Here is a 44,634-nt window from a genome sequence, read left to right as displayed (position 1 = left end):
CACCTCGCCGACGAGCTCGGGGTCGAGCGCGGACGTCACCTCGTCGAGCAGGAGCAGCTCGGGCCCGTTGACGAGGGCGCGCGCGATCGCGGCGCGCTGCTGCTCGCCGCCCGAGAGCTGGTCGGGGTACGCGGTCACCTTGTGCCCCAGGCCGACCCGGCCGAGCATCTCGACGGCCGCCCCCTCCGCCTCGGCACGCGAGCGCCGGTGCACGAGGCGCGGCGCGAGCGTCACGTTGTCGAGCACGGTGAGGTGCGGGAAGAGGTTGTACGCCTGGAAGACCATGCCCATGCGGGCTCGGACCCGGTTGGCGTCGAGGCGCGGGTCGGCGACGTCCTCGCCGTCGAGCAGGATCTGCCCGTCGTCGACCTCGTCGAGGAGGTTGACCACGCGCAGGAGCGTGGACTTGCCTGAACCCGACGATCCCACGAGCACGACGCACCGGTGCGCGTCGACGTCGAGGTCGATGCCGTCGAGCACGACGCGCCGCCCGCCCGGAGCGCCCGCCGCCGGATAGGTCTTGCGCACGCCGCGCAGCGAGAGCAGGTGGTCCGCGCCCGCGTCCTGCGGGCTCGCGCCGGAGGGCAGGACGACCCCGCTCATCGGATGTCCCCCGCCCCGCTCACGGTCGCGAGCGACCGGCCCCAGCCGCGGCGCGCCTGGTACGCGTCGACCGCGCGCGTCAGCGGGAAGGACACGAGGAAGAACAGGATCCCCGCGACGACGTACGGCGTGAAGTTGTAGCTGCCCGTCGTCGCGATCTGCGCCGCGCGGATCGCGTCGACCGCACCGAGCACGGAGATGAGGCCCGAGTCCTTCTGCAGCGAGACGAGGTTGTTCGCGAGCGGCGCCGTGACGTTGCGCACCGCCTGCGGCAGCACGACGCGGCGCGTCGTCTGGGCGCGCGTCAGGCCGAGTGAGCGCGCGGCGGCGACCTGCGAGGGGTGCACCGACTCGATGCCCGCGCGGAACACCTCCGCGAGGTACGCGGTGTAGGTGAGCACGATCGCGAGCGCCCCGAGGAACGCACCCGACGTCGGCAGCCACTCCAGGCGCAGCGCGGGCAGCCCGAAGCCGACGAGCAGCAGCACGAGCAGCAGCGGGACCCCGCGGAACAGGTCCACGTACCCGATCGCGAACGCGCGCAGCGGGAACAGCGCCGGGACGCGGCTCGTGCGCGCGACGGCGAGCCCCAGGCCGAGGAGCGTGCCGACGACGCCCGCGACGACCCACACGCGCAGGTTGAGCCACAGCCCCTCGAGGATCGCGGGCAGCGACTCCCACGCCATCGCGGGGTCGAAGAACGCGGTCCGCGCGCGCTCCCAGCCGGGCGCGTTGACCACGACGAGCACGACCGCCGTCACGACGAGCACCGTGCTGACGAGCGCGACGAGCAGCGAGCGACGACGCTGCGCGCGCCGGAACGCCGCCCGGTCGAGCGCGAGCGGCGACGGCGTCCACGCGTCCACGGGGACGCGGGGGTCCGTGCCGCGCCCGCGGGGGCGGTCGTCGGGCGCCGCCCCCGCGGGCCGGTCGTCGGGCACGGTCACGGCCGTCAGTCGAGGACGGGGATGTCGTCCGACTTGAGCCACGTCGTGCGCAGCTCCGCGAGCGTGCCGTCGGCCTCGAGGTCGTCGACCGCCTGCGAGACGCAGTCGGTGAGCTCCGACCCGAGGTCGAGCACGAGCCCGTACTGCTCGACGACGCCCTCGTCCGGCAGCGTGCCGATGACCACGGAGTCCGGGAAGTACTCGGTCGACGCGGCGACGCCCTGGTCGACGTCCATGACCATCGCGTCGATCGTGCCCGACTGCAGGGCCTGCATGCCGTCGCCCGCGGCGTTGTACGGCGAGATGTCCGCGTCCTCGCCCCACGCGGCCTCGGCGAGCGTGAGGCTCGTCTGCGCGGCGGTGACGCCGATGCGCGCGCCGTCGAGCTCGGCGAGCGTCGTCGCGCCCGCGTACGGGCCGTCCTCCATGACGATGACGCCCTGGCGCGTGGTGAGGTAGGGGCTCGAGAAGTCGACGGCCTGCTTGCGCTCGTCGGTGATCGAGGTCTGGTACGCGGCGACGTCGAACGGCTTCACGGCCGGGCTGATGATCTGCTCGAACGTCACCGTCTCCCACACGACGTCCTCGGGCGCGTAGCCGAGGCGGTCCGCGACCGCGTAGATCAGCGCCGACTCGAAGCCCTCGCCCGAGTCGTGCTCGCCGACGTACCACGGCGAGTACGCCTCGCCCGCGCCCACGGTGAGCACGCCGTCGGTCAGCGTGGGCAGCGCGCCGGGCTCGCACTGCGCGGCGTCGCCCGACGACGGGCCGCCGGTCGGGTCGGCCGCGTCGCCGGAGCCGGTGCCGCCGGACGAGCAGGCCGCGAGCGCGAGGGCGGACACCGCCGTGACGGCGGCGAGGACGGCGGGACGGGGACGCAGACGGCGCATGGTGACCTTCCGGGTGTCGGGCGCCCCGGGGAAGGTGGGCGCCAGCCACTGACGATAACGCCGGTCGTGTCCGCGGTACTCCCCGCGCCTGCCCGCGACGACGTGGGTCGTGTCACAGCACGGACGCGGACGACGCCGTGCCCGGCCCCGACGCGCGGTCGGGCCCGGGCACGGAAGCGTCCGTGAGGAGGCTCAGGACTCCTCGACGTCGGCGAAGACCGCCCTCGCTCCCCCGGTCGCGAGCTCGAACGCGCGCGGGAAGAACGCCTGCATCTCGGGCGTGCCCACGGCCGCGCTCGCCGCGTCGTAGTCGGGGAAGTACAGGTCGATCATGCGGTACGCCGGGGTCGGGCTGCCGTCCTCCTTCGGCCAGACCTTCGACGCCTCCCGGTGCACGACCCCCGGGACCTTGCGGGCGCGGTCGAGCAGGTCGGGGTAGGCGGCCTCGAACGCCTCCGGGTCGACCGGGTTGTCGAAGATGATCGTGATCTTGGTCGTCATGCGGGGCTCCTTCGTGCGGGTGAACGGGTCGTGCAGGACCGCACGACCCCCGGCGTGCCTCGTCCGCCGTGGTCGCGGACGGAGGGAGGCCGGTGCTCGCCACCGTCCCGCGCACGGCTCCCCCGTCGCATCCGGGTGCTCCCCAGTGAGGTCCCCGGTGCGGGGTACGCGCAGGGTTCCGCGGGCCCGGCCGGGCCGGAAGTCCGCCGTGGGTGCCTGTGTAGCCTGAGGAGGTGATCCGAGGGCGCGGCGCCGAGCAGGAGCGGCTCGAGCGGTTGCTGGGCGACGTGCGCGAGGGGCGGAGCCGGGCCCTGGTCGTCGCCGGCGAGGCGGGCGTCGGGAAGTCCGCCCTCCTGGAGCACGTGGCCGACGCCGCGTCCGGGTGCCGCGTGGTCCGCGCGACGGGCGTCCAGGCGGAGGCCGAGCTGGCGTTCGCGACGCTGCACCAGCTGTGCGCACCCCTGCTCGGCCACCTGGACGCCCTCCCGGGCCCGCAGTCGGACGCGCTGCGCACGGCCTTCGGGCTGCAGGACGGCCCCGCCCCAGACCGCTTCCTGCTCGGGCTCGCGGTGCTCGGGCTGCTCGCGGAGGCGGCGTCCGAGGGGCCCCTCGTGTGCCTCGTCGACGACGCGCAGTGGCTCGACCACGCGTCGGCCCAGGTCCTCGGGTTCGTCGCGCGCCGTCTGGCGACGGAGTCGGTCGCCCTCGTGTTCGGCCGCCGCGGCGCCGAGCCCGACCCGACGCTCGCGGGAATCCCCGAGATGGCGGTCGGCGGGCTCCCGGCCGCCGACGCGCAGGCGCTGCTCGACTCGGTCGTCCGCGGGCCGCTCGACCCGCGGGTGCGGGACCGGATCGTCGCCGAGACACGCGGGAACCCGCTGGCGATCCTCGAGCTGCCGCGCGGGCTCACGCACGCGCAGCTGGCCGCCGGCCTGGGCGCGGACCACCCGGGTGGCCTGACCGCCCGGATCGAGGACAGCTTCCGGCGCCGGCTCGACCGGCTGTCCCCCGGCCAGCGCCGCCTCGCGCTCGTGGCGGCCACCGAACCCCTCGGTGACGCCGCCCTGCTGTGGCGCGCGGCCGAGGTGCTCCGCGTGTCCCCCGACGCCGCCGACCCCGCGGCGCTCTCGGACCTGCTCCGCTGGACGACGACCCGGGTGTCGTTCCGCCACCCCCTCGCCCGCTCGGCCGTCTACCGCTCGGCCGGGGTGGAGGAGCGTCGCGAGGTCCACCACGCGCTCGCCACGGTGACCGACCCGGCGGTCGACGCCGACCGCCGGGCGTGGCACCTGGCGCAGGCGACCGCGGGCCCCGACGAGGACGTGGCCGCAGAGCTCGAGCGGTCGGCCGCCCACGCCCAGGCCCGGGGCGGGTACGCCGCCGCGGCCGCGTTCCTCGACCGCGCCACCGTCCTCACGCCCGACCCGGCCGCCCGGGCGTCCCGCGCGCTCGCCGCGGCCGAGGCCCACGACCTCGCCGGCGACCCGGACGAGGCGCTCCGCCTCCTCGCCGCCACGCAGGCCGCGCCGCTGACCGGCGCCCAGGCGGCCCGCGTCGACCTCCTGCGCGCCGAGATCGTCCACGCCCGCAGCCGCGGGGACGACGCCCCGCCCCTGCTCCTGCACGCCGCCCGCCGGCTCGAGCCGTTCGACGTGCCGCTCGCACGGGACACCTACCTCGAGGCGCTCGCCGCCGCCCAGTTCGCCGGTCGAGCCGTCGCGGGCGGAGTCCTGGGCGTCGCGGAGGCAGCCCGGCGGGCGCCGTCCCCCGCCGGTCCACCGCGCGCCCGGGACCTCCTCCTCGACGCCATGACCCTCCTCGCGACCGACGGCTACCCGGCCGCGGCGCCGCGCCTGGCGCGTGCGCTCGAGGAGTTCCGGGCGACCACCACCGACGAGGACGCCCTCCGCTGGGACTGGCTCGCGTGCCGCGTCGCGTCCCTGCTGTGGGACCACGAGGCGTGGACGGAGCTCGCCGACCGCACCGTCCGGCTCGCGCGCGGCACCGGCGCGCTGCGCGCCCTGCCGGTGGGGCTCGCCTTCCAGCTCGCGCCCCGGGTCCTGGCCGGCGAGCTCGACGCCGTCGCGTCGCTGAGCGAGGAGATGGACGCCGCCGCCGACGCGACGGGCGTGGTCCACCTCCCGTACGGGTCGATGCTGCAGGCGGCGTGGCGCGGGCGCGAGGCCGAGGCGACGGCGACGATCGAGTCCTTCGTCGAGGCGTCCCGGGCGCGGGGCGAGGGGATGGTCCTGATCGCCGGCCACACGGCGCGAGCGATCCTCTACAACGGGCTCGGGCGGCACGACCTGGCGCTCGCGGCGGGCGAGCGGGCGTCGGCGAACGAGGACGCCCTCGCCTGGTACAACTGGGCCCTCGTCGAGCTCGTCGAGGCGGCGGTCCGCTGCCGCGAGCACGATCGCGCCCGCGACGGCCTGGAGCGGCTCGCGGAGCGGACCGCCGCGTCCGGCACCGACTGGGCCCTCGGCGTCGAGGCCCGCTCGCGCGCGCTCGTGGCCGGCGACGACGCCGAGACGCACCACCGCGAGGCGATCTCCCGCCTGCGCCGCACGCCGGTGCGCGTGGACCTGGCGCGCGCCCACCTCCTCTACGGAGAGTGGCTGCGGCGCGCGCGCCGGCGACTCGACGCGCGCCACGAGCTCCGGACCGCCTACGACCTGTTCTGCTCGATGGGCCTCGAGGCGTTCGCCGAGCGGGCGCGCCAGGAGCTGGAAGCCACCGGGGAGACCGCACGCCGCCGCGCGGTCGACGCGCGCACCGAGCTCACGAAGCGCGAGGCGCAGATCGTCCGGCTGGCCCGCGACGGCCTCTCCAACCCCGAGATCGGCACCCGGCTGTTCCTCAGCCCCCGCACGGTCGAGTACCACCTGCACAAGGTCTTCGCGAAGCTCGGCATCGCGTCGCGCACCGAGCTCGCGCGCGCCTTGGACCGCTCCTCCACGCCGTAGGGCGACGGCGGCCCCGCACCCCGGCCGACGGCGACCCTCCGCGTCCCCCGAGCAGGGCGCCCCGGCGTGCCCGGCGCCGGTGCCCGGCACGCCGGGGGTGCGTCGTGCCGGGGTGCTGACCGGGCACCTCACGGATTCGACCGGGACCCGACGCGAGCGAACGTCTCCTGTACGAACCGGCGCCACGGACCGCCCGTCCAGCGCCACGGAAGGGAGACCACCATGACCACCGCGACCCTGCGCGCGACGACGGCCCCGCGCCGTCGCCCGTCCGCCCCGGTCCCGACCACGACCGGACTCGTGAGGGCAGCATGACGACGACCACCACGATCCCCACGACCTTCGGCGCGGCCCTGCGCCGCCTGTACCTCACCCGCTTCGTCGTCGCCCTCGTCTGGGCGGCCCTGGTCCTCACCACCGCGACCGCGGCCGGGCCGTGGCTGACGACCCTGCTCGTCGTCTACCCGCTGGTCGACGCCGCCGCCGTGCTGTGGCAGGTGCGCGTCACCCCGGGCACCGCGCGGTCCACGGTCGCGGAACGGGTGAACGTCGTGGTCAGCGTCGCCGTCGCCGTCGCGCTCGGCGTCGCGTCGACCCAGTCCCTCGGCGCAGCCCTCGCCGTCTGGGGCGTCTGGGCGATCGGCGCGGGCGTCCCGCAGCTCGTCGCCGCCGTCCGCAACCGCCGCACGGGCGGGCAGGTCGCCCAGATGCTCAGCGGCGGCCTCTCGGTCGTCGTGGGCGGCGCGTTCCTCGCCCAGGGCCTCCAGGGCGCGGAGACGATCGCCGGGACCGCCGGCTACGCGGCCCTCGGCGGGATCTTCTTCCTCGTCTCCGCCCTCCGGCTCGGCCGCGTCCTGCGGGAGAAGGAGTCATGAGCGTCATGGACACCACGACCTACGACTACGACCTGGTCGTCGTCGGTGCCGGACCCGTCGGCGAGAACGTCGCCGACTACGCGACCCGGCGCGGGCTGCGCGCGGCCGTCGTCGAGTCCGAGCTCGTCGGGGGCGAGTGCTCGTACTGGGCCTGCATGCCGTCCAAGGCGCTGCTGCGCAGCGGGCACGCCCTGCGGGCCGCCCGCCGGGTGGCGGGCGCCCGCGAGGCGGTCACCGGCAGTCTCGACGCCGCCGCGGTGCTCGCCCGGCGCACGTCGTTCACGGACGGGTGGGCGGACGACGGCCAGGCCGCCTGGCTCGCGTCCGCGGGCATCGACCTCGTCCGCGGACGCGGCCGGGTCGTCGGGCCACGCGCCGTGCAGGTCGGCGAGCGGGTGCTCACGGCTGCGGCGGTGGCGCTCGCCACCGGCTCCGTGCCGGTGGTCCCGCCGGTCCCCGGCCTGGCGGACGCCGCCCCGTGGGGCACCCGGGACGCCACGTCCGCGGACCACGTGCCGCCGCGCCTCGTCGTCCTCGGCGGGGGCGTGGCCGGCGTCGAGCTCGCCCAGGCGTACGCCTCGCTCGGCTCGCGCGTGACCCTCCTGTCCGTCTCCGGGCTGCTGGACCGCGAGGAGCCCGTCGCGGGCGAGCACGTCGCCACCGCCCTCGCGGCGGACGGCGTCGACGTGCGCCTCCACGTCACGCCGACGCGCGTCGACCGCCGGGCCGACGGCGTCGTGACCGTCACGCTCGACGACGGCCGCGTGGTCGAGGGCGAGGAGATCCTCGTGACGACCGGGCGCCGCCCGAGCACCGACGACCTCGGCCTCGACACGGTGGGGCTCTCCGGTCCGCTCCGGGTCGGCGAGACCCTGCGCGTCGAGGGCACCGACTGGCTGTACGCCGTCGGGGACGTCAACGGGCGGGCGCTGCTCACCCACCAGGGAAAGTACCAGGCGCGCGCCGCCGGGGAGGCGATCGCCGCGCGGCTGCGCGGGACGCCCCTCGACGACGGCCCGTGGGGCGCGCACGCCGCGACCGCGGACCACGCCGCGGTGCCCCGCGTCGTGTTCACCGATCCTGCCGTCGCGAGCGTGGGGCTCACCGAGGCCCACGCGCGCGAGAGCGGGCTCGCCGTCCGCACGGTCGAGCACGACCTCGGCTCCGTCGCCGGCGCCGCGCTGGAGGCCGACGACTACACGGGCCGCGCCGTGCTCGTCGTCGACACCGACCGCCAGGTCGTCGTCGGCGCGACCTTCGTCGGCCAGGACGTCGCGGAGCTCCTGCACGCGGCGACCGTCGCGATCGTCGGGGAGGTCCCCGTCGACCGGCTCTGGCACGCCGTCCCCGCCTACCCCACGATCAGCGAGATCTGGCTCCGCCTGCTCGAGAGCTACGGCCGGCCGAGCTGACGACCGCCTGCCGGCAGGCAGGACGGCACCACAGAGCACCGCGCTCGGCGCCGCCGCGGGGCATGAGCCCCGGGACGGCCGCCGGGAGCGGCGACCACCGCAACACCAACCCCTCGGAGGAGTTGTCATGCGTCTGCGTCTTCGTATCCCCGCAGCCCTCGCCAGCGCGCTCACCGTGCTCGGCGTCATCAGCCCTACCCTCACGGCCTCGGCCGTCGGGGGTCCCCCGACCCCGCAGCCGAAGCCGACCGTCGTCCTCGTCCACGGAGCGTGGGCCGACTCCTCGAGCTGGTCGCCCGTGATCGAGCGGCTGCGCAAGGACGGGTACCCCGTCCAGGCCCTCGCGAACCCGCTCCAGGGCCTGACCGGCGACTCCGCGTACGTCTCCAGCTACCTGTCCACCATCGACGGCCCCGTCGTGCTCGTGGGCCACTCCTACGGCGGTGCCGTGATCACGAACGCCGCCGCGTCAAACCCGGACGTCAAGGCGCTGGTCTACGTCGCCGCGTTCATCCCCACCGCCGGCGAGACCGTGGGCGACCTGGCCGCCAAGACCTCCCCCGCGATCCCGCTCGTCTCGACCCCCGTACCGGACGGCGTCGAGGTGGCGATCGACCCGGCCCGGTTCCGGGAGTTCTTCGCGAACGACGTGGACAAGGAGACGGCCGCCGACCTGGCCGTGGTCCAGCGACCCGCCAACACGCGCGCGGTGACCGACGCCAGCGTCGGTGAGGCGTTCCGCACGATCCCGTCGTGGAGCCTCGTCACGCGCAAGGACCACGCGATCGACCCGGAGGTGCAGCGCTGGATGTCCGAGCGGGCCGGCGCGTACACGGAGGAGGTCAACGGCTCGCACGCCGTCATGGTCAGCCACCCGGTCGCGGTCGCGCGCCTGATCGAGGACGCCGCCCGCAGCACCCGGTGACGAGCGACCCCGCTGCCCCACCGGCCGGAACGACAAAGGCCCGGACCACGTTTCCGTGGTCCGGGCCTTCGTGATGTCCTGCGACATCTTTCGTAGCGGGGGCAGGATTTGAACCTGCGACCTCTGGGTTATGAGCCCAGCGAGCTACCGAGCTGCTCCACCCCGCGTCGATGATCACTACTCTACGGGACGTTCCGGACCAGGCCAAATCGGGTGAGCGAGACGTGGATCACTCCAGCACCTCGACCCCGAACGCGAACGTGCGCACGGCCCCGGGCTCGAGCCGCACGTCTGCCGCGCAGTCGGGGCGGTTGAAGGCGTCGGTGAGCGTCTCGACCGGCTCGACGGCCACCGCCGCGCGCGCCCGCCGCCCCAGGCCGTCCCCCGTGTAGACGTGCACGAGGCCGCGGTCCTGCCAGAGCGCGAGGCCCTGCCCCGTCGCCGGGTCGCGCACGAGCGTGCGGGCCCGGCCGTCGGCGTCCGGGCGCAGGCCCCCGAACGCGTGGTCGAGGCGCACGCCCGCGAGGGGCAGCGGGCCGACGCCGTCGATCTCCTCCAGGGCGGACGGGCCGGCGAGCGGGAGCAGGCCGGCGTCGGTCACCACGGCGCGGCGGGCGGGCACGGTGAGCTCGAGGCCGTCGACGCTCGCGTGCCCCGGCACGCGCAGGTACGGGTGCCACCCGAGCGCGACCGGCGCCGCCGTCGGGCCGACGTTGCGTGCGCGGAGCACGACGTCGAGCGACGCGGCCCCGAGCACGTAGTCCACCTCGAGCTCGAGCGCGAACGGGTAGCCCGCGTGCGCGTCCGCCGCGACGGCGGCGCGCAGCGTGACGGCGACGGGCGTGGCCCCGGCGTCCGGGGGCCCGGCGGGTCGCGCCGAGCGGGGGCCGGGCTCGACGACCGCCCAGTCGAGCGTGCGCGCGAACCCGTGCATGGTCACCGGCTCCCACGGCAGCACCGGGGCCACCTCGTGCCGGACCCCGTCGAAGGTGTAGGCGCCGCCCGCGAGACGGTTGACGAACGGCGCCATGAGCGCCGAGCGCGCGGCGTCGTGCGTCGCGACCTCCACCTCGTCGGTGTACCCGTCGACGAGGTCCTCGACCCGCACGGTCCCGTCCGCGCCGCGCCACGGTGCGCGCCACGCGAGCACCGCGGCGCCGCGCAGCGCGACCACGAGCTCGGCGCCGGAGGGGTGGCGCAGGCGCGCCGCGGGGACGGCGGGGGTCACGTCGCTCGCCGCGTCGCCCGCCGCGCTGAAAGCGTTGCTGCAAACCGTTGCAGAGGTCACGAGGAGCGATCCTCCCGTCCGCCGGAGGAAATGACAAACCCGCCGCACGACGGACGGGCGGGGACACCCGTCGGTGTCCCCGCCCGTCCGTGGCGGTACGTCGCGCGCGCGACCGTCCGTCAGCCGCCCGACGACTCGGTGTCGAGCCGCTGCTCGGCGGCGAGCGCCGCCTCGAGCGCCTGCCGCAGGCGGTCCTGCGCCTCGCCGTACGCCGCGAAGTCGCCCTCCGCGAGCGCCGCCTCGCCCGCCTCGATGGCCTGCTGCGCCTGGCGCAGCGCCTGGTCGAGCTCGGCGCGAGCGCCGCCGTCGACCGTGCCGCCGTCCGCCGGCGGCGCCGGCTGCTCGGCGTCCGGCTCGCCCGCGTCCGGGTCGGTCGTGCCGGGGTCGGTCGTGCCGGGGTCGGCCGTCTCGCCGTCAGCCGGCTGGTCCGGGACCTCGGTCTCGACCCCGCCGTCCGCGTCGCCCGCGTTCGCGCCCGAGTCGCCGCCGAACACCTGGTCCAGCGCCTCGTCGAGCGTGTCCGCGAAGCCGATCTCGTCGCCGAACGACACGAGCACCTTGCGCAGCAGCGGGAACCGCGTGCCCTCCGTCGACTGCACGTAGACCGGCTGGACGTACAGGAGGCCGCCGCCCACCGGAAGGGTGAGGAGGTTGCCGTTGATGACCGTGGAGTCACCACGGCGCAGCGCGAGCAGACCGTCCGCCGCGGTCGGGTCGGTGTTGAAGTTGTTCTGCACCTGACCCGGGCCGGGCACGGTCGCGTTGCGCGGCAGCTCGAGGAGGCGCAGCGTCCCGTAGTCCTCGGAACGCACGCCCGCCTCGCTGCCCGGCTCCGCGTCCACCGCGAGGAAGCCCGTGAGGATGTTGCGGTCGGAACCGCCGCCCGGGATGTACGTCGACATGAGCGAGAACGTCGGGGCGTCCTGGCTCGGCATCTGCAGCGTGAGGTAGTACGGCGGCTGCAGCGGCTTGACCTGGCCGCTCGCCGTCGGGTCCTCCGGGCTGCGCCAGAAGTCCTGGCCCGAGAAGAACTCGTTCGCGTCGTCCACGTGGTAGCTCGCGAGCAGCGTGCGCTGCACCTTGAACAGGTCCTCGGGGTAGCGCAGGTGGCTCATGAGGTCGCCGGAGATCTCCGACATCGGCTGCACCGTGCTCGGGAAGACCTTCGTCCACGCCTGCAGGAGCGGGTCCTCGGCGTCCCACGCGTACAGGTCGACCGACCCGTCGTACGCGTCGACGGTCGCCTTGACCGAGTTGCGGATGTAGTTGATCTGCTGGGGCGCGAGCGCCTCGACCGAGTTCGCCGCGACGAGCGAGTCGGCCGTCGTCTCGTCCAGGGACTCCGACGTCGAGTACGGGTACGCGTTCGACGTCGTGTAGCCGTCGACGATCCACTTCACGCGGCCGTCCACGACCGCGGGGTACACGCGGCCGTCGAGCGTGAGGTACGGCGCGACCTTCGCGACGCGGTCGCGCGGGCTGCGGTCGTAGAGGATCTGCGAGTCCTCCGTGACGCGGTCGGAGAACAGGATCTGCTCGGACCCGAACTTCAGCGCGTACAGCACCTTGTTGAGGAACGTGCCGACGCTCGGGCCCGCCGCGATCTCCTGCGTGGGGAACGTGTTGTTGACCTGGCCGCCCTCGTCGTCGACCGGGTAGTCGAGCTCCCACGGTTCGCGACCCTCGGGCGCGCCCACGATCGAGTACTGCGGCGCCTCGGGCGAGAAGTAGATCCGCGGCTCGTAGCCGCCGGCGTCGGTGAACGCGCCCGTCGACGGGATCGAGCCCTCGTAGAACGCGGGCCGGCCGTCCGGGCCGATCTGGTTGCCGTACGCCGCGACGACGCCGAAGCCGTGGGTGTAGACCGTGTGGTCGTTGACCCAGTTGCGCTGGTCAGCGCCGAGGCCGCCCTGGTTGAGCTCCCGGACCGCGATGACGGTGTCGCGGCTCTCGTCGTCGATCGTGTAGCGGTCCACCGACAGCGACGGCGAGAACTGGTAGTACTGCTTGTTCTGCTGGAGCTGGCTGAACGACGGGCTGACGATCTCCGGGTCGAGCAGGCGGATCGACGCGGTGGTGTCGGCGTCCTCGCGCAGCGCGCCCGCCTCGGCCTCGGTCTTCGCGTTGTACTGCTCGGTCTGGACGTCGTCGATGCCGTAGGCGGCCTTGGTCGCGTCGATGTTGCGCTGGATGTACTCCTCCTCGAAGTCCTGCGCGTTCGGCGTGACCTGGAACCGCTGCACGACGCTCGGGTAGATCCCGCCGATGGCGATGGCGGAGACGACCATGAGGCCGACGCCGATCGCGGGCAGGCGCCAGTTGCCGCGGACCGCGGTGACGACGAAGAGCGCGGCGACGAACAGCGCGACGACCGTGAGGATCGCCTTCGAGGGGATGACCGCGTGCACGTCGGCGTAGGACGCGCCGTCGAACTTCGCGCCGCCCGACGTGAGGATCGAGTAGCGGTCGAGCCAGTAGTTCGCCGCGATGAGCACGAGGAGCAGCGCGGCGATCACGGAGAGCTGCACGCGCGCGGCCGTCGTCGTGCGCGGCCCGGCGTCCGCCCCGCCGCCGATGCGCAGACCGCCGTACAGGTAGTGCGTCGCGACGGCGGCGATGCCCGAGATGATGACGACCGCCATGAGGAAGCTCACGACGAACCGCAGCAGCGGCAGCGTGAAGACGTAGAACGACAGGTCGATGCCCCACTGCGGGTCCGTCGTGCCGAACGGCACCGCGTTGAGCGCGAGGAGGACCGTCTGCCACTGCGACGCCGCCGCGGCGCCCGCGAAGAAGCCGACGAGCGCCGGCGCGACGACCATGACGACCTTGCGCAGCGGCTCGATCGCCTCGCGGTACTGGTCGAGCGTCGCCTGCTCGGGCGTCGAGGGCGCGTAGATCGGCCGGGACCGGTACGCGAGCGAGAACGACAGGAAGACGAGCCCGCCCATGACGAGGAAGCCCGCGACGAACAGGGCGATACGCGCGCCCCACTGCGTCCACAGGACGTTCGCGAAGTCGAGCTGCTGGAACCACAGCACCTCGGTCCAGAACTGGGCGAGCAGGAGCAGGAGGACGACGAGGGCGCCGACGACGGCGATCGCGATGCCGATCGGGCTCCGGCGCCGGGCGGGCCGGCCCCCGGGGGACGGCCGGCGGGGCGCTGCGGCGAATGACACGGTGGGTATTCCTCTTCGGGTCGTGGCTCGGGCGTGCACCGGGGTCAACGCCCGGTCCTCCCCCAAGGTTCCCACGGCCCGCGGCTCCGTGGGGGCTCTCCCGACGCATGAGGGACGATGGGGGCATGCCCCAGCCTGACGACGCCGCGCCCACGCCTGCCTCCGCGTCCGGACCCGACCCCGTCGCTCCGGGCGGCCCGACGCCCCGCCACGCGCTCGCGCTCGCGGTCCACGAGGTCGAGGCGCACGCCGCGGACGCCGGGTGGGACGGACCGCCGCGCCTCTTCGCGCTCGTCGTGACGGCCGGCGCGCTCGCGGCGGACCCGACGCTCGCGGACCGGCTCCCGTCCGACGTCGTCGCCGCGGCCGGCGCGGACCCGCACCACCTGCTCTCGATCGAGCAGGAGGGCTTCGCCGTGGACGGCGACCTCGAGGACGGGCTCGCGCGCGTCGCGTGGCCGCCGACCGTCGACGGCGCCGCGCTCGTCGTCGAGCGCATCGTCCTGCCGCCGGCCGCCGAGGAGGACGTCCCCGAGGACCCCGACGCCGCGCTCGACTACCTCGCGTCCCACCCCGACCGCCAGGACGTGCGCCTCGCGGTCGGCGTGCTGCGCGACGGCTCGTCGTGGTGCGCCGTGCGGTCCCGGGCGCACGACGCGGCGACGGACGTCGCCGGCGGGCCCGACCTCGTCCCCGGCCTCGTCACGGCGCTGCGCGCCACGCTCGAGGACTGACCGACCCCCGCCCGGGGGCAGCGACGGCGCGCCCGGCGCGCGCCCCGACGTCAGTCCCGCGCCTCGCACGTGGGGAGGGAGTCGCCGTTCCCCGCGCCGATCGCGGTCATCGCGGCGCGCGCGTCCGCGAGCGTCGAGACGGCCGCGACGTGCAGGCCGTCCGGCACGTTGCCCACGACCTCGGGGCAGTTGGCCTGCGGCGCGAGGAACCACGTCGCGCCGTCGCGCAGCGCGCCGTACAGCTTCTGCTGGATCCCGCCGATCGGGCCCACGTCGCCCTCGACGCTCATGGTGCCCGTGCCCGCGATGACGACGCCGTTCGCCTCGTCCTCGGGCGTGAGCTGGTCGACGATGCCGAGCGCGAACATCGTGCCCGCGCTCGGGCCGCCGATGTCCTCGATCTGGATCGCGACGTCGACCGGGAAGTCGAACGCCGGGTCGATGTACACGCCGAGCAGCGCGGTGTCGCCGCCGTCCGTCGTCGTCACCGTGAGGTCGGTGGCCGTGCCGTCGCGCAGGACGCCGAGCGTCACGTCGTCGCCCGGGTCGACCGCGGCGAGCCCGTCGATGAGGTCCTGGTACGTCGGGACGGGCGAGCCGTCGAGCGCGACGATGACGTCCCCGGGCTCGACGACGCCGTCGGACCCGCTGCCGGGGACGGCCGCCTCGACGGTGAGCGTGGCCGGCACCTCGTAGCCGAGCTCGGTGAGCGCGGCGACCGTGGCGTTCTCCTGGGAGGAGATCATCTCGGCCTGTCCCTGCTGCTCGGTCTCCTCCTTGGTGCGGCCCGTCGGGAAGACCTCCTCGACGGGACGCACGCTGCGCGACCGGTCGAACCAGCCCTGCACGACCTGCCCGACGTTCACCGGGTAGCCCGGGCCCCCCGCGACGGAGACCGTCGTCAGGAGCAGCTCGCCCGTGGAGTCGAACGTCTCGGCGCCCGTGATCGAGATGAGGGGCGTCCCGTCCTGCTCCCCGAGCGTGTCCTCCGTGGGCCCCGGGGAGCGCACCGCGTACGGCGCGGGAAGCACGGCGAGACCCGCGACGAGCAGCGTCGTCGCGAGCAGGGAGATGCCGAACGTCAGGGACCGCCGGGTCACGGGGGGCGGCACGTGCTCGTCCTCGGCGAGGAGGGCGTCGAAGGAGGGGGCGTCGCTCACCGGGACATCATCCCCGAGGTTGCTGGGATCTCCCTGCGGGCGCCCGCGCCCGGGGCACGCGTCGCACCCTCCGCGACGCCGTCAGGGGCGCCGCGAGCGCGCCTGGCGCCACACGGCCGCGGTCCCGAGGACGGCGACCGCGGCGCCCGCGGCCCCGATCGCGGCCGCGTCCCGACCCCCGAACCGACGTCCGCCGACGCCCACGCGGCCGCGTACCTCCGCGAGGAGCACCTCGAGCGCGGCCGCGCCCGACCACGCCGGCGACCACCCGGCGTCGTGCAGGCGCCGGGCCGAGACCGACCACGGGTGCACGACGAACGCGAGGTCGTTCGCCGGGGACGGCAGGACGCCCACGCGGTGCAGGCGCTCGGCGGCGCCGAACGCCGTGGCGGGCGGGAGCTGGACCGTGCGCATCCCGGCCGCCGCGGCCACGGTCTCCGAGTCGAGCGCGTCGGGCTCGCCGTCGCGCAGCGGCCCGGCGGTCAGGCCCCCGACGAGCCCGCGGTCGAGCGCGACGCGCACCGCGGACACCACGTCCTCGACGTGCACGAGCTGCCACGTGCGCCCTCCGCCGCGCACCGTGAGGAGCCGCGGCGCCTCGAAGTGCCGCGTGAGCACGGTGTCCACGCCCGGGCCCACGACGACGGCGGGCCGCACCACCGCGAGCGGCACCGCGCCGAGCGCCTCGCCGAGCGCGTCCTCGAACGCGACGAGGTCGCCCGCGAAGCCGGGACCCTCGTCGCGCACGACCGGGTCGTCGTCGTCGATCACGTCGCGGCCCGGGGTGGCCCCGTGCACGGCGGCGGACGTCACGGCGACCACGTGCTCGATCCCCGCCGCGACCGCGGCCTCCCCGGCGCGGCGGCCGAGGAGCGCGAGGCGCGCCCGCTGCTCGGCGTCGGTCCGCGCGGTCGGGGCGCCGAACTCGCCCGCGGGCGCGACGACGACCAGCCGGCGCGCGCCGTCCGGCCAGCCGCCGGGGTCGACGGGCGAGGCCTCGGGCGCGCCGAGCCCCGCGCGGACCGCGTCTGCGACCTGGCCGACGCCGACGACCACGGGCGGGTCGTCCTGCGCACCACCCGAGACCGCCTCGGGCACGGCGCCGTCCGCCTCCGCCACGGGGCCGTCCCCCGCCCCGACCGGGGGCGCTCCCCCCTCGCCGGGCACGTCGCTGCGCCGTGAGCGAACCCGGCCCTCGGACATGCCTCAGCCCCCGTTCTCGGCGCTCGATCGTGGTTACGGTGATCACCGACGCTACCGTGAGGAGTCGCCATGAGCAGCCTTCCCCCCGACCGCACGCCCGGACCGGACGACGACGCGCCCTTCGACCCGCGGTTCGAGGAGCTGCTCCGCTCGATGCTCGGCCCCGACGCGGACGAGGCCCTGCGCGAGCTGCGCGCCCGCGGCCTCGACCCGCAGTCGCTCGCCGCGGGCGGCGCGGCCGACCCCCAGCTCTTCCAGCACGTGCTCGCGCAGGTCCAGCGGCTGCTGTCGACCCCGAGCGACGGCCCCGTGAACACCGACGTCTCGCACGACGTCGCGCGCCAGGTCGCGGTCGCGGAGGGCGACCCGTCCGTCACCGCAGCGCAGCAGCGCGCGGCCACCGACGCGCTGTCCGTCGCCGAGCTCTGGCTCGACGCCGTCACCGACCTCCCGCCGTCGGGCGGGAAGAGCCACGCGTGGAGCCGCTCCGAGTGGGTCGAGCACACGCTCCCCGCGTGGAACGAGCTCGTCGCGCCCGTCGCGTCGTCCGTCGCGGACGCGCTCGCGACCGTGCTGCGCGACCAGCTCCCCGAGGGCCTGGGCGACGAGCCGGGCGCCCTGCCGGGCGTCGGGTTCACGCTCCCGGGCCTCCCGGCGGGCGCGACCGGCCTGCCCGGCGGCGACCCCGCCGCGCTCATGCGGCGCCTCGGGTCCGCGGTCTTCGGCATGCAGGTCGGCCAGGCCGCGGGCACGCTCTCCCGCGAGGTCTTCGGCGCGACCGACGTCGGGCTGCCGCTGCTCGACCGCCCCGCGACGGTCCTGCTCCCCACGAACGTCGAGGCGTTCGCCGAGGGTCTCGACGCCCCCGCCGAGGAGGTGCGCCTCTTCCTCGCGCTGCGCGAGGCCGCCCACGCGCGCCTGTTCACGCACGTCTCGTGGCTGCGCGGGCACCTGCGCGGCCTCGTCGACGCCTACGCGCGCGGCATCACGATCGACCTGTCCGCCCTGGAGTCCCAGCTCGCCGACGTCGACCTCGCGGACACCGACGCCCTCCAGCGCGCGCTGTCCGGCGGCGTCTTCGGGCTCCAGAACACGCCCGAGCAGCAGGCCACGCTCCTGCGGCTGGAGACGACGCTCGCGCTCGTCGAGGGCTGGGTCGACGAGGTCACCGCGACCGCGGCGCTCCCCCACCTGCCCCACGCCGTGCCGCTGCGCGAGATGCTGCGCCGCCGTCGCGCCGCGGGCGGACCCGCCGAGCACACGTTCGCGAGCCTCGTCGGGCTCGAGCTGCGCCCGCGCCGCTCGCGCGACGCGGCCGCGCTGTGGGCGCTCATCGCCGCGCAGTCCGGCTCGGCCGCGCGCGACGGCGTCTGGGACCACCCCGACCTCCTGCCGGACGCGACCGACCTCGACGACCCCGCGGGCTACGAGGGGCGGCGCGCGGCCACGCGCGCCGAGGAGGCCGACGTCGACCGCGCGCTCGAGGAGATCTTCCGCGCCGCGGAGGGCGGGTCGGGCGACGGGCCCGAGGCCGGCGGCGCGGCGGACGAGGGCGGCGCGGCGGACGAGGGCGGCGCGGCGGGCGAGGGCGGCGCCACGCGCTGACGAGCGCGGGTCGACGGGCGGCGGCTGCTCGCCGTCAGCGCGCGCCGTGGGGAGCGTCGTCCGTGGCGTCCGCCTCGACGCGGCTCGGCTCGACGTCGGTCCCGCCCGTCTCGACGTCCGCGTCGTCGGGCTCGACCTCCGCGTCGCGCGCGAACGACACGCCCTCGAGGAAGCCGCGCGCCCGGTCCGTGCGCGGGTACGACTCGAGCAGCTTCCAGAAGCCCGGCCCGTGACCCGCGTGCAGCAGGTGCGCGAGCTCGTGCAGCAGCACGTAGTCGAGCACCCACGGCGGCATGCCGCGCACCCGGGTCGAGATGCGGATCGTCCCGTCGATGAGCGTGCACGAGCCCCAGCGCCGGTCCTGGTTGCTCGACCACCGCACGCTCGTCGGGTGGGCGCGCCCGTCGAGGTACTTCTCCGAGAGCTCGGCCGCGCGCCGTTCGAGCTCGGCGTCCGACGGCCGGCGACGGCGCTCGGAGTCGGCCAGCCGGTCGAGCATCCGCTGGACCCACTCGCGCTCCTGCGCGCGCGTGAACCGCGCGGGGATCGCGACGATCGTGCGCTCGCCGTCGCGGTAGGCGCTCACCGTGCTCTTGCGTCGGCGGCTGCGCCGAACCTCCACGATCGTCTCCCGGACCACGCTCAGACCGTAGTGGTTCTCGCCACGAAACGGCAGTGCCCCACGCCGCGCGGCGCGCTTTCCCGCGTCGTTCGGTCGAGGAAACGGCGTCCGGTGCTGTGGTCCGGGTCAAGGAAGCACAGTCGGGACGTCAACCCGGCCGCACCTGTGGACAACGCTCGGCGCCGTGGCACCCCGTGCCACGCTGGCCCGGACGGCCGCACGGTCGTCGACCGACCCCACCGCCGGAGGACCCGTGCAGCGACGACGCGTGCTGCGACCCGACGCACCGCTCCTGCGGCGCGCTCCCGGCGAGGTCCAGGTCGGGACGGACCCGCGGTGGTCCGTCCGGCTCGCGGGCCTCGACCCCGACGACGAGGCGTGGCTGCGCGAGCTCGCGTCCCCGTCCGCGCGTCGGGGCGCCGGTGCGGAGCAGGCGACGACCTCGGGGCGGCGCGCGGCGCTCGTGCGGCTGCTCGACGAGGCGCACCTCCTCGTCCCGGCGCGCCGCAAGCGCCCGGACTCGCCCGCACCGGGGAAGGGCGAGGCGGACCTGGCCGTCCTCTCGGCGCTGCGCGCGGACGGCGCGGGGCACCGCGTCCTCGCGGCGCGCTCGCGCGCGACGGTCGCGGTGGTCGGGCTCGGCCGCCTCGGCGCCGGGCTCGCCGTGCACCTCGCGACGGCCGGGGTGGGCACGCTCGTGCTCGGCGACCCCGGCGCGGTCCTCACGACCGACGTGGGCGTCGGGGCGTACCGGCTGCGCGACGTCGGGTCCCCGCGCGCGACGGCGGTGCAGCGACTGGTCGGGGAGGTCGCGCCGGGCGTCGTGACTGCGGTCGTGCCGGAGACGGGGGCTGGGACGGTGGGGTACGGGGCTCCCCCGCCGGACGTCGTCGTCGTGGTGGAGCACGGTGCGGCGGACCCGGGACGGGTCGCGCGGCTCGTGGGTGAGGGGGTGGCGCACCTGTCCGTCGTGGTGCGCGAGGCCGACGTGGTCGTCGGGCCGTTCGTGCGGCCGGGCGTCGACCCGTGCCTGACCTGCGTGGAGCTGCACCGGGCGGACGTCGACCCGTGCTGGCCGCAGCTCGCGCGACAGCTGCGGGGACGGACCCTCCCGGCAGGCGAGGAGTCGTTGCTCGCCGCGTCGGCCGCGGCGGCGGCGCTCGGTCAGGTCCTGGCAGCCCTGGACGGGCTCGTGCCCCGCGCAGCCACGGCGTGCATCGAGATCCCTGCTCCCGATGCCGTGCCGCGGCTGCGCGAGACGAGCCGCCACCCGCGGTGCGGGTGCGGCGAGCTGGCGCGCACGCCCCCGGACGGGGCGCCGCTGCCCATGTCAGGCCGCCGTCGAGGCGCCGACTGACGCCTCGGCCCGAGCGGCCTCCTGCGCCTGGCGCTCGGCCTCCCGGGCGAGCACCTCGGCCTTGCTCGGACGGCCGCGGCCGCGCTTGCGCGCGACGACGACGCCGTCCACGAAGACCTCGCCGCCCCAGACGCCCCAGGGCTCGCGGCGCTCGACCGCGCCGGCGAGGCAGCCCTCGACGAGGGGGCACGTGCGGCACAGGGCCTTGGCCTCCTCGACCTCGGCGGTGCGCTCGGCGAACCAGAGCTCCGGGTCGTTGGTGCGGCAGGGCAGCAGGCCTGCGAGGAGACGGTCGAACTCCGCGGAGTCCTTCTCGCCCAGCGGGGTGGCCAGCGGTTGGTGGGGGACCCAGGGGCCGGATCCGCCCTGGGCAGTGATGTTGTCGAGCAGCGCGGTGAGCCGCACGATGTCCTCCAGTGATGTCCTGTCGTGGGTGTGAACGTCGTCGTCACAGGACCCTGAGGACAGCGGTCCCGTCGATGCTGACGGGAGACGCCGGTGATCCTCATCGGCAGACGTGCTCGGAGAACACGAAGGCCACGGGTCCGAGACGGACTCCGCGGCCTGGAAGGTTCTGGTCGGTCAGACCAGTCGTGTCCTGGAGGCGGAGTCGGGAGCGGGGCGGGTGACGAGAATGCCGCCGCGGAGCGCGGCTGCACGCGGACGGAGTCCTCCTGGCGTGCCCGTGCACACGGACGCGTTATCCAGCAGGTTCGCCATCGCGATCTGGTTCTTCATCAGCTTTCCCACCCCCTCTCTCCGTTCGGAGCGCACCTTTCGGCGCGCCCCTCTCCAACAGGACTCGTCGACCATATGACGCACCTCGCAGGGCGCACAACTTATTTACGAGACTTTTTCTCGACGAGTTCTCGCCGGCCCCTCCGGACGCCGGGACCGGCGCACCTCAACGCTCCGCGCGGCTCACGATGTCGAGGATCGTCGCGCCGTACCGCTCGATCTTGGCGGGCCCGAGCCCGCTGATCCGGGCGAGCGCCGCGGTGCTGGTCGGCCGGGTCTCCGCGATCGCCGCGAGCGTCGTGTCCACGAGCACCGTGAACGCCGGCTTGTCCGTCTCCTCCGCGACCTGGCGGCGCCACTCGCGCAGGCTCTCGAACAGCTCCTGGTCGTACTCGCCCGTGAGCCGCACCTTCGCCTGCCCGCTGCGCGACCGGCGCGGGCCGTGCGCGCCCGGCTCGTCCGGCCACAGGCCGTCGAGGAAGCGCGTGCGACGGCGCGTGGCCCGGCCACCCGGGTTCCTCGACCGCGCGAACGAGAGCTCCAGGTGCTCGCGCGCCCGGGTGATGCCGACGTACAGGAGGCGACGCTCCTCCGCGACCGCCTCGTCGGTCTCGGCGAGCGAGATCGGCATGAGCCCCTCGCTCATGCCCGCGAGGAACACGGCGTCCCACTCGAGGCCCTTGGCCGCGTGGAGCGACGCGAGCGTCACGCCCTCCACCGTGGGCGCGTGCTGCGCGGAGGCCCGCTCGTCGAGCTCGGCGACGAACGCCGCGACCGTCGGGGCGGGGGCGTCCGACGCCGCGGCGAGCGCAGCGAGGTCGTCCGCGAGCGCGACGAGCGCCTGCGTCGACTCCCAGCGCTCGCGCGCCGCGCCGCGCGCCGCGGGCGGCTCGGGCGCCCAGCCCGCGGCGGCGAGGACGTCGCGCACCGTCTCGGGCATCGGCGCGTCCGGGTCCGCGGAGCGCGCGGCACCACGCAGCAGCACGATCGCGTCGCGCACCTCCTTGCGCTGGAAGAACCGCTCCCCACCGCGGACGAGGTAGCCGATGCCCGCGTCGGCGAGCGCGGACTCGAACGCCTCCGACTGCGCGTTCGTCCGGTAGAGGACCGCGATCTCGCTCGCCCGCGTGCCCGCCGCGAGCAGGCGCGAGATCCGCTGGGCGATCCCGGTCGCCTCGGCCTCGTCGTCGTCGTACGCCGTGAACGCGACGGGCGGTCCGGCCGGGCGCTGCGCGACGAGCTCGAGCGCCTGGTGCGCCCCGCCTGCGCGACCCGCGCGCGCGAGGAGCTGGTTCGCGAGGTTCACCACCTGCGGCGTCGAGCGGTAGTCGCGCACGAGCCGGATGACCTGGGCGTTCGGGTGGGTGCGCTGGAACGTCAGGAGGTGGTGCGGCGTCGCGCCCGTGAACGAGTAGATCGTCTGCGACGGGTCGCCCACGACGCACAGCTCGTCGCGGCCCCCGAGCCACTGGTCGAGCACGAACTGCTGGAGCGGGGAGACGTCCTGGTACTCGTCGACGACGAAGTGGCGGTACTGGCGCCGCACCTCGTCCGCGACCCCGCCCTGCGTCGCGAGCATGTCCCCCAGCATGAGGAGCACGTCCTCGAAGTCGATGACCGACCGCTCCGTCTTGACGTCCTCGTACGCCGTGATGAGACGCGCGACCGTCTGGTGGTCGTAGCCCGCGGGCGGCTCGCGGTCGATCGCCTCGCACGCGCGGACGTAGTCGTCGGCGGTGACGAGCGAGACCTTGGCCCACTCGACCTCCGACGAGAGGTCCCGCACCGCGACGCGGTCGACGCCGACGCCGAGCCGGCGGGCCGACTCCGCGATCACCGGGGCCTTGTGCTCGAGGATGCGCGGCGGCGCGCCCCCGACGACCTTGGGCCAGAAGTAGCCGAGCTGGCGCAGCGCGGCGGCGTGGAACGTGCGCGCCTGCACGCCCGTCGCGCCGAGCTCGCGCAGGCGCGTGCGCATCTCCCCCGCCGCGCGCGCCGTGAACGTCACGGCGAGCACGCTCGTCGGCACGTACACGCCGGTGCGCACCCCGTAGGCGATCCGGTGCGTGATCGCGCGCGTCTTGCCCGTCCCGGCCCCGGCCAGGACGCAGACGGGACCGCGCAGCGCGACGGCGACGTCGCGCTGGTCCGGGTCGAGCGCGTCGAGGATCTCGTCGGCGGAGCGGAGGGACGGCGGGCGTGAGACCGGTGGCGTGGACATCACCGCGATTCTCTCAGGCCTCGGTGACACGCGGGGGGCGGTGGGGACGACGCACCCGCGGGAACAGCGCGGGGGCCGCCGGTGTTACCGTCACGACCGATCGCCCGCGGCAACCGCCGCACGGACCCGCACAGGAGAGCCTCGATGCCCACCTCCCCGACCCTTCCCGACCCCGGCTCGATCGTCATGTACTCGACGAGCTGGTGCGGGTACTGCCGCCGCCTCAAGACGCAGCTCGACTCCGAAGGCATCGGCTACACCGAGGTGAACATCGAGGAGACGCCCGGCACCGCCGAGTTCGTCGAGTCGGTCAACGACGGCAACCGCACGGTGCCGACCGTCGTCTTCCCGGACGGCTCCGCCGCGACGAACCCGTCGCTCGCCGAGGTCAAGCAGCGCCTCGCCGCCTGACACACCACCGCGGGGCCGGGCCGGACGTCCGGGCCGGCCCCGCGCGCGTCCGGGGACCGTCGTGCGTCCTGGGCGACCGTCGTGCGCCCTGTGCGTTCGGGCCGGCTCCGCGCGCGTCCGGGGCGGCCGTCACGCGTCGGGCAGGCGACCGCCGAACCAGTCCTCGACGAGAGCGCGTGCGATGGACGCCCGCCCGGGCAGCAGCACGTCGCCCGCGCGCACGGCCTCGGCCAGCCCGGCGCGCGTGAACCAGCGCGCGTCGGTGAGCTCGACGCCGTCGGGGCGCAGCTCCGTCGTCAGCGCGCGCGCCGCGAACCCGAGCATGAGCGACGCCGGGAAGGGCCAGGGCTGGCTCCCGCGGTAGGCGACGTCGCCGACGACGACGCCCACCTCCTCCGCGACCTCGCGCCGTACCGCGCTCTCCAGCGACTCCCCCGGCTCGACGTAGCCCGCGAGCGTCGAGAACCGCCGCTCGGGCCAGTGGGCCGCGTGCCCGAGGAGCAGGCGCTCGTCGTCCCCCTCGCCGTGCACGACCGTCATGATGACCGCCGGGTCGGTGCGCGGGTAGAGCTCGATCCCCTGGGCCACGCAGCGGCGTGTCCAGCCGCCGTTCTCCACCGTGGTGCGGCCCCCGCAGCGCGGGCACCGGGTGTGGTTCGCGTGCCACGCCGCGAGCGCGACCGCCTCGGTCGCCAGCCCCGCGAGCGGGGCGCCGAGCCCGCCGACGAGCTCGCGCAGCCCCGACCAGTGCCGCTCGCGCGCGAGGACGGCGAACGGGTCGGACGCGTCCACGCCCTCGATGTCGACCTCCTCCGCGTCCGCGTCGTCGGGCAGCACGAGCGCGACGTACGCGGCGCCGCCCTCCTCCCCGAGGAAGAGCCAGCGCGCGTGCTCGTCGTCGGTCACCGGGTCCACCGCGGCGACGTCCGCCGGCCCGAGGAGCGCGACGCCGTCCGCCGGGGTCGGGCCCGCGAGCGCGAGGCGGCCGCGGTGCACGAGCAGGACGCGCGTCGTCGGCTGCGCGCGCAGCGTCCGCACGAGGTCCGGCTCGGCGCGGCGGTGCGCGGCGCGGTCGACGACCGCGCCGTCGAGCGGGAGGGGGAGGTCGCGCAGCGTGGTGCGCGGGAGGTCCGGGCCCGGCGGCCGGGTGCCCGCGGGCGCGGGCGCAGCGGCGGCGGGCGGGTCTGCGGCGGGCGTGCCCGACGGCGGTCGGCCTGCTGGGGTGGTCACCCCTCGACCGTAGGCCACGCCGCACGGCGTGGGGCGACCGGGGCGTGCGCGGTGACCGACTACCGTGGTCGCGTGCCCCGCTCACCGCTGACCCTCGCCGCGCTCGCGACCGCAGCCGTGCCCGGTCTGGACGCCCGCAGCGCGCGTCCCGTCGAGGACCCGGGCGACTACGACACCGCGATCGTCACCGACGCCGACGGCGGCCGCTGGACCGTGCGCGCCCCGCGCAGCCTCCAGGCCGGCGCGGCGCTCGAGGCCGAGGCCGAGCTCCTGTCCTCGCTCCAGCACTACGCCGAGTCCGGCGTGCTGTCGTTCGCGGTGCCGCGCGTCGCCGGCACGGCCCTGCTGCCCGAGGGCGGGCGCGCCGTCGTGGGGCCGGCGCTCGAGGGCACGCCCCTCGACGTCGACGCCCTGCGCCCCGGGCCCGGTCTCGCCGCCGACCTGGGTCGTGTCATCGCCGCGGTCCACGAGCTGCCGCGCACGATCGTCGACGACGCGGGCCTGCCCGGGTACGAGGTCGAGGAGTACCGGTCCCGCCGCATGGCCGAGCTCGACGAGGCCGCGGCCACGGGGAAGGTGCCGCCGAACCTCCTGCGGCGCTGGGAGACCGCGCTCGAGGACGTGTCGCTGTGGCGCTTCCAGCCGGTCGTCGTGCACGGCGACCTCGGGCCCGAGCAGGTGCTCGTGGCGCGCGGTCGCGTCGTCGCGGTGACGGACTGGGCGAGCGCGCGCGTCGCCGACCCGGCCGACGACCTCGCGTGGCTGCTGGTCTCGGCGCCGCCCGAGGCGATCGACTCCGTCATGGAGGCGTACCAGCTGCGCCGCACCGAGCTCACGGACAAGCACCTCGTGGACCGCGCGCTGCTCGTGGGCGAGCTCGCGCTCGCGCGCTGGCTCCTGCACGGCGTGCGCCACGGTCTCGACGACGTCGTCGCCGACGCGCTCGACATGCTCGCCGACCTCGACGAGGCGACGCAGGACGACGCCGACTGACCGGACCGCGCTCGGCCCCGTTGTCCCGCTGGCCGGGCGGTCCGCGGAGCATGGCGGTCCCGCGAGCCGCGCTGCGGCCGCGCGGGCACGTCAGCCCGCGAGCAGAGCCTCGATCTCGGCCTCGCCGAGGAGTCGGCGCGGCCGCACCGTCTCGTCGGACGCGACGTAGTAGAACGCGGCGTTGACCTTCTCCAGCGGCAGGCCCGTCCAGCGCGACCACGCCAGCCGGTAGACGGCGAGCTGCACCTCGCGGACGCTGCGCGCGGCGGCGTCCGACGGCGCCCGGCCCGTCTTCCAGTCGACCACCACGACGGCGTCGTGCGCCCCGCCCGCGTGCTCGGGCTCCTCGGGGAACACCGCGTCGATGCGCGAGCGCAGGACGGTGGCGCCCACGGGCGTCTCGACGTCGACCTCGACCGCGAGGGGCGTGCGCGCGGCCCACTCCGAGGCGAGGAACGTGCGCTGGAGCGTCTCGAGGTCGGCGTCAGGGTCGAGGTCGTCGTCGTCCGCGCCCGGGAGGTCCTCGACGTCGAGCAGCGACGACGTCGTGAAGTAGCGCTCGGCCCACAGGTGGAACCTCGTGCCGCGCCGGGCGTGCACCGTGGGCTCGACCGGGACCGGGCGGCGCAGGTGCAGCGCGTACTCGTCGCGGTCGGCCGCGAGCCGCACGAGGCTCGACGCCGACACGTGCGGCGGCAGCTCGACCTCGCGCCCCGACCGCTCCGCGCGCTCCGCGAGCAGGACCCGCGCGAGCGCGACGAGGTCGCGGCCCTCGCCGTCGACGAGCACGCCCGTCGGAGCCGTCAGGCCCGCCGCACCGCCCCCCGGCTCACGACCGTCCGGCAGGCCGTCACCACCCGGCGCACCGTCGCCTCCCGGCGCACCGTCGCCACGCGGCCGGCCGACGTCCGCACGACCCGCAACGGCGCGGCCGGCAGCGTCGGCGACCGTGCGGTCCGCGGCGGCGCGGTCGGCGGCTGCCCGCTCGACCGCGGCGGCGGTCCGGCGCAGGAACGCGCGGGCGGAGCCCGCGGGGGCGTCGTCGGGCGCGGGCCACGTGCCCGTGACCTCGACGTCCTCGAGCGGGTTGGTGTCGTCGGGCCCGGGCGGGGCGGACCAGCCGTCCGCCGCGACGACGCCGGCCTCGACGAGCTCGAGCAGGAACGGGGAGAGCGCGCGCGGGCGCGAGCCCGTCTGCCACCACGACGCGGTGAGGTACAGCTCGCGGCGGGCGCGCGTGAACGCGACGTACGCGAGGCGCCGCTCCTCCGCGAGCTGGTGCTCGCCGCACGCCGCGCGGAACTCGTCGCGGCGCGCGACGAGCTCCTTCGTGTCGGACGCGAGGTCGTACCGGAACGCCGGCAGGTCCGCGGCGTCGCCGCGCAGCGGGTACGGGAGCTGGCTCACGTCGGTCAGCCACCCGCTGTCCGCGCGGACGCCGGACGACGACCGGGCCGTCGTCGGGAAGACCCCGTCCACGAGACCCGGCACCACGACGACGTCCCACTCGAGGCCCTTCGCGGCGTGGGCCGTGATGACCTGCACCGCGTCCGGGTCGGGCTCGCGCACCGGCAGGTCCAGCCCGTTCTCGCGCGTCGACGCCACCCCGAGCCACGCGAGGAACGCCCCGAGCGTCACGACGTCGGCCGTCTGGCTGAAGGTCGCGGCGACGTCGCGGAACGCGTCGAGGTGCTCGCGCGCGCGGTCGCTCACGGCCTCGGGGTCCGCGAGCCTGCGCGACGCGAGCAGCGCCTCGTTCGTCACGGCCTCGACGTCGAGACCGAGCGCGCGCTCCGCCTCGACGACGAGCTCCGGGAGCGAGAGGTAGGTCAGCCCGCGCAGCGCGCGCAGGGTCCGCGACAGGGCCGACAGGCGCGCGTGGCCCTGCGGCGTGAGCGTGCGGCCGTCGGACGCGGCCTGCCCCGGCGCGGGCAGGTCGTCGAGCGCGTCGACGATCGACCGGTGGTCGGCCACGTCGCCCTCGACGACGACGGGCCCGTCGCCGTCCTCGGGCGCGTCACGTCGGCGGGACCCGAGCGCGCCCTCGTGTCGCGCGAGGTCCGCGGCGCGGCTCCCGAGCGCGTGCAGGTCCGCCGCGCCGAGGTTGAGACGCGGCCCGGTGAGGAGCCGCACGAGCGCGTCGCCGCGCGAGGGATCGTGCACGGCCTCGAGGAGCGCGAGGACGTCGACGACCTCCGGCGTCGTGAGGAGGCCGCCGAGTCCCACGACCTCGACGGGCAGGCCGCGGCGGCGCAGGGCGACCTCGACCGCGGCGAACTGGCTGCGCTTGCGGCACAGCACCGCGGCGGTGACGCGACCGCCCGGCGCGCTCGCCGGGCGCCAGCGCGCCGCGACGAGCTCGGCGACCGCGGCGGCCTCCTCCTCCGCCGTCGCGGCGACGTGCGCGGACACCGTGCCCGGCCCCGCGTCGTCGCGCAGCCCGAGCGGCGGCACCTCGACCCGGTCGCCCGACGCGCCCTGCCCGGCGCTGCGCAGCGGGGCGGCGGTGACGTTCGCGGCGGCGAGCACGGCGGCGTCGTTGCGCCACGACGTCGACAGGAAGCGCACGGCCGACCTGTCGCCCGTGGCGCGCGGGAAGCGCTCGGGGAACCGCGCGAGCCCGCCCGCGCTCGCGCCGCGCCAGCCGTAGATCGACTGGTGCGGGTCGCCCACCGCCGTCACCGGGTGCCCGCCGCCGAACAGGCCCGCGAGCAGCTCGACCTGCGCGTGCGACGTGTCCTGGTACTCGTCGAGCAGGACCACGCGGTACCGGGCGCGCTCCGTCTCGCCCACGACCGGGACCTCGCGCGCGAGGCGCGCCGCGAGCGCGACCTGGTCGCCGAAGTCGAGGGAGTCCGTCGCGCGCTTGCGGCGCCGGTACTCCGCGACCACGTCGAGCAGCCGCACGCGCTCGGCGACGTCCCCGACGAGCTTCTCCACCTCCTTGGTCCGCGCCTTCTGGCGGGGACCGAGCGGGAGCGCGTCGAGCTGCTCGACGATGCCCGCGAGGCGGTCGCGCGCCTCCGCGGGCTCGAGCAGGTGCTCGCCGAGCGCGCCGGAGAGCCCGAGGACGGCCGCGACGACCGTGCTCAGCGCGCGGTCCGTGCCGAGGTCGTCGTCCCAGCCCTCGACGACCTCGGACGCGAGCTGCCACTGCTGCGCCTCGCCGAGGAGCCGGGACCCCGGCTCGACGCCGACGCGCAGCCCGTGGTCGCCGACGAGGGACGCGGCGTACGCGTTGTAGGTCGCGACCGTCGGCCGGTCGAGCAGCGACAGCGCCGACGCCGCGCCCCCGCGGGCCCGGGCGAGCTGCGCGAGCCGCACCTGGACGCGCTCGGCGAGCTCGCCCGCCGCCTTGCGCGTGAACGTCAGGCCGAGCACCGCGTCCGGCGCGACGAGCCCGTTCGCGATGAGCCACACGACGCGGGCCGCCATCGTCTCCGTCTTGCCCGATCCCGCGCCCGCGACCACGAGCGTCGGCTCGAGCGGCGCCTCGATGACCTCGACCTGCTCGGGCGTCGGGCGGGGGCGGCCCAGCAGGTCGGCGATGCGCGTCGCGGAGAGCGTGGGCCGGACCGGCTCGGGGGTCGCGGGCCCGTGCTCGGCCGGCTCGAGCGCGACGCCGTCGGCCGCGACGAGCCGCACCGCCGGACCGGCCGGCTCCGGGAGCTCGAACAGCTCGCTGCTCACGCGACCACCCTCCTGCCCTCGGGCTGCACCGGGCACGCGCGGCGCACGGGGCACATCTCGCACAGCCCGTTCTGGCGTGCCGTGAACGTGGCCGCCGACATCGTCCCGGCGGCCTCCTCGACGAGCTCGCGGGCCCAGCTCGACCCGTCGGGGGCGGGGTCGAGCGCGGGCTGCGGCACGACGGCCGGGCCCACGTGCGTGCTGCCCACGTACACGAGCTGGGCGCCCGCGCTGCGCGTGCCCTCGGGCACGTCGAGCGCACCCGCCTCGACCGCGAGCTGGTAGGCGCCGAGCTGCGGGTGCTCGGCGCCCTCCGCCTTCGTCGCGGTGCGGCGGCCCGTCTTGAGGTCGACCACCCGGACCGCGCCGTCGCCCGCAGCCTCGACCCGGTCGATCGTGCCGCGCAGGCGCGCGCGCCCCACCGTGACGTCGAACGTCGGCTCCACGAGGAGCGGCTCGCCCGCCTGCGCGACGTACGCGGCGAGCTTGTCGATCATGCGCTCGGCGCGGCGGCGGAGCTGGCGCGCGGGCCAGCCGTCGGGCAGCGCGAGCTCGGCCCACCGGCGGTCGAGCTCCGCGCGCAGCTCGGCGAGCGACCCCGTGGGATGGCTCTCCGCGATCGAGTGCACGAGCGTGCCGAGGCTCTGGTGGGTCGCGTCGGGCGCCGTCCCGCCGGCCGCCTCGAGCGACCAGCGCAGCGGGCACGTCGAGACCGTCTCGACCTTCGACGGCGACACGACGACGGTCTCCTCCGGGCGGCGCAGGGGTGCGGCGCTCGAGACGCCCGCGACGCCGTACCAGGTCTCCGGACGCGCCTCCGCGACGCCGAGCGCCCCGAGGTCCGCGAGGAGCGTCGCCGCGGCGACCGCGCGGGGGTCCGGCCCGCCCCGCTCCTCGGTCGCCGCGGCCCCGGTCACCGCGGTCTCGGTCACCGCGGTCTCGGTCACCGCCGCCTCGCGCGCCGCCGCCTCGACGAGCACGCCGCGCGCCGCCGCGACCAGGCCGCGCAGGTCCAGCGGGGCGCCGACGCGCACGTGGCGCCGCTCCGCGTCCCGTGCCGCGGAGCCGCCCCCCTCGCCGGGAGCAGCCCCCGGGTCGCCGGCCCCGTCGCCGGGCGTGCCCGGCCCGTCGTCCGGTCCGTCGGTCCCGTCGTCCGGTGCGGCGGGCGGCGCGACGAGGTCGCAGAACACCGACGGCGTCTCCTCGGCGTCCTGCACCGCGGTGACCACGAGGCGGCGCGTCGCGCGCGACGTCGCGACGACGAACGCGCGCAGCTCGTCCGCGAGGACCTGGGCTCGCGCCTGCGCGCCCACGCCGTGCGCGTCGTGCGCGCGCCCCGCGAGGAGCTCGACGAGCGCCTGCGAGCCGAGCAGCGAGTCGCGCAGCCGCAGGTCGGGCCACACGCCGTCCTGCACGCCCGCGACCACGACGACGTCCCACTCGCGCCCGGCGGCGCCCGCCGGGGTGAGCGCCGCGACGGCGTCCGCGCCGCTCGCGCTCGCGGCGAGCGAGTCCGCGGGCAGGTCCTGGGACGCGAGGTACTCGACGAACGCGCCCGCGGGCGCCCCCGGCATGCGGTCGACGAACGTCTCCGCGGCGCGGAACAGGGCGAGCACCGCGTCGAGGTCGCGGTCCGCGCGCGCCCCGGCCGGACCGCCGTCGAGCGCCGCCGACCGCCACCGCTCCGCGAGGCCCGTCGCGGCCCACACCGCCCACAGCACCGTCTGCGCCGTCGCGCCGGGCTCGGCCGCCGCGGCGCGCCCCGCCGCGAGCGCACGGGCGACCGCGACAGGGCCGCGCCGCACGGTCGGCGGAAGCGTCGCGGCGCGCGCCGGGTCCTCGAGGACCTCGACGAGCAGCGCGTCGGACGACCGCCCGCCCCCGCCCTCGAGCTCCTCGGCGCGCAGCGCGCGCCGCAGCCGGCGCAGCGCGACGACGTCGAGGCCGCCGACGGGCGACGTGAGCAGCGCCGCCGCCGTGAACGGGTCGAGCGCACCCGGGTCGTCGGGCTCCGCGACGCACACGCGCACCGCGGCGAGCAGCGGCGCGACGGCGGGCTCGTCGCGCAGCGGCACGTCGGACCCGAGCAGCGTGACCGGCACCGAGGCCGCGACGAGCTCGCGGCGCAGCGCGGCGAGCCGCGTGCCCGTGCGCGCGACGACCGCCATGCGGTGCCACGGCGTGCCGTGGAGCAGGTGCTCGGCGCGCAGCTCGCGCGCCACGTACGCGGCCTCCTGCGCGACGGCGGAGAGCACGGCGACCTGGACCGGCGGAACCTTCTCGGCCGACGGCCCGGGTGCGACGTCCGCCGGGTCGTCCGGTGCCGTGCGGGGCGCCGCACCGCGGTGCACCGCGCCCGCGACGGTCCCCACCTGCGCGGCGACGCGCTGCGTGACCGCGCGCAGCGGACCGGTCTGGCGCCACGCCGTCCCGAGGACGGCGACGCGCGCGCCGAGCTCGCCGCGCCGCGCGCCGTCCCGGCGCGGCGGGGCCGACGCGCGCCCCACGAGGCCCGGGCTCGCGCCGCGGAACGTCTGCACCGCCGCGTCGGGGTCGCCGAGCAGGACGAGGCGCGCGCCGTCGTCGTGCAGCACGTGCAGCAGGCGCGCCGTCGCGACCGTCGCCTCCTGGTAGTCGTCGACGACGACGAGGTCCCAGCGGGGCCGCGCGGCGTCGGGCACCTCGTCGTCCCACGCGATCAGGGCCTCGGCCGCCTCGTCCACGACGACCGCCGGGTCGTAGCGGGCGCCGGCGTCCGGCGTGCCCGAGCGCAGGGCCGTCACGTCGAGGTACTCCGCGAAGAGCTGGGCGCCCAGCCTCCACTCCGGGCGGTCGTACCGCTCCCCGAGGGCCGCGAGGTCGCCCGGCGTCAGGCCGCGCTCGGCGGCGCGCATGAGGAGGTCGCGCAGCTCCTGGCGCAGGCCCCGCAGGCCGAGCGACTCCTCGGGCAGGCCCGGCGGGAGGACGAGCGGGGACAGGTGCGCGAGGGAGCCGTCGAGGTGGCCCTCGAGCAGCTCCGCGAGCACGAGGTCCTGCTCCGGGCCGGAGATGAGCGTCGGGTCCGGCTCACCGAGCGCGGCCGCGCGCTCGCGCAGGACGGCGAACGCCGCGGACGCCGCCGTGCGGACCATCGGGGCGCCGACCGTGCGCCGGGCGCGCGCGGACAGCCGGTCGCGCAGCGCCGCCGCCGCGCGCCGCGACGCCGCGAGGAGCAGGACGCGCTCGGGGGGAAGCCCGTCCGCGAGCGCCGCGAGCACGACCTCCTGGGCCACGAGCGTCTTGCCCGTCCCGGGCGCTCCCACGACGAGCGTCGCGCCCGGCCCGGCGGCCGCGGCGACGGCGGCCCGCTGAGAGGGGTCGAGCTCGACGTCGGCCTCGACGTCCCGAGGCCGCGCGACGAGGCGGGGGGCGGTCGTCCGGGGCACGGTCAGATCCCATCACGCGCCACCGACACCGCGGTGCCACGAGCCCGGCGCGGCGCGCTACGGCACGGGCCACCCGTTGACGAGGCAGCCCTGGGCCGAGATCGACTGCTGCACCATCACCGGGGCGACCGCGCCCGGGGCCGGGCAGTCCTCGTGCCCGTGCCCCAGGACGTGCCCCACCTCGTGGTTGACGAGGTACTGGCGGTAGGTCGCGACGTCGTCGCCGAAGTCGGGCGCGCCGAGCACCCAGCGCTCGAAGTTGAGGACCGCGACGCCCGTCACGGAGTTCCCGCAGGAGTACGTCCCCTCGGTCTCGAGGGGCGCGCACAGACGGTCGGTCGTCGCGGGGCTCGCGAGCACGACGCGGATCGACGCGTCGTCGGCCGCGGTGCGCGAGAACGTCACGCCGTCGGGGCCGGACCACCCGCGCGGGTCGTTGAGCGTCGTGAGGACGGCCGTCGCGAACACCTCGCCGTCGACGGGCAGGCCCTCCTCGACCTCGACCCGGACGGACCTGACCGTGCCCCCACCGGGCGCGGGGCTCTCGCCCGGGACGACGGCGAGCGCGCCGCCGAGGTCGGGCGCGACGACGACGACGTCGCCCAGGAGCCCGGAGCCGGGATCGGCGACCGGTGGCTCGGGCGGCTGCTCGGCGACGGGCGGCTCCGGCGTCGTCATCCCCGGCTCGGCCGACGGCGCCGGGTCGGGCGCCGTGATCGCGTCGGGGCGGGGGGCGAGCAGGTCGAGCGCCGGGGCGCGCTCGGGCGCGCTCGCGGCAGCGCCGGCGCGCCCGACCGCGGACCGGCTCGCCGCGTCGTCCTCCTCGCGGACCGGGGCCGGCGGGTCCTGCCGGCTCGCGGCCGCCTCGGGGCTCGCGCCGCGCGGGTGCGGGACGTCCCACACCTCGGCCGTCGCGGCGCCCCCGCCGAACCCGAGGACGAGGCACGCGGCGACGGCGGCCCCGTGCCGCAGACCCCGTGGCGGGCGGGCCGCGCGGGGCGCCGTGGACCGGTTCGGGAGGGATTGTCTGTCAGGCACGCGCCCATCGTCCCACTCCTCGCGACACGGGGTCGACACGAGGAGGGGTTTCCGTATCCTCCCCCCATGACGGGAGCCAGCGGACACATGCGCGACGCGGCCGCGCCGCCCGCCGCCGCGCGCACCCGCATGCCGCGGGACGCGCGCCGGGCCCAGCTCCTGGCGATCGCCGAGGAGCTCTTCGCCTCGCAGGGGTACCACCACATCTCGATGGACGACATCGCCGACCGTGCCGGCGTCGGCAAACCGGTGCTCTACCGCCACTTCCCCTCGAAGCTCGACCTCTACCTCGCGATCGTCGACGAGCAGGGCGAGCGGCTCGTCCGGGCCGTGCACACGACGCTCGACCCGTTCCGCGAGCCCGCTCCCGGGGTGGAGGCAGGCGACCTCGACGCGCTCGCGGTCGACGGGCTCGCGGTCCTCGAGGGCATCGTGCGCGCGTACGTCGCCTACGCGTGCACGGCCGGCCGCTCGGCGGCGCTGCTCTTCGAGTCCGACGTCATGCGGGACCCGGTGGTCCGCGCGCGCGTGCTCGAGCCCGACGCCCGGATCGCGGGGGCGTTCGCCGACGTCCTCGTGCGGATCGCCGACCTCGACGCCGGCGAGGCGCTCGTCGTCGCGCGCACGTGCACGGCCGTGGGGCGCGCGGCGGCGACCGAGGTCGTCCGCCCCGACGGCGCGACGGCCGACGACGTCACCCGGCTCGTGCCGCGGCTCGTGTGGCGCGGCGTGCACGGGATGCTGCGCCGTTCCCGGCCCTCGGCCGACGCGCAGGACGACGCCGCCGCGCTCGACGGGTCGGCCGCGGGAATCTGACTACTATCGATCGCGTTGCCGCCGGTGGGACGCCCCACCCGGGCGGACCGAGGCCCGTCGTCGCTGCGCCTGGCGCAGCCGCTGTGAGGAGAGCTGAGTGGAAGTCACGATCGGTGTGCAGAACCTGGCCCGTGAGATCGTCGTCGACACGGACCTGTCCGCCGAGGCCGTGGCGACCGCGGTCGCCGACGCGCTCGGCGGCGCCCCCGCCCTGGAGCTCACGGACACCCGGGGCCGGCGCGTGATCGTGCCGACGGCGTCCCTCGGGTACGTCGAGATCGGCACCGAGGAGCCGCGTCGCGTGGGCTTCGGCTCCCTGTGACGTCCGCGCGCCCCTGAGGGCGCGCCCCGACCGACGCCGCCGTCGCGCCGCCCGGCGCGGCGGCGGTGTGCCGTCTGCCGGACCGGAGCCGTCGTCGCCTCAGGCGGCGAGGCCGAGACGGTCCATGCGGCGCGCGTGCTCCGCGGTGAGCTGCGCGAACACCCACGACTGCGTCGCGGGCTCCGGGCCGCCGCCGGGCTCGCCCGGCTCCGGCGCCTCGGCCGCCGCGCCGGCGGCGACGAGCCGCGCGAGCGCCGGGCGCTCGGCCAGCACGACGCCCACGACGCCGAGCGCCTCGCCGACGAGGCGTCGCCCCCACAGCGCGAGGCGCGACGAGAGCACCGGGTCGGTCGCGGCCGCCTCGGCGATGACGGGCGCGTACCGCTGGGACGGCGTGTCCTGCGTCAGGGCGTCCACGACGACGGTCCGCGACCGCTCGTCGAGACCCTGGGCGGCGAGCAGGCAGAAGTCGTCCGCGACGCCCTGGCCCACGTAGCCCTTGAGGATGCCCTCCCACCACGTGCTCGGCCGCGTGCGGGCGTCGAAGTCGTCGAAGATCCCGTCGAACGCCGTCATGCAGTCGTCCGGGTCGCCGCCCAGCTCGCCCACGCGCACGAGCACACGCTCCTGGCGGTCGAGCATCGCGGCGGCGAGCCGGGACAGCGCCTGGCGCTGACGCAGCGTCGGGGCGTGGGCGGCGTCCCCGGCGAGGCGGCCGAAGCTCGCGAGCTCGGTGTAGGCGACGAGCCCCAGGAGCTCCACCGCGTCGGCGTGGTCCCCCGCGGGCAGGGTCGTGGGGGTCGCGTTCGGGGCGTCGCTCATCGGGCCAGGATAGTTGTCCGATATCATGGCGGGCGTACATCGGTTGCCCGGTCGTCCAGACCTCACGCTCGTCACGCGCACGACGACGGCACGGCACGGCCCGCGGAGCGGGCCTGGCCACGACATCCCACGATCGGCTGCCGGCCACGAGGCGCGTACGACCGCGACCGGGAGGCTCCCGGTTCCGGGCCCCGCCGGGCCCGCCGACGGTCGCGCGTGCCCGAACGAGACAGAGGCACACCAGTGACCACCACAGACGCGACTCCCGACGTGGACGCCGACGCGACGACCGTCGCCGCGAGCGTCCACGCGGACAACACCACCTTCGCCGACTTCGGCGTGCGCCAGGAGATCGTCGACGCGCTCTCCGACGCGGGCATCGTCCAGCCCTTCCCCATCCAGGCGATGACGCTCCCCGTCGCCATGTCCGGCCACGACATCATCGGCCAGGCCAAGACCGGCACGGGCAAGACCCTCGGGTTCGGCGTCCCGCTGCTGCACCGCGTCGTCGCCCCGGGTGAGCCCGGCTTCGACGAGCTGCCCGCGCCCGGCAAGCCGCAGGCGCTCGTCGTCGTCCCGACGCGCGAGCTCGCCGTCCAGGTCGCGAACGACCTCACCACGGCCTCGAAGCGTCGCTCGGTGCGCATCGTCCAGCTCTACGGCGGCCGCGCCTACGAGCCGCAGGTCGAGGCGCTGCAGCGCGGCGTCGAGGTCGTCGTCGGCACCCCGGGCCGCATGATCGACCTCATGAACCAGGGCCACCTCAACCTCACGCGGGCCGCGACCGTGGTCCTCGACGAGGCGGACGAGATGCTCGACCTCGGGTTCCTGCCCGACGTCGAGAAGATCCTGGCCCGCACGCCCGCGCAGCGGCACACGATGCTCTTCTCGGCCACCATGCCGGGCGCCGTCGTCTCGATGGCCCGCCGGTACATGAAGCAGCCGACGCACATCCGCGCGAACGACCCGGACGACGGCGGCCAGACGGTCAAGAACATCGAGCAGGTCGTCTACCGCGCGCACGCGCTGGACAAGGTCGAGATGCTCGCGCGCATCCTCCAGGCCGACGGCCGTGGCCGCACGATCGTGTTCGCGCGGACCAAGCGCACCGCGGCGAAGGTCGCGGACGAGCTCGTCGACCGCGGCTTCGCGGCCGGCTCGATCCACGGCGACCTGGGCCAGGGCGCGCGCGAGCAGGCGCTGCGCGCGTTCCGCAACGGCAAGATCGACGTGCTCGTCGCGACGGACGTCGCGGCGCGCGGCATCGACGTCGAGGACGTCACCCACGTCGTGAACTACCAGTGCCCCGAGGACGAGAAGACGTACCTGCACCGCACCGGCCGCACCGGCCGCGCGGGCAACAAGGGCACTGCGGTCACGTTCGTCGACTGGGACGACATCCCCCGCTGGTCGCTCATCGACAAGGCCCTCGACCTCGGCATCCCCGAGCCGGTCGAGACGTACTCGAGCTCGCCGCACCTGTACACGGACCTGCACATCCCCGAGGGCACCAAGGGCCGCCTCCCCAAGGACCGGCGTACCCTCGCCGGGCTCGACGCGGAGGAGATCGAGGACCTCGGCGAGACCGGCAAGCGGCACACGCCGGCCGGCGGCTCGCGCGGGCGCGGTCGTGCGGACGGCGGCCGGTCGGACGGCGGTCGCTCGGAGGGCGGTCGCTCGGAGGGCCGCGGGCGCGGCGAGCAGGGCGGCCGCGGCCGGTCCGGCGGCCAGGGCCGCGGGCGCGGCGCCGAGGGCGAGCGCTCCGGCGCAGGCGGCGGCGACCGCGAGCGGCCGCAGTCGCCCGAGGCGGGCACCGCGTCCGAGGGCGGCGAGCGTCGTCGTCGGTCGCGCAGCCGCCGCCGCACGCGCGGCGGCCGCCCCGTCGAGCAGGACGGCGGCGCGTCGGCCGCGCCCCAGCCCGCCGAGTAGTCACGGCACCGGACCCCGGGTCGCACCCTCCGCCACGTCGCGGCGGGAGCGGCCCGGTTTCGTCGTCCCCGGGGTCGGGCGTCGGGTGGCCGGGCCCCGGGCTCGGGCTCGGGCTCGGGCTCGGGGGTCAGTGGACGTGCGCGTCGCGACCGGCGAACCACACGGCGACGCCCTGCACGACGGCGGCCGCCACGAGCAGGAGCAGCGGCACGAGCCACGCGCCCGTGAGGTCGTGCGCGAGCCCGAGGCCGAGCGGGCCGCCGGCTGCGAGGAGGTACCCGGCGCTCTGCGCCATCCCGGAGAGCTCGGACGTGTGCGCGGCGTCGCGCGCCCGCAGCGCCATGAGCGTGAGCGCGAGGCTGATCCCGCCGCCCTGCCCGAGCCCCACGAGCACGACCCACGCCGGCGCGGCGCCGGGGGCGAGCGCGAGGCCGAGCAGCCCCGTCCCGACGAGCGTGACGAGCACGACGCCGATGCCGCGCTGGCGAGGCATCCGCCCGGCGAGGACGGGGGTGACGAACGACCCGAGGATGCCCGCGAGGTTGCACAGCGCGAGGAGCCACCCGCCGGCCTCCGGGGTGCGGCCGAGCCCGACCATGATCTCCGGGAGCCACGCGTTGACCGCGTAGAACGACAGCGACTGCATGCCCATGACGACGGTCACCGCCCAGGCGAGCGGGCTGCGCCACACCGCCGACCGCGCCCCGGCCGGGCTCGCGCCGGGCAGCCCGCGGAACGCGGACGCGCCGCCGGGGTCGGGCCGCAGCGCGCGCGGCACCCACACGAGCGCACCGACCACGGCGAGCACGCCCCAGCTCGCGAGCGCCCCGCGCCAGTCGAGGCCCGTCGCGGCCGCGACCGGGAGCGTCAGCCCCGCGGCGAGCGCCGCGCCGCCGGACAGCGCCATCGAGTACAGCCCCGTCATGAGGCCGATGCGGTCGGCGAAGTCGCGCTTGATGAGCGCGGGCAGGAGCACGTTGCCGAGACCGATCGCGCACCCGGCCACGACGGTCCCGGCGAACAGGGCCCACGCGTCGGGCACGAGGCGCAGGGCGAAACCGGCGCACAGCGCGGCGAGGCTCGCGAGGAGTGCGCGCTCGAGCCCCCAGCGTCGCGCGAGCACGGGCGCGACGGGCGCGAGCAGACCGAAGCACAGGACGGGCAGCGTCGTGAGGACGCCCGCCGCCGTCGCGCTCAGGTCCTCGTCGGCGCGGATGTCGCCGAGCAGCGGGGAGATCGCCACGACGGCGGGGCGCAGGTTGAGCGCCGCCAGGACGATCGCGACGACCGCGCCCACGCCGAGCGGGCGCCGCAGGCCCGTCACGCGCCGGCCCCGCTCTCGTCGGCGCCCCCGGTCGGGCGCGCGCCGCGGGCGCCCGAGCCGCCGGGGACGTCGGGGCCGTCCGGTGCGCCGCGCGCCGCCTCGACGAGGTGGGCCCGCACCGTCGCGATCGTCGCGGCGACGGCCGCCTCGGCCGCGGCGGGGTCGTGCGCGCGGATCGCGGCGACGACCTCCTCGTGCCCGGGCACCGCACGGTGGTGCCGCCGCTGCTCGCCCGAGGGGAACGACCGCACGAGCGCGTGGTCGAGCCCGTCGTAGAGGTCCGCGAGCAGCGGGTTGCCCGCCGCGCGCACGACCTCGGCGTGGAACGCGACGTCGGCGGCCTGGAAGGCGTCCTCGTCCCCGGCGCGCGCCGCGACCTGGGCGGCGAGCGCGGCGTCGAGGCGCACGAGCGCGCCGGGGTCGTCCCGCTCGGCCGCGGCGCGCGCCGCGCCGCGCTCGAGGATCCCGCGTACCTCGAGCACGTGGAACGCGTCCGTGGTCCGTGCGCGCCGGTTCAGGGCCGCGTCGAGCCCGTCGGCCGCGCGGACGTAGGTGCCGTCGCCGCGCCGCGGCTCGAGGATCCCGGCGTGCTCGAGCGCGCGCACGGCCTCGCGGACGGTGTTGCGCCCGACGCCGAGCTCGGCGACGAGCTCGGGCTCGGGCGGGATGCGCGTGCCCACGGGCCACTCGCCGCGCTCCACGCGCTGCGTGAGGCGCTCGACGACGAGCTCGGAGACCTTGCGGGGCGGGACGATCGGCTCGGGCACCGAAAGAACCTAACATCCCCTGTTTGATGGCGAGTGGCCGCGCGGCTGCACGGCCACGGCGCAACGCCCTGCGCGGAGCACGGTGAGACCCGCGACGAGGCGTTCTGGACGGTGGGACCCGCTACGAGGCGTTCTGGACGAACTCGATCACGGCGTCGGCCACGAGCTGGACCGCGATCGCCGCGAGGAGCAGACCGGCGATCCGCGTCACGAGGATCGTGCCCGAGTCGCCGAGGACGCGGTTGATGACGTTCGCGAAGCGCATCGAGAGCCACAGGCACACGTGCACCGCGACGACGCCCGCCGCGATCGCGACCCACTCCGCGACCCCGCCGCCGCGCTCGCCCGCGCGCTGGACGAAGACCATCGTCGCCACGATCGCGCCCGGCCCCGCGAGCAGCGGCGTCCCGAGCGGCACGAGCGCCACGTTGACGCTCTTGTTCCCGGACGGCTGCGGCTCCTCCATCTTGCCCGTGAGGAGCTCCATCGCCACGAGGAGCAGCAGCAGGCCGCCCGCGGTCTGGAGCGCGGGGAGCGAGATGTGCATGTAGCTGAGGATCTGCTGGCCGAAGACCGCGAACGCGACGATCACGCCGAACGCGACGAAGATCGCGGTCCGCGCCGCCTGGTTGCGCTGCTTGGCACCCATCGCGCCCGTCAGGCCCAGGAACACCGGCACCGTGCCGGGCGGGTCCATGATGACGAACAGGGTGACGAAGACCTCCGTGAAGAGCCGGACGTCGAAGAACTCGCTCATCGTCCGCTCATCGGATCACGTCCAACTGTCCTTGCTCCTCGATCTGCTCCAGCACGGTCGGTGCTGTCGTGTTCTCCCCGAGCCGGTTCGGTTTGCCGGCCCCGTGGTAGTCGCTCGACCCGGTGACGAACAGGCCCAGGGTCCGGGCCAGGTCCTCGAGCCGTGCGCGCTGGCGCTCGTCGTGGTCGCGGTGGAACACCTCGAGCCCCGCGAGCCCGGCCTCCGCCATCTCCTCGATGACGGCGTCGGCCACGACGCGCCCGCGTCCGTCCGCACCCGGGTGGGCGAAGACGGGCACCCCGCCCGCGGCACGGATCCCGCGCACGGCCGCGACGGCGTCGGGCGCGTAGTGCGGCACGTAGTACGGCGTGTTCGCGGCGAGGATGGTCGCGAACGCCGCCGAGCGGTCGGGCGAGAGGCCCGCGGCGACGAGCGCGTCCGCGATGTGCGGGCGGCCGATCGTCGTCCCCTCGACGGTCTGCGCGAGGACATCTTCCCACGTGATGGGGTAGTCCTGGGCGATGAGGTCGACCATGCGCCGCGCCCGGCTCGTGCGCGCGTCGCGCGTGCGGTCGAGCTCGGCGAGGAGCGCCGCGTGCGCGGGGTCGTGCAGGTAGGACAGCACGTGCACGCTGATCCCGCCGGAGCGTGCCGATATCTCGGCGCCGCGCACGAGCGCGACGCCGTGCGCGAGCGCCGCGTCCGTCGCCTGCGCCCAGCCCGCGGTCGTGTCGTGGTCGGTGAGCGCGACGACGTCGAGCCCGGCCGCGGCCGCGGCTTCCACGACCTCCCCCGGGGCGTCCGTGCCGTCGGACGCGGTCGAGTGGGTGTGGAGGTCGATGCGCACGACGACCAGGATAGTGACGGGCCGTGCCCGGGTGGCACGGGACCCGCACACGATGTGCACACGGGACCCGGGGCCTCACCACGGCCGTCCCAGGCTGGGGTGGAACAGTCGGGACCGATGACCTCCACCACGCTCACCCCCGCCGTGCCCGCACCCGACCCCGCCGGGGCGCCCGCCGACGGGTCCGCCCAGCCCCCCGCCGTCGTGTTCGTGCACGGGATGCGGACGTCCGGCGCGATCTGGGAGCGCCAGGTCGAGCACGTGCGCGCGCTCGGCCACGACGCCGTCGCGGTCGACCTGCCCGCGCACGGGGCCCGCGCGCACGAGCGGTTCACGCTCGACCGGTCCTTCGAGGTGCTCGACGAGGCCGCTGCCTCGTTCGGCCCGGGGCGCCGCGTCGCGCTCGTCGGCCTCTCGCTCGGCGGGTACACGTCCCTCGCGTGGGCGGCCCGCCGCCCCGCGAACCTCGCGGGCGTCGTCGCCGCCGCCTGCACGTCCGACCCCAAGGGCAAGCCCGTGGCGCTGTACCGCGACGTCGCTCGCCTCGTCGTCGCCGGCGGCGGGGCCGTCGGCCGCGGCGCGCGCTGGGCCGCGCGGACGAGCGGCGCGGCGTGGTCCGCGATCACGCGCGCCGGGCGCTCGCTGCCCGGGGGCGGGGCGTCGTCGCACGCGCTCGCCGGGCCCGGCGACGCGGGCGCGGCCCACCGGCCCGCCGCCCCCGGGTGGCACGTCGTCACCGACGCGCTGACGCAGCTCGCGGGCCGCTCGTGGCTCGCGCACGTGCGCGACGTCGACGTCCCGGTGTGGCTCGTCAACGGCGCGCGGGACCACATGCGTCTCGACGAGCAGCGCTACCTGGCCGCCGCCGCCGACGCGGCCCTCGTCGTCGTGCCGCGCGCCGGCCACGACGTCAACAGCGAGGCCCCCGAGGCCTTCAACCGCGTGCTCGGCCGCGCCCTCGCGGACTTCGGCCGCGGGCGCGGTGCGAGACTGGGGGCATGACCGACGCCACCCCCGTCATCTCCGAGACCCCCGAGCACGCGGGCGCGCCCGAGGCGCAGGACCTCGCCGCGCGCGGGAGCAACCGCTCCCAGCGCCCCGACTCCGACGCGTTCAAGGCCTTCATCACGAGCGGCTGGGCGCCGCGCGCGGCGCTCGACGTCGAGCCCCTGCCCGCCGCGCCGTACACCGCGGCACGGCGCGCGGCGCTCTCCGCCCGGTTCCCCGGCGCCCGCCTCGTGGTGCCCGCGGGCCCGCTGAAGACGCGCTCGAACGACACCGACTACCGGTTCCGCCCGCACTCGGCGTTCGCCCACCTCACCGGCTACGGCACCGACCAGGAGCCCGACGCGGTGCTCGTGCTGCACCCCGTCGAGCCCGGGACGGGCGACGACGGCTCGGACCACCACGCCGTCCTCTACGTGCGCCCGCTCGCGGCGCGCGACACCGAGGAGTTCTACGCCGACGCGCGCTACGGCGAGTTCTGGGTCGGCGCGCGCCCGTCGCTCGACGACGTCACGACCGCGACCGGGATCGAGGCGCGGCACGTCGACGAGCTGCGCGACGCGCTCGCGAAGGACGTCGGCCCGGGCGGGGTGACGCTGCTCGTCGTCGCCGGCGCCGACGAGGCGGTCGAGGCGCTCGTCGAGGCGATCCGCGCCGAGGCGGGAGCCGAGGAGGAGTCCGCCGAGGAGCAGGGGCTCACCGACGAGGAGTGGGTCGCGCGCGCCGAGGCGGCCTACCGGCGCACGGACGCCGCGCTCGTCGAGGCGGTCTCCGAGCTGCGGCTCGTCAAGGACGCGCACGAGGTCGAGCAGATGCGCGAGGCCGTCGCCGCGACGATCGCAGGGTTCGAGGAGGTCGTGCGCAACCTCGCGCGGGCCACGGCCCACCGCCGCGGCGAGCGCGTCATCGAGACGACGTTCGACGCGCACGCGCGCCTCGAGGGCAACACGGTCGGCTACGAGACCATCGCGGCCGCGGGCGAGCACGCCACGACCCTGCACTGGATCCGCAACGACGGCGTGGTCCGGGCCGGCGAGCTCGTGCTGCTCGACGCGGGCGTCGAGGTCGACTCGCTGTACACGGCGGACATCACGCGCACGCTGCCCGTGGACGGCGAGTACACCGACGTGCAGCGCCGCGTGTACCAGGCGGTGCTCGACGCCGCGGACGCCGCGTTCGCCGTCGCCGTGCCGGGCGCGCGGTTCCGCGACGTGCACGCCGCCGCGATGGAGGTCATCGCCGCGCGCCTCGAGGAGTGGGGCCTGCTGCCCGTCACGGCGGCGGAGTCGCTCTCGCCCGAGGGCCAGCAGCACCGCCGCTGGATGGTGCACGGCACGAGCCACCACCTGGGGCTCGACGTGCACGACTGCGCGCAGGCCCGCCGCGAGCTCTACCTGGACGGCGTGCTCGAGCCGGGCATGGTCTTCACCATCGAGCCGGGCCTGTACTTCAAGGCGGACGACCTCGCGGTGCCCGAGGAGTACCGGGGCATCGGCGTCCGCATCGAGGACGACGTGCTCGTCACGGCGGACGGCAACGAGAACCTCTCGGCCGCGCTCCCCCGCCGGCCGGAGGACGTCGAGGCCTGGATGGCGCGCCTGCGGGGCTGATCGCCGACCCGGCCCGCCGGCGGAGGAACTGGGCTATGGTTGCCCGTTCATCCACCGGCGAGGGGAGGTGAACTCACGTGGCGAAGAGCACCAAGAAGGCGGCGTCCATGTCCCTCAAGGAGAAGCGCGCCCAGAAGCGCGAGAGGGCTGCCGAGACCGCCGTCAAGACCCGTAAGCGCTGACGCGCTCGGAACGGAGGGCCGGCCCGCGGACGACGAGGTCCGCGGGCCGGCCCTGCGCCGTCGTGGGGGTCAGGCCGGGCGCTCGGGCTGCTCGGGGGGCTGCGCCCCGGAGGCGGGGGGCGCGTCGGGTGCGGGCGGCGCGTCGGCCGGCTGGTCCGACGTCGGTCGCATCGCCCCGTAGCGCGGCTCGCCCGTGGGCGTGGTCCAGCGCGGGTCGGGCGTGCGGGCCGGCGCCGCGGG

Annotated in this window: 34 protein-coding genes and 1 tRNA gene; 14 read left to right on the top strand and 21 right to left on the bottom strand. The window is 76.4% G+C overall.

Features of this window, described 5'->3' with window-relative positions; translation table 11 throughout:
* The 4 genes from GJV82_RS13455 to GJV82_RS13440 all read right to left on the bottom strand — a co-directional run.
* Positions 1-603, bottom strand: a 603-nt coding sequence (locus tag GJV82_RS13455; protein ID WP_155099572.1) for an amino acid ABC transporter ATP-binding protein, incomplete at its 3' end; no start/stop codon positions are given.
* The gene (locus GJV82_RS13450) at positions 600-1,550 is read right to left on the bottom strand and encodes an amino acid ABC transporter permease (protein ID WP_312028663.1); all 951 of its coding nucleotides are present in this window, start codon (positions 1,548-1,550) and stop codon (positions 600-602) included. The genes GJV82_RS13450 and GJV82_RS13455, both read right to left, overlap by 4 nt.
* 5 nt (positions 1,551-1,555) lie before the next feature.
* A complete protein-coding gene (locus GJV82_RS13445) occupies positions 1,556-2,440 on the bottom strand; it encodes an ABC transporter substrate-binding protein (protein ID WP_115942190.1) in 885 nt (294 codons plus the stop codon).
* A 192-nt stretch (positions 2,441-2,632) separates the two neighbouring features.
* A complete protein-coding gene (locus tag GJV82_RS13440; protein WP_115942189.1) occupies positions 2,633-2,941 on the bottom strand; it encodes an EthD family reductase in 309 nt (102 codons plus the stop codon).
* Positions 2,942-3,174: 233 nt separating this feature from the next.
* On the opposite strand from GJV82_RS13440, the gene GJV82_RS20785 reads away from it, so the two are divergent.
* The 4 genes from GJV82_RS20785 to GJV82_RS13420 all read left to right on the top strand — a co-directional run bounded on the left by GJV82_RS20785 (position 3,175) and on the right by GJV82_RS13420 (position 9,119).
* Positions 3,175-5,907: a helix-turn-helix transcriptional regulator gene (locus tag GJV82_RS20785; protein ID WP_318657636.1), complete on the top strand. Its 2,733-nt coding sequence runs from the start codon at positions 3,175-3,177 to the stop codon at positions 5,905-5,907.
* Positions 5,908-6,218: 311 nt separating this feature from the next.
* On the top strand, positions 6,219-6,782 hold the full coding sequence (locus GJV82_RS13430; RefSeq protein ID WP_115942187.1) for a hypothetical protein: 564 nt from the start codon (positions 6,219-6,221) through the stop codon (positions 6,780-6,782).
* 5 nt (positions 6,783-6,787) lie between these two features.
* Positions 6,788-8,194 (top strand): dihydrolipoyl dehydrogenase family protein, encoded by a 1,407-nt coding sequence (locus GJV82_RS13425; RefSeq protein ID WP_155099571.1) that lies wholly within the window; start codon positions 6,788-6,790, stop codon positions 8,192-8,194.
* A gap of 127 nt (positions 8,195-8,321) precedes the next feature.
* Positions 8,322-9,119, top strand: coding sequence for an alpha/beta fold hydrolase (locus GJV82_RS13420; protein WP_115942186.1), 798 nt, complete (start codon positions 8,322-8,324; stop codon positions 9,117-9,119).
* A gap of 93 nt (positions 9,120-9,212) precedes the next feature.
* On the opposite strand, the gene GJV82_RS13415 is transcribed toward GJV82_RS13420, so the two are convergent.
* From GJV82_RS13415 to GJV82_RS13405, 3 genes are all read right to left on the bottom strand, one after another.
* A tRNA-Met gene (locus GJV82_RS13415) sits at positions 9,213-9,286 on the bottom strand.
* Positions 9,287-9,348: 62 nt separating this feature from the next.
* On the bottom strand, positions 9,349-10,407 hold the full coding sequence (locus GJV82_RS13410) for an aldose 1-epimerase (RefSeq protein WP_196217250.1): 1,059 nt from the start codon (positions 10,405-10,407) through the stop codon (positions 9,349-9,351).
* A 119-nt stretch (positions 10,408-10,526) separates the two neighbouring features.
* On the bottom strand, positions 10,527-13,586 hold the full coding sequence (locus tag GJV82_RS13405; protein ID WP_318657635.1) for a UPF0182 family membrane protein: 3,060 nt from the start codon (positions 13,584-13,586) through the stop codon (positions 10,527-10,529).
* Between the two features lie 125 nt (positions 13,587-13,711).
* Here GJV82_RS13405 and GJV82_RS13400 point away from each other — a divergent pair, with 125 nt between their 5' ends.
* Entirely contained in the window at positions 13,712-14,320 is a 609-nt protein-coding gene (locus tag GJV82_RS13400) for a PPA1309 family protein (protein WP_155099568.1), read from the top strand.
* Between the two features lie 50 nt (positions 14,321-14,370).
* Here the strand turns inward: GJV82_RS13400 and GJV82_RS13395 are convergent, their stop codons facing one another.
* Together GJV82_RS13395 and GJV82_RS13390 are read right to left on the bottom strand one after the other, a co-directional pair.
* A complete protein-coding gene (locus GJV82_RS13395) occupies positions 14,371-15,480 on the bottom strand; it encodes a YlbL family protein (protein ID WP_318657634.1) in 1,110 nt (369 codons plus the stop codon).
* 81 nt (positions 15,481-15,561) lie between these two features.
* Entirely contained in the window at positions 15,562-16,599 is a 1,038-nt protein-coding gene (locus tag GJV82_RS13390) for a Rossmann-fold NAD(P)-binding domain-containing protein (protein ID WP_155099567.1), read from the bottom strand.
* Between the two features lie 153 nt (positions 16,600-16,752).
* Between GJV82_RS13390 and GJV82_RS13385 the strand changes: the two genes are divergently transcribed.
* Entirely contained in the window at positions 16,753-18,288 is a 1,536-nt protein-coding gene (locus GJV82_RS13385) for a zinc-dependent metalloprotease (RefSeq protein WP_155099566.1), read from the top strand.
* Positions 18,289-18,322: 34 nt separating this feature from the next.
* Here the strand turns inward: GJV82_RS13385 and GJV82_RS13380 are convergent, their stop codons facing one another.
* The gene (locus GJV82_RS13380) at positions 18,323-18,928 is read right to left on the bottom strand and encodes a M48 metallopeptidase family protein (RefSeq protein ID WP_318255578.1); all 606 of its coding nucleotides are present in this window, start codon (positions 18,926-18,928) and stop codon (positions 18,323-18,325) included.
* A 235-nt stretch (positions 18,929-19,163) separates the two neighbouring features.
* On the opposite strand from GJV82_RS13380, the gene GJV82_RS13375 reads away from it, so the two are divergent.
* Positions 19,164-20,267, top strand: a complete 1,104-nt coding sequence (locus GJV82_RS13375; protein ID WP_318657633.1) for a ThiF family adenylyltransferase — start codon at positions 19,164-19,166, stop codon at positions 20,265-20,267.
* Here GJV82_RS13375 and GJV82_RS13370 read toward each other — a convergent pair.
* Positions 20,241-20,672 carry a WhiB family transcriptional regulator gene (locus tag GJV82_RS13370; protein ID WP_024840462.1) on the bottom strand — a complete coding sequence of 144 codons (432 nt, stop codon included), beginning with the start codon at positions 20,670-20,672 and terminating at the stop codon, positions 20,241-20,243. The two genes, GJV82_RS13375 and GJV82_RS13370, sit on opposite strands and share 27 nt — an antisense overlap.
* A gap of 499 nt (positions 20,673-21,171) precedes the next feature.
* A complete protein-coding gene (locus GJV82_RS13365) occupies positions 21,172-23,226 on the bottom strand; it encodes an ATP-dependent helicase (protein ID WP_024840461.1) in 2,055 nt (684 codons plus the stop codon).
* Positions 23,227-23,370: 144 nt separating this feature from the next.
* On the opposite strand from GJV82_RS13365, the gene GJV82_RS13360 reads away from it, so the two are divergent.
* The gene (locus GJV82_RS13360; protein WP_024840460.1) at positions 23,371-23,637 is read left to right on the top strand and encodes a mycoredoxin; all 267 of its coding nucleotides are present in this window, start codon (positions 23,371-23,373) and stop codon (positions 23,635-23,637) included.
* Between the two features lie 129 nt (positions 23,638-23,766).
* Here the strand turns inward: GJV82_RS13360 and nudC are convergent, their stop codons facing one another.
* Positions 23,767-24,867: an NAD(+) diphosphatase gene (nudC, locus tag GJV82_RS13355; RefSeq protein ID WP_318657632.1), complete on the bottom strand. Its 1,101-nt coding sequence runs from the start codon at positions 24,865-24,867 to the stop codon at positions 23,767-23,769.
* A gap of 72 nt (positions 24,868-24,939) precedes the next feature.
* Between nudC and GJV82_RS13350 the strand changes: the two genes are divergently transcribed.
* Positions 24,940-25,860 (top strand): phosphotransferase, encoded by a 921-nt coding sequence (locus GJV82_RS13350; RefSeq protein ID WP_318657631.1) that lies wholly within the window; start codon positions 24,940-24,942, stop codon positions 25,858-25,860.
* A gap of 90 nt (positions 25,861-25,950) precedes the next feature.
* Here GJV82_RS13350 and GJV82_RS13345 read toward each other — a convergent pair whose 3' ends face one another.
* Genes GJV82_RS13345 through GJV82_RS13335 form a run of 3 tightly spaced genes read right to left on the bottom strand, consistent with a single transcriptional unit; the run spans position 25,951 to position 34,013 of the window.
* Positions 25,951-29,550 (bottom strand): UvrD-helicase domain-containing protein, encoded by a 3,600-nt coding sequence (locus GJV82_RS13345; protein ID WP_404812982.1) that lies wholly within the window; start codon positions 29,548-29,550, stop codon positions 25,951-25,953.
* Complete coding sequence (locus GJV82_RS13340) at positions 29,547-32,975, bottom strand: PD-(D/E)XK nuclease family protein (protein WP_318657630.1); 3,429 nt, start codon at positions 32,973-32,975, stop codon at positions 29,547-29,549. The genes GJV82_RS13345 and GJV82_RS13340 overlap by 4 nt, the downstream gene beginning before the upstream one ends.
* Before the next feature lie 57 nt (positions 32,976-33,032).
* Positions 33,033-34,013, bottom strand: coding sequence for a DUF3152 domain-containing protein (locus GJV82_RS13335; protein WP_318657629.1), 981 nt, complete (start codon positions 34,011-34,013; stop codon positions 33,033-33,035).
* A 66-nt stretch (positions 34,014-34,079) separates the two neighbouring features.
* Between GJV82_RS13335 and GJV82_RS13330 the strand changes: the two genes are divergently transcribed.
* Positions 34,080-34,829: a TetR/AcrR family transcriptional regulator gene (locus GJV82_RS13330; protein ID WP_225873340.1), complete on the top strand. Its 750-nt coding sequence runs from the start codon at positions 34,080-34,082 to the stop codon at positions 34,827-34,829.
* A 97-nt stretch (positions 34,830-34,926) separates the two neighbouring features.
* A complete protein-coding gene (locus GJV82_RS13325) occupies positions 34,927-35,151 on the top strand; it encodes a DUF3107 domain-containing protein (protein WP_024840453.1) in 225 nt (74 codons plus the stop codon).
* A gap of 99 nt (positions 35,152-35,250) precedes the next feature.
* On the opposite strand, the gene GJV82_RS13320 is transcribed toward GJV82_RS13325, so the two are convergent.
* Positions 35,251-35,973, bottom strand: a complete 723-nt coding sequence (locus tag GJV82_RS13320; RefSeq protein WP_024840452.1) for a ferritin-like fold-containing protein — start codon at positions 35,971-35,973, stop codon at positions 35,251-35,253.
* A 243-nt stretch (positions 35,974-36,216) separates the two neighbouring features.
* Here GJV82_RS13320 and GJV82_RS13315 point away from each other — a divergent pair, with 243 nt between their 5' ends.
* Positions 36,217-37,902: a DEAD/DEAH box helicase gene (locus GJV82_RS13315; RefSeq protein ID WP_051471597.1), complete on the top strand. Its 1,686-nt coding sequence runs from the start codon at positions 36,217-36,219 to the stop codon at positions 37,900-37,902.
* A gap of 127 nt (positions 37,903-38,029) precedes the next feature.
* Here GJV82_RS13315 and GJV82_RS13310 read toward each other — a convergent pair whose 3' ends face one another.
* The 4 genes from GJV82_RS13310 to GJV82_RS13295 form a co-directional block, all read right to left on the bottom strand.
* The gene (locus tag GJV82_RS13310; protein ID WP_034604108.1) at positions 38,030-39,226 is read right to left on the bottom strand and encodes an MFS transporter; all 1,197 of its coding nucleotides are present in this window, start codon (positions 39,224-39,226) and stop codon (positions 38,030-38,032) included.
* Positions 39,223-39,993 (bottom strand): FadR/GntR family transcriptional regulator, encoded by a 771-nt coding sequence (locus GJV82_RS13305; protein WP_318657628.1) that lies wholly within the window; start codon positions 39,991-39,993, stop codon positions 39,223-39,225. The genes GJV82_RS13310 and GJV82_RS13305 overlap by 4 nt, the downstream gene beginning before the upstream one ends.
* Before the next feature lie 121 nt (positions 39,994-40,114).
* Entirely contained in the window at positions 40,115-40,750 is a 636-nt protein-coding gene (locus GJV82_RS13300) for a MarC family protein (RefSeq protein ID WP_024840449.1), read from the bottom strand.
* 7 nt (positions 40,751-40,757) lie between these two features.
* The gene (locus GJV82_RS13295; protein WP_318657627.1) at positions 40,758-41,597 is read right to left on the bottom strand and encodes a PHP domain-containing protein; all 840 of its coding nucleotides are present in this window, start codon (positions 41,595-41,597) and stop codon (positions 40,758-40,760) included.
* Between the two features lie 117 nt (positions 41,598-41,714).
* On the opposite strand from GJV82_RS13295, the gene GJV82_RS13290 reads away from it, so the two are divergent.
* Both GJV82_RS13290 and GJV82_RS13285 read left to right on the top strand, forming a co-directional pair.
* Complete coding sequence (locus tag GJV82_RS13290) at positions 41,715-42,599, top strand: alpha/beta fold hydrolase (protein WP_024840448.1); 885 nt, start codon at positions 41,715-41,717, stop codon at positions 42,597-42,599.
* Positions 42,596-44,212, top strand: coding sequence for an aminopeptidase P family protein (locus tag GJV82_RS13285; RefSeq protein WP_024840447.1), 1,617 nt, complete (start codon positions 42,596-42,598; stop codon positions 44,210-44,212). Before GJV82_RS13290 ends, GJV82_RS13285 begins: the two co-directional genes overlap by 4 nt.
* Positions 44,213-44,634 lie beyond the last annotated feature (422 nt).

Source organism: Cellulosimicrobium composti (assembly GCF_009711085.1).
In the GTDB taxonomy this organism is placed as follows: Bacteria; Actinomycetota; Actinomycetes; order Actinomycetales; family Cellulomonadaceae; genus Cellulosimicrobium; species Cellulosimicrobium composti.
The sequence above is the reverse complement of the archived record's forward strand: the minus strand, read 5'-3'. Positions and strand labels throughout refer to the sequence as shown.

Bases quoted from the DNA above. Each gene is read 5' to 3' on its own strand.
- GJV82_RS13300 (WP_024840449.1), bottom strand. From the start codon at position 40,750: ATGAGCGAGTTCTTCGACGTCCGGCTCTTCACGGAGGTCTTCGTCACC.
- GJV82_RS13385 (WP_155099566.1), top strand. From the start codon at position 16,753: ATGAGCAGCCTTCCCCCCGACCGCACGCCCGGACCGGACGACGACGCG.
- GJV82_RS13365 (WP_024840461.1), bottom strand. From the start codon at position 23,226: ATGTCCACGCCACCGGTCTCACGCCCGCCGTCCCTCCGCTCCGCCGAC.
- GJV82_RS13420 (WP_115942186.1), top strand. From the start codon at position 8,322: ATGCGTCTGCGTCTTCGTATCCCCGCAGCCCTCGCCAGCGCGCTCACC.
- GJV82_RS13440 (WP_115942189.1), bottom strand. From the start codon at position 2,941: ATGACGACCAAGATCACGATCATCTTCGACAACCCGGTCGACCCGGAG.
- GJV82_RS13285 (WP_024840447.1), top strand. From the start codon at position 42,596: ATGACCGACGCCACCCCCGTCATCTCCGAGACCCCCGAGCACGCGGGC.
- GJV82_RS13425 (WP_155099571.1), top strand. From the start codon at position 6,788: ATGGACACCACGACCTACGACTACGACCTGGTCGTCGTCGGTGCCGGA.
- GJV82_RS13360 (WP_024840460.1), top strand. From the start codon at position 23,371: ATGCCCACCTCCCCGACCCTTCCCGACCCCGGCTCGATCGTCATGTAC.
- GJV82_RS13320 (WP_024840452.1), bottom strand. From the start codon at position 35,973: ATGAGCGACGCCCCGAACGCGACCCCCACGACCCTGCCCGCGGGGGAC.
- GJV82_RS13445 (WP_115942190.1), bottom strand. From the start codon at position 2,440: ATGCGCCGTCTGCGTCCCCGTCCCGCCGTCCTCGCCGCCGTCACGGCG.
- GJV82_RS13290 (WP_024840448.1), top strand. From the start codon at position 41,715: ATGACCTCCACCACGCTCACCCCCGCCGTGCCCGCACCCGACCCCGCC.
- GJV82_RS13400 (WP_155099568.1), top strand. From the start codon at position 13,712: ATGCCCCAGCCTGACGACGCCGCGCCCACGCCTGCCTCCGCGTCCGGA.
- GJV82_RS13430 (WP_115942187.1), top strand. From the start codon at position 6,219: ATGACGACGACCACCACGATCCCCACGACCTTCGGCGCGGCCCTGCGC.
- GJV82_RS13330 (WP_225873340.1), top strand. From the start codon at position 34,080: ATGACGGGAGCCAGCGGACACATGCGCGACGCGGCCGCGCCGCCCGCC.